Below are 57671 nucleotides of genomic sequence, written 5' to 3' on the forward strand. Positions count from 1 at the left end.
GTTCTCAGCGATCGTGTTCGGCTTGTTTACGTATAGCTTCGGCCCAACGGATAATTGTCCTTTTCGTGCATGCACGGCTTGGGCCAGTCGCAGAACATAGGCCGGCTGAATCCATGCGTTAAAAGGCGGGAAAGCACTAGTTAATAATAAATTCACATGGAAGCCGATTGGTCGAACCTGGGCGTTCCGATTGAATCAACAGGCTGGCTCACCGTGCGGTTTAACGACCCCACTACATCTTTTTACCGTCAACACGCAGGTTTTTCTGAGTAGCGAATTTACCAATTGGAAACTCGTTTACTGACAGCGTTTCGTTGAGAAAACCCAGCGACAAACGTTGACGAAGCAAAACAAGGTAGATGAGCCGGTATGCGTATTTGCTGAACCCTTGTAAGGACAAGGCAGGTGAGCGGTTTATTTTCCGTTCTTGTCCAGAAAACATCGGCGGCTTTTGGATGTTGACTTGAAGGAGAGCATTAAGCCGGATGGGTTAGCCAATAAAAGGCTACTTGAAGAATACTGAACTGTTTTACGAGAACGGGCGAAAACAACCGTTTCGTGAGAAATGCTTAACAAATAGCTTTACACTTAATTACGAAGCGTTTCATTTAAAGTTTTTGATGATATGAACATGATGGATATGTTCGGGAAAATGAAGGAAGTTCAGTCCCGTATGCAGGATGCCCAACAAAATCTCAGTGCCATTACCGAAACGGGCGAATCGGGAGCTGGTTTGGTAAAAGTTACGGTCAACGGATTGAAAAATGTGCTGAAAATCGAGATCGATCCCGATCTGATCAAACCCGATGATCGCGAAATGTTGCAGGATTTGATCGTTGCCGCGACCAACAAAGCGATCGGAAATATAGAAACAAAAGCGCGGGAACACCTTCGTCAGGCTACCGAAGGACTGCTGCCAAACATTCCGGGCCTGAATCTGGACGGGCTAATGTAGGAAAGTGTTTGTAAGTTTGTTGTTCGTAGTTGCTGCACGTACCAACTACGAACGATAAACCACAAACTCGTTCCGTGGATAGTCTCGCAATTGTTATTCTCAATTTCAACGGTCAAGCTTTTTTAGCCAAATTTCTGCCGACGGTGCTTGCCCATGCCGAAGGGCATCCGGTTTATGTCGCCGATAGTGCTTCTACCGACGATTCGGTCGCGTTTGTCCGGGCCAATTTTCCCGATATCCGGCTCATTGAACTACCTACCAACGGCGGCTATGCCGGTGGGTATAATAGGGCGCTTGAGTACATTCGGACGAACTACGGCGGTGCGCGGTACTACGTTCTCCCAAACTCCGATATTGAGGTAACGCCGGGCTGGATCGCGCCCGTGATGGCCTTGCTGGAGGCTAATCCGCAGATTGCAGCCTGCCAGCCTAAAATTCTGTCGTATAGTCAGCGTGATCTATTCGAACATGCGGGAGCAGCCGGTGGCTACGTCGACTGGCTTGGTTATGTTTTCTGTCGGGGGCGTGTTTTTGCTACGTTCGAAACGGATGAAGGACAGTATAACGACAATCAGCGCGTTTTCTGGGCAACAGGTGCCTGTCTGTTCCTGCGGGCCGACCTATTCCACCAGGTTGGCGGATTCGATGACTCGTTTTTTGCGCACATGGAAGAAATCGATCTGTGCTGGCGTCTACAACGACTCGGTTATGAGGTGTGGGCTTGCGGTCAATCGACGGTCTATCACGTTGGGGGAGGGACGCTCCATAAGTCAAACCCGCATAAAACGTACCTGAATTACCGGAATAGCCTGTTCATGCTCTACAAGAACTGGCCCAGTGATGGCTGGCTGTGGGGAAAATTCTTATTGCGATTGATACTGGATGGCGTCTCGTCGCTGCTTTTCCTGAAAGTAGGGCAATGGCGCGATGTGATGGCCATTATACGGGCTCATTTCGCTTTTTACGGCCATCTACCACAGCTCCACCGCCAGCGCAAGGCCCTACAAAAACAGCAGAAAACCGCCGTCGCTTTGTACCCGCACAGTATTGTCTGGGCTTATTTCGTGAAGGGTGCGAAAACGTTCAGGGAGCTACGTAACCGATGACACAGGCTGCAAACCTGTACCGGCCTATCCTACATTGGGCCTGCTTTTCTACAATTCCCAGATGGTGGGATGAGCGTGTCGGCGGAGGTGTTTATTCATTTCCATCCAGAACGCCAGTATGAGGTAAAGAACAACGGGCGAGCCCAGCGTCAGGAACGAGGTGTAGATAAAATAGAGCCGTATACTGCTGGCCGAGATGTTCATTTTCTCGCCCAACAATGAACAGACGCCAAACGCCTGTTTCTCGACAAAATACCTAAGCTTATCCATACTCTTTGAGTTGACGGATTTGTCGCAAAATTACCCGCAATACTTGCCAGAACAAAACTAACGAATGAAATCAATAGAATGTTTGCCGTTTACACAGAAAGGCACAACATATAAGGCATTGATACCCAAAAAAAGAGCGATTTTGCATTGAGTTAGGAACAAATTTATTTACTTTGTGTTGCATCGTAATCTATGTTTGGGTAAAACACTGGCTTGCTGTTATCAACAAAGTTCGTTGAGTTTCAGTCAAGTGTACCGCCTGCTCTATACTTCGGAGTCTATTCTGCGTCTTTTGTCACTCTCTTTTCCTTTGTATGTTTAATTAGTTTAATTTTTTTTAGTTTATGCAAACAGGTGTAGTAAAGTTTTTCAACGAAAGCAAAGGCTACGGGTTTATCGTTGAAGACGATTCCAATCGTGACATTTTTGTTCACATCACTGGTCTCAATGGTATTACCATCCGCGAAAAGGACCGGGTGCAGTTCGAAGTAGTTGATGGAAAAAAAGGCCTCAACGCTGTGAAAGTGAAAAAACTAGAGTCAGATTATTAAGTAGTAAACCTTATCCTCTTTTATCACTGACCACGAAATAACAAACCCCGCTCGAAATCCGAGTGGGGTTTTTCTTTACTTGCCGTAGGGCGGGCGGGAACCCGCTATGGTTGGTTGAACTGGCGGGTTCCCACCCTCTATCTCGGAGACTATCAACGCGGGCTCGTTCAATGGTTCAACCAACTGTAGTAGGTTCCCACCCGCCCTACAGCGTTATTGACCCGTCCAGTTACGTACATCGGCGAGACTGGGCATGGGCACATCCAGTTTTAGCTTTTTGCGGACACCACCCAGGTCATTGAACAGCTTGTTCGGATTGGCCGTGCGCAGTTGCTCAACCGTTAGAAAACCAAGTTTTTGTACGGCGGGTATCCAGGCTGCCGGAACGCCAGCGTCCACAAAATCACTATCCTCCGATTGTTCCAGTTTCTTTTCGGGGCGCATCTGGGGGAAAAACAATACGTCCTGAATAGAAGGCTGGTTGGTCATGATCATGGCCAGCCGGTCGATACCTAAACCGACGCCAGCGGTTGGTGGCATTCCGTATTCGAGTGCTCGCAGAAAGTCCTCGTCCAGCGCCATCGCTTCTTCATCACCCCGTTCGGCCAGCCGAAGCTGCTCTTCGAAGCGTTCGCGCTGATCCAGGGGATCGTTCAATTCCGAGTAGGCATTGGCAATTTCTTTTCCGTTGCAGATGGCCTCAAACCGCTCAACCAATCCCGGCTTGCTGCGGTGCTTTTTGGTCAGGGGCGACATTTCAACGGGGTAATCGGTAATGAACGTCGGCTGGATCAGGTTTGGTTCGCAGGCATCACCAAAGAGTTCGTCGATCAGTTTCGACTTGCCCATTGTGCTGTCTACCTTAATGTTACGACTTTCGGCTACTGTCCGGAGTTCAGCCTCGTCCATCGCGGATACGTCGACCCCGGTATATTCCTGAATGGCTTCGAACATGGTCAGGCGTTTCCAGGGGCGCTTGAAATCGATCACGTTAGAGCCAACGGTCACTTTGGTGGTTCCGGCAACGTCCAGCGCTACTTTTTCGACCATTTCCTCGATGGTATCCATCATCCAGAGATAGTCTTTATAAGCAACGTAGAATTCAACCTGCGTAAATTCCGGATTGTGCGTCCGGTCCATCCCCTCATTCCGAAAGTCCTTCGCAAATTCGAACACCCCGTCGTACCCACCGACGATAAGCCGTTTTAAGTACAACTCGTTGGCAATCCGCATGTAGAGCGTCATGTCGAGCGAGTTGTGATGCGTGCTGAACGGGCGCGCTGTAGCCCCACCGTGAATCGGCTGAAGAATAGGCGTTTCGACTTCCAGATACCCTTTCTGACTCAGAAACTGCCGAATCGAGTTAACGAGTTTGGTCCGTTTGACGAATACATCGCGCACCTGCGGATTAACGATCAGATCGACGTAGCGCTGCCGGTACCGTTGTTCAGGGTCGGTGAAGGCGTCATACGTTTCCTTTTCTCCGTTCTCGTTCACAACTTCCTTCACAACCGGCAGGGGGCGCAAGGCTTTGTTCAGTACCGTAAATTCCTTCACGTAGACCGACAATTCGCCGGTTTTGGTCGAGAAAACGTGACCACGAACGCCAATAATATCGCCGATGTCAAGCAGTTTTTTAAATACCGTGTTATACTGTGTTTTATCCTCGCCGGGGCAAATATCGTCGCGCCGGAAGTAGAATTGAAGCCGACCGGTCGAGTCCTGAATTTCGGCGAATGATGCGCTCCCCATAATGCGAAAGCCCATCAGTCGACCCGCCAGTTGCACCGACCCCCAGCGTTCGTCGCCGGATAGGTCCATTTCAGGAGTCACCTCAGCGCCTGGGTCGGGCTGGAACGTCGTCCGGATGTCAGCAATGGTTGTTGTTACGTCGAATAGCGGAGCTGGGTAAGGGTCAATACCCATCCGGATCAGTTCTTCTCGTTTTTGTCGGCGGTTTATTTCTTGTTCGCTCAGTTGCATGATAATCAATAAGTTGACCAGCCAAAGCAATGGGCTGGCCAAGAGTTGAGGGTGCAAAAATAGTGAAAAGGATTGGCGTTTGCAGGTATAGGATCGAACGTTATGGTCAATGTGAGCGCCAGCCGATTCCGTTGGCAGTGCCGATTTTGCGGATTCGATACAATACGCATCCGAAACGGTGCACGTTGTATGCCCCGGCTGCCCTAATTTAGCAACTCGATTCGTAAACTCTATTGCCATGCGTTCTCTGCGTACCTTATTAACTTTGGTCATTCTTTTCTTCGTTCATCAGGCTGTTTTCGCGGCTAAAATCGATACGGTAGAGACCTACAGTGCTAGCATGAAAAAATCGATCAAAGCGGTTGTCATGACGCCGGATGGGTATTCCACAGACAAGGAATTACCGGTTCTGTATTTGCTTCACGGATACGGTGGCAACTATAGCGATTGGGTAAAAAAAGTGCCCGCCATCCGCACAGCCGCCGATCAACACCAGATGATCATCGTTTGCCCCGACGGGAATATCGGGAGCTGGTATTTCGACAGTCCGGCCGATCCTACGTTCCGCTATGAAACGTACGTTGCCGATGAACTGGTAACGTGGATCGACAGTCATTACAAAACGGTCAAAAACAGGTCGGGTAGGGCCATCACCGGGTTGAGTATGGGCGGACACGGCGCGTTGTATCTGGCCTTCCGGCATCAATCCGTTTTCGGGGCTGCCGGTAGTATGAGTGGGGGTGTGGATATCCGACCGTTCCCCAATAACTGGGATATGGCCAAGCGGCTTGGCACTTACGCGCAATTTTCGGAACGCTGGGAACAAAATACGGTGATCAACCTGCTTCATCTGCTTACACCGGGTGCCTTATCGTTGATTATCGACTGCGGAACGGAAGACTTTTTCTTTCGTGTCAATAATAACCTCCACGAGAAGTTGCTGGAACGCAATGTGGCGCACGACTACATTACCCGCCCCGGCGGGCACAACTGGACCTACTGGACAAATGCCGTCACCTACCAGATGCTATTTATGCGTCAGTATTTCGATCGGCAAAAGGAAGTGACCCGCTAACTTGATCTGTAGGCTATGTTCTCGCTGGTTGGTCGTCCATCCGTATGCCGTATCTCTGAGATACGGCATACGGATGGACGGTTTCAGTGCTTGACGCTGGGCAGGAGAAAGCTTACTAGTTTGCCCTCAATAATCGAAAGAAATGTCGCCCAAAAGCCGTTTCTTTGTACTATTATGCATTTGTTTATCACCTCGTTAAATTCGGGCAGTAACGGGAACTGCTATTATGTGGGCAACGAGCGGGAAGCCGTGTTAATCGACGCGGGAATCTCCTGCCGGGAGACCGAAAGGCGAATGCTACGCCTGGGTTTGTCCATGCAAACGGTAAAGGCCGTTTTTATCTCGCACGAACATTCCGACCACATTCGGGGTGTCTCGTTATTGGCTAAAAAACATCAATTGCCCGTCTACATTACGCCTGGTACACTGACCAATGCGAAAATACCGCAACGGGATTTTCCGCTCAAAGCGTTACGTGGGTATGAACCTGTCCAGATTGGCGATTTGCGCATTACTGCGTTTCCGAAGCAGCACGACGCTTGCGATCCGCACAGTTTTGTGATTGATTACCAGGGGACCCGAGTTGGGGTTTTTACCGATATTGGCGCGCCCTGCGAACACGTGATCGCTCACTTTAGTCAGTGCCATGCCGCTTTTCTGGAAGCGAACTATGACGAAGAGTTGCTGGAAAATGGCCGCTATCCGCATCACCTAAAGCGACGGGTTCGCGGAGAAAAAGGGCATCTGTCCAATCGGCAGGCGCTGGACCTATTCAAAACGCACAAGCCCGATTTTATGAGCCATGTGCTGCTGTCACACCTGTCGAAGGAAAATAATTCTCCGGAACTGGCCCGCGATTTCTTCGCTCCTCATCTGGACGCTACCGAGCTGATTGTCGCATCCCGCCACGAAGAAACGCCCGTTTACCGAGTTGGTGTCAACCCGGCAGTGCTTCAGCTTTCGTAAGCCAACACAAGAACAGTAAGGTACAGCCGACCAAAAACCCGCAACGGAACACGTTGCGGGTTTTTTAGTAACGATTTATTCGCGGGTTGAACAGCTCACAAACATTGAAAGCGGTCGATAAACTGTTGCCGGAAATGTCGTCCCAGAGGCACTTTATGCTGCTCGATACTAATCTCATGTTCTGAGAATAGATCAACTCTGCGAATATTGACAGCGAACGAACGGTGTACACGAACCAGTGTATCCAGACGCAGTCGTTCCAGTAAAGAACTGAGCGTTTGCCGAAGAACAAACTTGCGGTTCACCGTGATTAGCGAGACGTAGGTGTTGCTGGCTTCCAGCAAAACAATGTCGGTCAGGAGTACTTTAATGAACTGATAATTGCTTTTGATAAAAATACTGTCGTCAATCCTGAATATCGCTTCCTGTTTGAATCTGCTTTTTTTGAAAATCGATCCTTCACTGGTTTCTAATGCTTCCTGAGTTGCAGTAGATAGTTTCAGGCGCTCGTCCAGATCACCAGCGACAACCTCGATAGTGTGAAACAAATCGTCAAAACGAACGGGCTTGTGCAGGTATGTGACCTGACTGGCGGTGGTCGGGAAGGTTTCTGGCTCAGTGCCTGACTCGGTCAGATAGATAATAGAAACTGGGTTGAGCATTAGAAGTTGACGTACGGTCTCTACGCTGCTCCAGCTTCCCCTCAACTTGACATCGCAGAAGGCTAAATCGAATGCTGTTTTCTTATGAATGCCGACAGCCGCCCGGCCCGTTGTAGCCGTTTTGACGGCGTAGCCCCCGGAACCCTCTAAAACCTGTGCCAGATACGTCGTTGAGGATGTATCCGGGCTTATTAGTAGCACGTTGCGTTTGCTGGTTTTCATGGTGTGGTGTGTAGGATTTTGATAATCAATAGTTTGTGCGCGCAAAGTGCGGGGGTAAAGTAGGGCCGTGTGCTCATCAATGTCAACTTCTTGTCACACCCTTTTTAGCGTACGGTAACTGGAATCGATTGTGCATTATACAGTTAATGTTGATTACATACAATAAAATGTTCTTTAAGGACAAATGATGGTTGTCTACAACCCTTTCCGAACATGGTATTCTTTTATACTTCACCTTTGTTTCGTCTTCACTGACACCCGCTTTGCTGGTCAGACCAGCGAACAGGGTTAATGAAAGACACTATCAGATGCACCATTTAGTCTCGTCTTCCATGAAAAAGTTGGTTCTCTCAAGCCTGGCTGTGCTATCCGCATTTGTCGCATTTTCTCAAAACCAGGCAATCATCAATCAGCAGGGCTCATCGGGTAATCACGCTACCGTTTCGCAATCCGGGACTGGTAATAGCCTTGTTCTCAATCAAAACAATACCGATTCCAGCAACAGCAGGCAAGAGGGAAACCGGATTAGCCTGCGGGTGGATACAAACACCCAAACGACGATCAACCAGCGCAGTGATGGACCCAACTCGGTCGAACTGTCGCAGGCGGGTCAATCTTCGGCGGTTATCAATCAATCGTCAGGAACGGACGACAACACGGTGACATTGCTTCCTGGCCAGAAGCCGGTCATCCAGCGGCACAGCTCTTCGAAACGGCGGCAGCGTCGGCACTAATGCGCGCTTCTATTCATGTCAGATTTAATCCAAAAGTTTATCCACAATGAAAAAAGTACTAGTCACCGGTACGGCTCTGCTGGCCTTTGCCGCAACAGGATTTGCCCAGTTCAATGAAGCAACGCTGAATCAGGCTGGTTTGTACAACGATGGTAAAGTGTACCAGAGCGGTATAAACCACGACGCCACCATCAATCAAAATGGAAATGGGTCCAGCTCGTCGTTCAACAAATCGACATTAGCGCAGGAGGGGGTCAATCAGGGGGCGGTTTCGACCCAGACGGGCCACGGCCATGAGGTAAATTCGTTACAGAGAGGGCAGGATAACAATGCTTATTTTACGCAGGATAACGCCAATTCGTATGCCTTCTCGCGGCAGTATGGACAGAACAACTATATCTCGTCCAGCCAGATAAGTGTAGATGGAACGGCCGCGAAAGCTGATTTCCTCCAGGAAGGAAACCGGAATCGTGCCTACCTCGTCTACCAGTCTGATCAGGTAATAGGTTTGGACATTACTACGTCGGTTATCAAGCAGCGCGGTAATGACCACGTCGCTTATCTGACCCAGCTGGGCGATGCGAACGCAGGCGAAATTTACCAGAGTGACAACTGGGGCTATGCCTGGGGCTATCAGTCTGGAAACGGGAACAAACTGCGTATCGATCAGAAGGGTTCGGCAACGTTTGCCGACCAGAATAAGGTAGACATCTATCAGTATGGCAATTTCAACCAGGCGAAAACCTATCAGGATGGTGTGCGGAACCGAATCGGGCTCGTGCAGTCTGGCAATGGAAACAACTACGCTGATATCAACCAGTTTGGTTCCGACAACGTAGTGAGAGGCACGGGAGGAGACACGTTTGCCCGTCAGATGGGTGTTGGCAACAACCGGCTCGAATCCCTGCAAACGGGTAATGGTCAGACGCTATATGTCAATCAGAACGGCAATACCAACATGGGATTTGTGCGGCAGACAAACTAGTGGACTAATTGGAGACTCAGGCTGCTGCGCTACGGAGTAGCCTGAGTCTTGACTACATCCTTATCCATTCCACACCCATGCTAACGACAATGATACGGTTCATACTGGCTTTGTGTTTAGGTAATGTTTCGCTGAGCGCATCGGCTCAGTCGGATGTGTTCTGGACGCAGACGGGTGCCGGACCAAACACGCAGGTTCAGCAGGCTATTCAGGCGGGTAACCGGTCGGTATCGGCCGGGTCAACCGTGCTGATCGATCAGGCTGGTAATGACAATAAATTGACGACCAGCAGTCAGGGGAACGCCAACGTGATGCTACTGCGGCAGACGGGCAATCAGAATCAGCTCGAACTGAACCTGACCGGGAACGATAATCGATACATGGTTGACCAGATCGGCAATCGGAATGTACTGGACATGCCCAATGTACGATCGAATAACGTTGATGTTCAACTCATTCAGCGGGGCGATGGTAACCAGTTGATCCGGGAGGGCGGCCTTTCCGTTGGTGTGCCCATGCGTATCGAACAGACGGGCGGCATGAAGGTGATTCTGACCACGGGTTATTTCTGAACGGTAGTGCAAACACACCTGATTTTTTTATTGATCGCCTTATGGCTAACGACTGTGTCGGTCTGTGCCCAGGGGCTGCCCGACGAGTTGACGGAACTAATGACCGAGGACTCGCTCGTGGAGGGAATGATGGACGAGAATGGCCCGTCGAGTATCGTGCTGGACATTACCCGCACGAAAATAGGACGGGATTTTTACGAATCGTTCTACCAGCAGTGGAGCAGTTCGCCACTGAGTCTACCCGTAAACGTATTCGGTGATTCAACGCAGGCCGGTTCCCGGTCGTCGACGGTTTTCAACCTGAATGAGTTTGTCGTTACGATTGAAGAATTGCCGTCTGCCGGTAATCTATTGGCGAACATAGTGTCGGTCAGTGTTGATAATGAGCTACTTTGGCAGCAATTCGTGCCTTCCCGTCGCGATGTGATCAATGAGCTGGCCGCCAATGCCGTCGATATTGTCCGGGTCTATTTTGCGGATATACAGACCGTAACCACGCAGCTCGGTAACGAAGACCAGCGTGGAACAGGAATAAAATGATCGGCAATGCCGGACTTTAGGTAACGCTGGTAGAGTCGAATAGGGGATTACGCGTACTACAATTCACACCACAGTCAACGGAAACTTCATCTCATGAAACGACTATTACTTGTCGGTTTGTTGGTGCTTATGGGCCTGGCCGGGAGGGCGCAATCGCTGGTCTATCATCCGAACAATCCAGCGTTTGGTGGTAACACCTTCAACTATGCCTGGATGCTTAGCTCGGCGCAGGCGCAGGACAAATTAAAAGACCCGACCGCCCCCAAAACAACGTCTTCGTCGGGTGCGCAGACGAATGCGCTGACCAATTTTTCGCAGACCCTTCAAAATCAACTCCTCAGTCAGCTGTCCCGCAATCTGTTCACCAGCCAGTTTGGTGAGCAGGGTCTGAAAGAGGGAACCTTTCAATTCGGCGATTTGCAGGTAGTTGTTGCCAACGGTACGGATGGAATAAATATCCAGATTACCGACGGTAAAGGTGGGCAAACGACCATTACGGTGCCCTATTTCTGATGACCTATCCGTCAGTCTAATTACCTAAATCGACCTTATCCATGCTAACTGAATTCTTGAAAAGGGCGGCCTTTGTGCTGGCCCCTGCCATCTGTTGCTGCTTATTACTGGGTTGCAGCGCTTACATGCATCAGCCCAAAGGTGTCCGCTCAGCCCGGTTGGGTGAAGAAACGGCGGCTACCGGCTCGTTGCGGACGCTGCCTGAACCGAAAGAGAAAATTTATGCGGCTGTGTATAAATTCCGGGATTTGACGGGCCAGTACAAGCTCACCGAAACCGGGTCTAACTTTTCAACCGCCGTTACGCAGGGAACCACCAACATTCTGATGAAAGCGCTGGAAGAAAGCGGCTGGTTTGTCCCCGTCGAACGCGAGAACGTAAGCAACCTGCTGAACGAACGGAAAATCATCCGGTCGAGCATGGCGCAATTTAAAAGTGAAGACAGCAACCTGCCCCCGCTCTTGTTTGCCGGACTGATTATGGAAGGAGGAGTCGTTTCGTACGATGCGAACATTATTACCGGTGGGGCTGGACTGCGCTATTTCGGTACGGGCGGTTCGACGCAATACCGGCAGGACCGGGTTACGGTCTACCTGCGGGCTGTGGCCACCAAAACCGGGAAGATTCTTAAAACGATTTACACGTCAAAAACCATTCTGTCGCAGTCGGTGGATGGCGGGGTGTTTCGATTCGTCAATTTCAAACGCCTGCTCGAAGCCGAAACGGGCTTTACCACCACCGAACCGGCTCACCTTGCGGTGACGGAAGCCATTGAAAAAGCCGTTCATTCGATGGTGCTCGAAGGAGTTCGCGACAGCTTATGGGCTGCGTCGCCAAAATCGGTTGCGCTGATCGATAATCAGTTGAGAGCCTACGAAGAGGAACGGTCTGAAATGAGGCAGACGGATGTGTTCGGGGCGCGTGAGCAGATGGCGGCTCCCCGAATTGTGGCGCAGGGCTACGGGTCGGTTTGGCGTTATCAGGGTGATTACGCGGTTCCGCAGAATAAATTCGGGTATGGTGCTTCACTGGAACTGTACGTGATTCCTCACTTGGCCATTCAGGCGAATGTGGCTACCGGTACGCTGGCCACGCGCCACTTTCTGAACATCGATCTGAATGAGTTCACGGGTAACCTAGTGTATCGGGCCCTGCCCAATCAGCGATTCACGCCGTTGATGTACGTGGGCGCTGGTTATACCATTCGAAAACGGGCTTTACAGCTGGAGCCGGCCAACCAGAAATATGTCACTGTTAGCGGAGGTGGTGGTCTCGAATACCGACTTTCGGGTATCCTGGGTTTGCGCGGGACGTTCGAATATCACCAGCCGTTGACGGATGTGCTCGATGGTCTGGCCGCTGGCACCCGTAACGATTATTACGTCCGGGCCAATGCCGGTCTGGTTCTGATTCTTGGTCATTTCAGCCGCCGTTGAACGCACCAGCCTACCCCTGTTAGTACCACACCAACCCCAACTTTGACCGACAATGAACAACCTGATTTTACGTATACTGGTTGGCGCACTCTTAGTGACAACCTGGAGCTGCAATGAAGATTTATACATAGAGCCGAATAGTTACAGCTCCATTCGCGGACAGGTATTGATCAGTGACACCCGAAAGCCGGCCACTCGTGTGCTGGTGCGGCTTAGCCCGACAAGCCGTAGTGTTGAAACCGATTCACTAGGAAACTTTCGGTTCGATAGTGTGCAGACGGGCAAGTACACGCTGCAAACGACGCTGGCGGGCTACCTCAGTGAGTTTGCCGCTATTGAGGTGAGTGAGCAGGGATTGACGGCTATAACCCTGTTATTACGGACCGATAAGAGTCAGAACAAACCGTCTACTGCGCCTGTACTCGTTGCACCCAAGGCTGGATCCGATACGCTCCAGACCTCCCTGACGTTACGCTGGAAAGCGACCGATCCTGACCGTGATTCACTAACGTATGATGTTATGGTGTATCAGGATGGTGTGGTCGCTCCTGTGCTGACATCACTGGACCAGAAATCCGATACCCTTCAGGTAAAAAATCTGGCTTACAACGCCGTTTACTACTGGCAGGTAACGGTCAAGGACGGGGCCAATGCCGTGAAGAGCGATATCTTCTCGTTCCGCACCCGGCCTTTTCCTGAGTTTACGTATGTGTACGCCAAACGCGTGAGTGGTCGGTTACAGCTATTCACGTCCAGCGGAGCAGGGTCCGAAATTCAACTGACAACGCAGGGGAGCAACTGGCGGCCAGTGGTTAGTCCGAATAGTCGGGAAATCGCGTTCATATCGAACATAAATACGAACCTGCACCTGTTCGTCATGAACCGGGATGGAAGTAATCTGCGGCAGGTTACGACAGTCCCGATGGCGGGTATCGTTCCCGCCGATCTGTCCTTTTGCTGGTCGCCGGATGGTACGCAACTCCTCTATCCAAGTAACAATAAACTGTATGCGGTACTAACGAACGGTACTGGTCTTCGTGTCGTCTCCAAGTTGGCATCGGGTCAGTTTTTTTCGGGCTGCGACTGGGCGGAGCAAGGTAACCAGATGGTGGCCCGATCGTCGAGCAGCGATCCATATGATAATAAGCTTGTACTGGTCAGTTCGCGGGTCGATTCGGTTAGTGTACTCTACGACAAGCCAGGCCGACTGAGTAATCCGATCTTCTCAATTGACGGAAAAGAGATTCTATTCAGCTATGATGTCAGCGAATTCAAGAATGAGCAGGGCCGTCAGCTCAATGCGCACATTTATCGACTCGTACTTGGAACGGGGACTGTCGTCGATGTATCGGGAAGCAGTAAACCGACCGGCACAAACGATCTTGAGCCGCGTTTTTCGCTTAACGGCGCTAAAATTATCTTTACCAATGCCGACAATGCGAATGAGAATCAGCACGGCGTCTATACGATGGATACCAGCGGCCAAAACCGGACGCTGATCGCGAATCAGGCCGAAATGCCCACTTATCGAAAATAACCCGAACTGCTTTCACCCAATGACCCAAATGGATGGTTTTCCAGCTAAACGGTACTAGATACGCCACATCTTCAAGATATGGCGTATCTAGTACCGTTTAGCTGGAAAGCATGCCCGGAGAACGAGATTTTGCCGGCTGGTCATAAGACAACCCACATCACATTGATGGGCATCTTACGACCAGCCCGCTTTTTGTTGGCCTTGTGGCAAAAATAGACCGTTCGTCTAAAAGTTCGTACGGAATCAGGCGATCTATACTATTATTGTGACATCAAAATGATATCAATATTTGGCTCTAGACTTTACGACAATGCAAGAGAAAAAGCTTACGTCTGCTTCTGGTTATTTGTTTTTGCTGGTTGGCCTGCTGTGTCTGGCCTTGGCCGCACTCACACTGTTCATGTTTGTTCGGGACTACGGACCGATACCCGCATTGGTACTGGCAGCAGTCGGTATCTTCATTTTGAAAGGCATCATGGTCATCTACCCGAACGAAGGATTGGCTGCTACTTTCTTTGGTGATTACGTCGGAACCATTAAACAGACGGGTCTGCAATGGGTAAACCCCTTGTACAGTAAACAGAAGATCAGCCTGCGCGCCCGTAACCTGAATGGGCAGATGCTGAAGGTGAATGATAAAATGGGTAATCCGATCGAAATTGCGGCCGTTGTTGTCTGGCAAGTATCCGATACCGCCAGAGCTTTGTTCGACGTCGATAACTACGTCAATTTTGTGCAGATTCAATCCGAAGCCGCCGTTCGGTTTCTGGCGAGTTCCCACGCTTACGACAACATCGAGGACGAACACGAAACGGTTACCTTGCGCGACAACACGGGCCTGATCAACAAATTTCTGGAACAGGAACTGGATGAAAGGTTGAGTCAGGCGGGCGTTCGGGTGATGGAAGCGCGTATCAGCCACCTGGCTTATTCGCCCGAAATTGCGGGAGCAATGTTACAACGTCAACAGGCTACGGCCGTTGTGTCGGCCAGAAAACAGATTGTTGAAGGGGCCGTCGGCATGGTCGAAATGGCGCTAAACCGGCTGGCCGAAAAAGGCGTTGTTCATCTGGATGAAGAGCGTAAAGCTGCGATGGTGAGCAATCTGCTGGTTGTCCTGTGTGGTGAAAAATCAGTTAGTCCGATCGTTAACACCGGAACCCTGTATCAATAAATAATTCATCCGTAAGTCGGTACTGTGAACAAATGATGTTTACAGTACCGGCTTACGGATGCATGGCTATCGTCCCCATTGATTTATGGCTGGAGAAAAAAAAGCGTTTGTGTTACGGATTCAGCCCGAGACGTTGAAGGAACTTGAAGGGTGGGCGCAGGAGGAGTTTCGGAGCGTGAACGGACAGATCGAGTACCTGCTGAATGATGCGCTTCGGAAACGGAAAAAACGGACCAAAGACGTAGCGGACAATGAGCCTGAACCGCCTGCCGACACATGAACGGGGGTTATTCCTGCGCGTTGCTGGCTGCTTTGACCGAAGCTGTTTCGGGATCTTGCTGTACCAGAAAATTGTAATGATCGACCACAACCAGCCGTCCGAGTAGGCTGCGCTCGTTAATGTTATGCGTATCGACGTACTGTTGTATTTTCTGCGCATAGGCAGTCATCAGGGGCTCGTAGATATCCAGGTAGAATCGGTCAAACGCCCGCAACCGACCGGCATCGTAGACGAAATAGCAGAACAGGTCCGTATTCTGAGCAAGTTGTGGCTGGTCATTGTAGTAGGCCGGATGACTAAAAGACCGTTTGAACAGTCCACGTGGCCGACGTATTTTGCGCACTACGGCCAGTGGCCCGTCCATATAAATTTCATAGAAACCTCGTTTGTCACGGGGGTCAACTTGGTCTGACAAGGCGATGAAGCTGCGTTGTTTGTCCAGCTTGGTATCGAACCACCCAAACTGCTCAACCTGGCTGGCCGAAAAAGCACAAACACGTCCGTTGGGCTGGCGGAGTAAAACGGTTTCAGTTGACCAGTTATAGGATAAATCCCCGTATACAATTTCCTTGTTGGAAAAGGTCAATTGGCCACTGTGCCAACTGGTTGTTGGTAACGCAGAAGCCGAAGCTATCGATAAGAAAAGAATAAGTAATGCCGTAGGTAAGATTAGGTATCTGTTTTTCATGACCGCTGCTGATTGATTGAATAAAATGCCTGCGAGCCATACAGTGTCTATTCGGGGAACTGTATCAACTCTTACAGCAAGTTAACGAAGCGGTAAGTATCTAGTTATCAGCGGAAAAATTGTCCTATTTGCTTCTGTTTAATTATGTGTAGATAGAATAGAACGGATTAATGAAAAGAGGGGAGGTGTAGCATTATTTTATTTTTTGCTTACAACGAATCGTGTATCAACAGTTATCCTGTGGTACCAGATTTTTTTGCCGTATTCTTAATTACTTGATATAATGCAAAAAAGGCACCCAATTAGAAGGTGCCTTTTTTGCATTATATGCTGAAATTCTAGTAAAGACTGACCGATTCGGTAGGGACTTTCAGTGAGGTAACATGCGTAGCACGTACTTTCAACTGGTTGTATTGGGTGATCAGTAATAGTCGGGCAAACGTACTGTTTAAATCCATGTGCAGTGTTCCGGAGTAGTGCGCCAGTTCATCGGAGAACTCCTGTTGCATTCGGGGCCAGAGTTCGGTATCGAAATCAGTCAGATTGGTCATGCGATCCCCTTCGAAAACGTAATACGTGAAGTTATCGACCCGTTTCAGCATCATATCATCTACCGCTGATGCGCTGGGGTTGCCAATTTTGATCGGGTCGCGCGCATGACGAAGCCGCCGGTAGATCATCATTGGTCCGATGCCGATCTGCTCGAGAAAAAGCGATCGATTGAAATTTTCCTTCACCGGATAATCGACCGTTTTGAATGTACGGAGTGTATTCAGCGTAGCGTCGAAATACTTGAACCCGCTAACCTGAAAGGCAGAGAACGCCTTTATTATATTGCCTTCCCGGTACTGCACAATCTCGGCTTTCCAGTTATAACTCAGGTCACCGGCCAGCACGGTACCGTTCGTCAACGATAATTCGCCATGACTCCATATCGGTTTAGCCAGCCCTTTGCCTCCCACAAAGCTTAGCAACAGTATTGATACTAGTAAAGACTTTCCCATAACGTCTATCCCTGTAAATCAGGCCAATTCGGCGATTAAGCCCTTGTTGAACAGGAAATTGGGCGTATCGGAAGGGATTAACTAGCAATACTTATTAAGTGGTATTAATTGAGTATTTAGTTGCATTATTTACGCAAAATTAGATTTGCTCATTCACAAGTAGACGCATTATTTTATGGGCGCATAGCTTTACCGAAGAAGGATATTTTGCAATAAGTCCTAAGCGCAGATGAACCTAAATTTTGAGATTTTCTTCTGGTAAATATTTCAGATACAGGCCAATAGAGGCATAAATGGCCCTACTGCACCAATCCCGATTGTGAATGGTATCCGTATCGAAAAATCGATTTATTGAATCGATTCGGTGACGGTTTCGCCGATCAGCCGCACGCCATCCAGTGTCAGCGAGGGAATGATGTCGGTGAAGGCATCCCGTAGGGAAGGAATTCGACCCGATAGGCCGCCGGTAGCCACCGCAATGCAATCGCCGTTGAGCTCGGCCCGAATTCGCTCCAGCAATGAACGAACAAGCCCCTCATAACCCAGCACGATGCCAGCCTGAATGGCGTGCGTAGTACTGGTGCCAAGCGCTGAAGCGGGTACTTCAATGGGTACTTCCGGCAACTGGGCCGTATTGGCAAACAAAGACCGGATGGCTGTTTTTAGCCCCGGCGCTATGGCTACGCCAATGATTTTCCCCTCACTCGAAACGGTGGTGAAGGTCAACGCCGTGCCAAAATCAACGACGACACAGTTCTTTCGGTAACGCGTATACGCGGCAAGTGCATTGGCTACCAGATCGGCCCCGATTTCGTGCGGTCTCAGAATCTCAAGGGGCAAAAGGGGATAAATACCTGGTCCAACGACAATCGGGTCTAAACCAAACAACTCCGTCAGCATCGCCCGCATGGTCGGTGTCAGATCGGGGACAACGCTGCTGAGAACGGTCGTTTTGATACTGCTCAGCGGAACGCTTTCTTCCAGTAACCACAACCGAAGTCGTGCCTCATACGAGGCCGCCGATTCATCGCGTCGGGCGGGGGTTCGCCAGATGTGTTGCCAGCTGGTTTGGTTATAAAGGCCGAAAACAGCGTCGGTGTTACCAATATCAACGATAATCTGCACGAGAGCGGAGAAGGAGACGGTTGCCGGGGCGAAATAAGGGGAAAAACGGCAGATTCCCGCACTATTGCGCTCATTCCTGGATTATCGACTGATTATCAGGTGGATGAATGAATCTAAAAAATGGCTTTTTTCGGCTTGATCGCCATGAAATCTTTCAGGTAGAAAGGCTCGAACGTAACCATATCCTCAAACTGCCCCGCTTCAAACGCTACTGTAGCCAGCTTGCCAATGGTTCGGGCCGAGGGAATGATAAGCTGATCCGGGAAGATAGCCGTTGGAGTAGAGCCAAGAATTGCCTGGCATTTGGCCGCCCCATCACCGAAAAACACGACCGGGCTCTGGGCCAGCCAGTCGCCAAAAGAGTGCTCGTCAATAATCTGGGCGCTGGTTGGTGCCAGCTCCCGACCCGACGCGTCGAACAAAGCGCAATACACCTCCATCCGCCGGGCGTCGATCATGGGACATAATCTGTAGTTTGCTGGGTAATGCGCGCGAATCTGCTCGGCCATACCGACTAACGTATTGACCGCCAGCAGGGGTTTGTCCAGGGCGAAGCAAAGTCCTTTAGCGGTAGATACGCCAATGCGCAGACCCGTATACGAACCTGGACCTTTGGCAACAGCGATGGCATCGACCTGATGCAGCGCAAAGCCGCTGTGCGTAACGACCTGTTCAAGCAATGTCGTGAGCATGGCCGCTGATGTGCGCTCAGTAAAAAGTTCGTAAGCGCCCAGCAGCGTGCCGTCTTTATGGAGTGCTACAGAACAGGCAGCCGTCGAGGTATCAAGCGAGAGAAGTAACATAGACAGGATGAGCGATGGCGGGTAGACGCTTTATTGTGTCTGCCCGCCATCGCTGGTATTATTTGCCTCCTTTCAAGATCGACGTATAGCGACCCATATCTTTGAAGAGGGCAAGTGCGGCTTTTAATTCGGGGTCGGTGGCGAAAGAGGCTTCTTTCAGCCCTTTCTGGAGGTAATAATGACCCGCTATTTCCTGCTCCAACAAAGTCCGGACTTCGGTTTTGAACGTCATCATGTCCGCGTCTTTGCTGTGCGAAACCTTTGTTTTCAGGGCTTTTAGCTGATCCTGAATCTGATCAAAGTATTTCTCTTTCTTTGCCGAGGCTTCCAGCGTGCCGAGGTCCTTTTCAACCTGTGTCGTGTAGTCATATTCCTTATCGGCGGACCACTTAACAAAATCCTGGTATTCAGCGTCAGTCAGGTGAAACTCACGAGCGGGTTTGATCGTCGGGTGCTCTTGACGGTACTTCACGGCATAATCGAAAATCAACCCTTTGTTGGTCAGGCTCAGTGCAATCGGCGTTGGCGTCTGTGCATCGGTGACAACGTCGGGTAATACGCCACCCCCGTCGTACACCACCCGACCTGCTTTGGTTTTGAAAGCCGTTTTGAGCGAATCCGGAATCTTACCGACGCTGCCATCGGCGTTGCGGTGGCTATAATCAATGGCCTGAATGCAGCGGCCACTCGGAATATAATACTTCGCCGTCGTGATTTTGAGCTTCGTATTGAACGACAACTCCCGCGTTGTCTGCACCAGCCCTTTACCGTACGTCCGCTGACCGATCAGTACGCCCCGGTCGTAATCCTGAATTACACCCGACACAATTTCAGCCGCCGACGCGCTATGACTGTTTGTGAGCACAACGATCGGAATTTCGAGGTCGAGCGGTGTGTTCAGGGCCGTGTAGGTCTTGTTCCATTCCGTTACCTTTCCTTTGGTCGTTACCACCTCCGAATCTTTCGGAATGAAAATATTGCAGATGTCGATGGCCATGTTCAGCAATCCACCCGGATTCTCACGAACGTCGAGCACCAGCTTTTTCATGCCTTTTCCTTTCAGTTCCTGAAAAGCGGTCCGCACTTCACGCGAAGCCGTTGCCGTAAAGTCCTTAAGATCGATGTAGCCCACGTCTTCGGAAATCATACCGTAATAGGGCACGTTGGTCATCTTCACCACGTCGCGGCTGACGGTTAGGTCGAGGGGCGCTTTTTGACCGTACCGCTGAACGGTGAGCTTAACTGCCGTATTGGTCTGTCCTTTCAACAGTTTGCCCGTATCGGCATCCTTGCGGGTTTTTATATCGACTCCATCGATCTTAAGAATCTCATCCCCGATCTGGAGCCCTGACTTTTCGGCGGGGGTGCCTTCATAGATCATGAGGACGATGCTCTTGTTTTGCCGTTGTCCGATCAGCGCACCGATGCCATTGTAACGACCGGTGGTCATGGTCATGTAATCCTCAATTTCGTCTTCGGCAAAGAAGTTCGTGTACGGATCGAGGGCTTTCAGCATACCGTCGATGCTGGTTTTCACCATCCGGTTTGGGTTGATCTCATCGACATAATACATGTTCAGCTCCTTGAACAGCGTAGCGTAGATATCGAGGTTACGTGCGATCTCGAAGAAGCGGTCGTCGGTTTTCATCGCCACCAACGACAGGCTTCCGGCTAGCGCACCGGCAAGGGCAAGGGATTTCCACTGTTTTTTCATAACCATATGGCGTTCGGGAGCCGGTTCAGGCCGTTAGTTTATCGATAAATTCATCTTTGTCGTCAACGAACAGCGCAATTCGACGTACAGATCGCTGACTACCCAAAGGACCTCTTGCTTCAGTAAGATTCCAAAGAGTTAGCAGCACATTTGGCGTTGACAGCAAGGTGCCGTTCATTGTCTCTGGACTAGGCGTAGGCTTATCACGTATTGAATCTACTCGTTTGATGTGTTCTTTGCTAATGTATACTTGGCCGCGTAAGCCGAATCGTAGCAGTACGTGGTCATTTCGAACAAGTACGGGTCTTTTGACAGAAGCTGTTAGATCGGCTACTAAAAATAAAAGACCGTATAACCCCACTAGGGTTGCTATCCAGGCTGCTGTCGGGTTCCAGCGATTTATCAGCAAGTGTATACCTGCTGTTTCGATCAGGCCAACCAGAATAATGCCTACAGTAAGTGCCACCTGACCTGATTTTCGGTATGTTGTAAAAACAGAATCAGCCTCTATTTTCTCAACCGGTGCCCACCATCCGAACAGGCTATAGCGAAGTACCGAGAGTTCACTTACTAAAATACGATTGAGTGCAGTACGTCCTAGAACAGTATCGAGACTTGCCTGCATATTTATAACGAAATCAGGGTTAATTGCCTGCAACTGTCGATAGTGCCGGAGAATATGCCGGATTTGTGTCAGCACATAGCCCGCAATTGTCAGCTCTACAACTAAAAGTCCGTTTCGTAACAGGCCAATCAGATGGAACTGATTCCGGGGCAGGATAAGCATCGTTACTACCATCGCTCCCCCTAGAACGAACAGTAAACTTCGAATGGATAAACCGAACCGACGGACAACGAACAGATAAAAGAGTAATGGAATGCCAACGATCAAGTCGAAAATAACGCCTGGTGCAAGTTGTCCAGCCCGTTGACTGAACGCAGCCGAACGCACTACGGCCATCTCTACAAAAACAGTCAGCAACGCTAGTCCGATAAACAAGGCAATCCAACGAAGTTTGACAAGGGGTAGGTGGATGGACATTTTTTAAAACGATAGAGAGATGCCACGTAAGGACCTACCGAAATTACATCTTTTTCAGGACTAATTTCATGCCCTTTTCTATTTCTTCAAACGAAATTATCTGCTTAGCGGTATACAAGAAGGCAATGTAGGCGGGTGATAACTGATTCGGCTTGAGCAACGACTTATTCAGCCGGTACGCTTCGCGGACGCGCCGACGGATCAGGTTGCGATCGACGGCCCGTTTAAATATACGTTTTGGTACGGTAATGACGATGGCGGGGAGGAAGGGCTCATCGGGTGCGGGTGGGTCGGAGTGGGGCATGTAGAGCACCCGAAACGGAAAAAGGTAGAACGTCCGCACAGTCTGATTCGACCCGGTCGTACTACCCTTTTTAAATAACTCACCCAGAACTTTTTTGCTGCAAAGCCGCTCCGATTTGGTAAAGGTTTGCTGCATACTACTCGTTAATTGACAGTCAGATGCCATCAGGTCAAGCGAATCGGCCGACTGTCGACTAACGACCGGGTACTACAGTTTAAAGCGTTCGCCTTTTTTCTCGTCCGAAACGGTCAGTTTGTGACGACCTTTAGCCCGGCGGGCGGCCAACACTTTACGGCCATTGGCGGTTGACATCCGTTCGCGGAAGCCATGCTTGTTTTTCCGCTTACGGTTCGATGGTTGGTACGTTCTTTTCATGATATATCTTCCCTAAAACCTTTGTTTTTCCAAATGAGTCCGCAAAGATAGAAGAATGCCTTGATTTTACCAAGACCGTTTTCGGAAAAACGTTTTATCTATAAGCGAGTTAGGGAATAGAATACGGGCAAATGAGGATAATGCTGATAAATGAGTACTTTGATACCAGGAAAATTTATTTGTTCTGAATCACAAAGCAGGATCAGGTTCGTTCGTGCTTCGATGCGCTCCGTAACCCCGTACCTTCGTTTCTATAATCGCCCAATTTGAATCACCTATGCATTATCGTCTGTCTGCCGATCCTATTTTACCCCACTATATCGCCGTTGAAGCCCAGCTGACTGGTATTCAGCAGCAATCGGAGATCGAGTTGCAGTTGCCTGCCTGGCGGCCTGGACGATATGAGTTGCAGCAATTTGCCAAAAATATTCAACGGTTCGAGGTGATCGATGCCACTGGCCAGCCATTATCCGTTCGCAAAATCACGAAAGATCGCTGGTTGGTCGAAACCGACGGGGCTACCGAACTAACGGCCCGCTACAACTATTATTCGCTGCTGCCAACACCGAATCTGCTCAATGCGGGCAGCAGTTTTATCAGCGAAACGTTGCTTTACGTTAACCCGGTCAATCTGTGTTTGTATGCGGAAGGGCGCATTGATGAGCCCTGTACGCTCGAACTAGCCATCCCCGATGGATGGACGATAGCTTGTGGCCTGGAACAGCTAAACGCTAAAACGCTACAGGCAGCTGACTTTTATGAACTGGTCGATTCGCCCCTGATCGCAGCCCCCGTCATTCAACACGTTCAATACGACATAAACGGCGTTGCGTTCCATGTCTGGATTCAGGGCGGGCGACGAACCGATGGGGAAACAACCTTTGATCATGACCGGATTGTCCGCGATTTCAGTCGGTTCTCGGCAACACAGTTGGCGCTCTTCGGGGAATTTCCCGAAAAGGACTACCACTTTCTGACCCTTGTTTTGCCGACGCCTTATTATCATGGTGTCGAACACCGCAACTCGACGGTACTGGTGCTCGGTCCGAACGATGAAGGCGAAGGGTTGTACCTTGACTTATTGGGCGTATCGTCGCACGAGTTATTTCATGCCTGGAACATCATCCGGATTCGACCTGTCGAAATGCTGCCGTACGACTTTACGAAGGAAAATTATTTTCAGACCTGTTTCGTCGCCGAGGGTGTAACCACGTATTACGGCGATCTGATGCTTCGGCAGTCGGGCGTGTTTGACGATGAAGCGTATCTGAAAGAACTTCAGGTGCTGTTCAAACGGCATTTCGAAAACAACGGCCGGGCTTTTCAGTCGCTGGTCGAATCATCGTGGGACCTGTGGCTGGATGGCTACGATAAGGGCGTGCCAGATCGTAAAGTATCGGTCTATCATAAAGGAGCCATTGCCGCTTTGATCCTGGATTTACACATTCGAAAAGTAACGGATCATGCCCGCTCGCTGGACGACGTGATGCGAATCATGTGGCAGCAGTTTGGCAAACCGTTCATTGGCTATACACTAGACGATTATCGCGCGGTGACCGAATCGGTAGCGGGCGAATCGCTGGATTGGTACTACGATCTGTGTATTCTGGGTAATCAGCCGCTCGAAGCCAAACTGAATGAGTACCTGGGCTGGGTAGGGCTGGCCGTGACGTACGAAGAACCCAGTTCTGAATCCATTGGCGGGGTACGCCTGCTGGAGCTAGATGACGCGATGGGTAATCAGCACCGGGCTCGCTGGTTTAAAGGGGAGCTTACGGAGCAACCGCACGAAGGACCTATTCCGGACGAACAAGCCGGTAAGCAAGTCGTGGCAAAATAACAGATCGAACAACCGACCAGGATCATCTACCCATTCCCCCAGCCTGCTATGCAACCGTCACCAACGCCTGTACTTACGTTCGATGAATACGTCAAGCACGATGCAACGGCTCTCGCTCAACTCGTTCGTTCCGGTGAGGTTACGCCTGCCGAACTACTCGAAACGGCTATCGCCCGTGCTGAAACGGTCAATCCGCAGTTGAACGCTATCGTCACACCTTTGTACGAAAAAGGGCGCGAGCGGGTCATGAATTTGCCTCCATCAGGAGCGTTTCGGGGTGTTCCTTTTTTGTTAAAAGACCTGGAGTTCGACTGGGGCGGCACACCCATGAAAATGGGAAGTAGGGGTTACCAGACGCACGTGTCAGCGGAGGATAGCGAAACCGTTCGGCGATTGAAGGCGGCTGGTCTGGTTTTTTTCGGTAAGACCAACACGCCCGAATTTGGTCTGACCCCCTATACCGAATCCAAACTATACGGGCCGGCCAGAAATCCGTGGAAGCTAACGCATTCGCCGGGTGGATCGAGTGGTGGGTCAGCCGCAGCCGTGGCAGCAGGCATCGTACCGGCGGCTACCGCGTCGGATGGTGGCGGGTCCATTCGGATTCCGGCGTCGTGCTGTGGCTTGTTTGGTTTGAAACCCTCACGGGGACGGGTGACACTTGGTCCGCGCTTTGGTGAGTTATGGAATGGAGCCGTGGTTGGTCATGCGGTGACGCGTAGTGTGCGCGACAGTGCCGGATTATTGGACGCCGTTGCTGGTCCATTGGCGGGTGATCCGTACGGAATTGCGCCACCGGAACGCCCGTTTGCGGACGAAGTAGAGCAGGAGCCGGGTAAACTGCGCATTGCCTTCTCAACGCAAACGCTCATTGCCTCACAGCCCGTCGATCCGGCGTGTATAAAAGCGGTGCAGGAAACGGCTAACTTGTTGGAGAGCCTGGGCCATACGGTTGAGGAAATACCACTGCCATACGAGAAAACCATTATAACGGAAGCCTTCTTTGTGAATGTGCTGAGCGAAACGGCGGCAACGCTGCGCGAACTGGGCGACTACCTGGGCCGACCCGCTCGGCGCGACGATGTTGAGCTAAACACCTGGGCGCAGGCAAGGCTCGCTGAAGGGTTCTCGGCAGCTGACGTAGCCTACCAGAAACGGCGCTGGAATTCGCTCAATCGCAGTATGGGCCGCTTGCACGAAACGTATGACCTGCTCCTGACGCCTACCTTACCACGACCACCCATTGCCATCGGAACCTTTCAGAATACGGCCTCGGAGCAGCGACTACTTAAACTGGTCGATTCGCTGGGGGCGCTCAAATACCTGAACGGTAGCAAAACGGTAGATGATCTGGCCGAACGTTCGTTGGGGTATATTTCCTTCACGGTCATTACTAACATGACTGGTCAGCCTTCGATGTCGGTCCCGTTGCACTGGTCGCCCGATGGGTTGCCCATTGGTGTTATGTTCGCGGCCAAACTCGGCGATGAAGCTACCTTGTTCCGACTGGCGGGTCAGCTGGAACAAGCCAAGCCGTGGTTTATGAAACGCCCCGCCATTTAGCGTACGTAGGTTGGACGACCACGTCCGATAACCACTAGTTTATGATGGGTAAATGGCGTCAATAAGCAGCCCCAGCTTCGAGAAGCTGGGGCTAACTGCTATACACGTACGGGTTGCGGTTTGGCAACTGGTTTGTCGTTAGGAGCAAAGCGATCTTTCAGTTTCAGGAACTGCTTCTCGAAGTATTCGTAGGAAAGCCAGGCCAGCAGGGTTGTCAGGGCATAACTCGTCACGTAGAGAATGATCGAGAAACCCAGACTGTACGGCAGAAACTGGCGGATAACGTACAAGCACAGAACAATCGCAATCGGGTGATACATGTAAAGCCCGTACGAAATCTTGCCCATGAAGTTGAACAGCGGCTTTTCCAGGTCGATGACCGAGTTCGGATTAGCCGCTAAGTTCATTAACAGAAAGACGAAAAAGAGCGCATAGCCTTCGTAGTTCAATCCCGGAATCCGAACGCCCGTTGCGAGCAGAACTGCCAGAATCGCGTAGACTACCCACTGAACCGATTTACGGTAGAGCACGTCCAGAACAGGGCTTTTCTTGAAAACCAGATACGCGCCGATGCCACCAATCGCCATCGTGCCGATCCGGAAATGGGCCAGAAAATCCGACACCAGCAGCATCGTTGTTCCCGCTTCGGGAGCTGTTGATCCGGGGCCGTAGCGGAGCCAGAAGAAGCCACCCGCCATAACGAGGGCAATACTTGCCAGCACCAGCAGCGTTCGGCGCGGACGCAAACTACCGATGAGCCATGGCCAGATCAGGTAGAACTGTTCCTCCACGCCAATCGACCAGGTATGCGAACACAACGGCATTTCGTGGTAAAACGTCAGCGCGATATTGGGCATCACCAGGCCGAACAAGGCCAGTTTGGGCCAGAAATGGTCATTGGCAAATTCCGACACGCCCGGAATGTATAGCGCTGGAATGTGCGGAAAGACAAAGAAGCTCAGGCCAATGATCCAGAAGTATAAGGGCCAGATCCGCAATATGCGCCGGACGTAGAAATTGCCAATATGAATCCGGCCTGACGACTGCTTTTCGGCCAATAGCAGGTAGGTGATCAGAAAGCCGCTCAGTACGAAAAACAAAGCAACGCCCAGACGCCCGGCCTGATAAACGACCGGGTGCTCATTGGTATGTGTGAAGGTGTCGGTATAACCGAAAGTCGTTTTGAACTGCTCGATGTGGTGAAACACCACCGACGAGGCTGCCAGAAAACGAACTCCGTTAAACCCACGAAAGTAGACGGCAGAGGGGTTGTTGGCCGACATAGTAACGAATACGATTCAGCCGTAAAATTAACAAAAAAAGTAACCTTGGTCACCAAACCCGCAACGAGAAAGCAAGGGTATTAACATCGTATTGAGTAATCGGCTTTTCTGATGCGTAAACTCTACGACGAGAAACCGCGACTACGACCACCAAAGAAACCACTGCGCCCGCCCGATGGCCGTGTCGTGCGGACAACGCGGGAGGTGCGGACATTCTCGCGAAGCTGCTGTGACCGATCGTAGGTAGCCGCATTGGCGTAGACACCGGAACCGTAACGACGTTCATCATTACGATATTGCGGAGCGGTGGAGCGACCCAGCATATAGCCTAACCCCCCCCAAAGCAATACGTTGGCCAGACCATTGTGATGCTGGGCTCCGTACGCACCCGGATTGTTCAGATATGTGTTCGTCGATTTGTCCGATTCGACCAGCTTTTTGGCCGCTTCCACGCTAAGCGTATCGCGGTGACCGTCGAAATAGTTGACAATAGCACCCGCCTTGTCGGGTTCGGCCTGCACTTCGTCGGTGATCTTAAAGTTGCCGGGTGCTGTTTCGGTGATGAACGTCCGGACGCCACGTTTAAAGCTCGTTTCGGTTTGTTCGGTCTGTTCCTCGTCAGATCGGTTATTGCCGCAACTTTGGAGTATGGACGCACCATTGAGCAGGGCCATACTTAATGTGGCACTAAGGGTAATATCTTTAACGCGCCGAAGAACGGCATGCTTGCGGAGCGGTGTCATAACAGGAGACGTTTAGAACTGCTAAACTACCGCACCCTCCATTGGGTTGCAAGAAGATAGGGATAAACCGTTGTGATACTAAACCAACGGTCACTGGAACGGACAGCTACGCGTACCGGGAAAACTAGCTGTCGCCGTGCGGTCCCTTTGTGACTTTCTCAAAACCACACGCGCGATTTGAAAAAGTCACTAAAGAACACGCCAGTCAGATGGTATCGGCCTGTTACCGTTTTCCCACTTCTTTCAGTAGCCTGATGTACACGCCGTTCGTCCAGCCAAATCCGTCCTGATTCGGGTATTCGCCCCCGCCGGTAGTCAGTGTATCATCGACAACGTTGTATTTTTCCATCATTTTGCCGGTGGCCTTGAACACCTTATCGTTCAGTGCCAGCCAGCGGTTTCGACCCTCATGGGCCGTTTCCACGTAGCCGTAATTCAATAATCCGCGATAAATGATCCATTGTAACGGTGCCCAACCATTTGGCCAGTCCCACTGCTGGCCCGTGTTGTGGAGCGAGGTTACCCAGCCGCCCGGTTGCAAAAAGTCGGCTTTAAGCCGATCATGAATACGTCTGGCCTGTTGGGCCGTAGCGAGTTTGAAGAAAAGAGGAAACGCCCCCGCTAGTGTCAGCGCATCCGTCTGCTTTTCGGCAATGGCATCGTAATCGTGAAAAAAACCAGTTTCTTCATTCCAGAACGTCTGCTGAATGGCTTGCTGACGGGCGACAACCAACGGGTCGAGATCGCCATACGCGGTTTTCCAGCCACCGTCCCGAAGGTTTGCGTCCCGTAACATCGTCTCAAGAAAATAGAGTAAGCAGTTCAGATCGACGGGAACAATATCGGCGGCATGGATCGTTGCCATCGACGTTGTATCGGCCAGCCACCGACTGCTGAAATCCCAGCCCGATTCGCAGGCGGCCCGGACATGGTTGTAGAGCGTTTCGGGAGCGGTACCCCGTTTTTCTGCTTTTTCGGCCAGCTTGATTTCCTCCCGATAGGATTCGGGGCGTGGGGTTGGCGTGTCGTCCCAGTACCGGTTCAGGTAGGTTTTATCACCAATGCGAACCACGCGCTTTTCGGTTGACAGACCGGTCGTGAGATGCGAACGCCCCGACATCCAGAAATCATATTCCCGCCGAAGCTGGGGTTCGTATTTGACCAGACTATCATTGTCCTCCAGTTCGGCTAACAGCTTCACCATCAGAGCAAAATATGGTGGTTGCGAGCGGCTCAGGAAATAGGTGCGATTGCCATTGGGTATAAAGCCGAAGGTGTCGATCAGGTAAGCGAAATTGTCGAGCATCCCGTGGATCAGATCCATGTGCCCGCAGTCCCGCAAGCCCAGCATGGTAAAATAACTGTCCCAGTAAAAAATTTCGCGAAAACGGCCACCCGGCACAACGTAGGGGTGGGGCAGCGCAACCCGTGAACCTCCCTCAATTGGCATGTCGGCGGGGCGGGTGAGGTGATCCCATAACCGATTGATGTGCTCCGCTGTTGAGATAGACCGGTCACTCACGTAATGACTACCTGCTTTTTCGGGCACCACGAAATTCGACCGGACAAACGTTTCCAGATCAAAGTCGGGCTTTGTCTTTTCCGAATTATAGAGGACAATAAGCGTATCCGGGGGCATTTTGGGGATGCAATCGACGAATGTTTTGGAGTCAGTAAAAACAGAACTTAACTGAACGTCGCGAAAAAAGTCGCCGTAGAGTTCATCGGGCGACAGGAGTTGTGGTTGAGTTGTCAAAGTAAGGAACCGATTTTTCAGTATGAGTGAGTGGTCAGGTGCTGGCGGTATTGGTACGAAAAATAAGGCGTAACCATGGCCAGAAAAAAAGATCAGTCCAGTTTGCCAGTCTGATCCTGCAACCATTGGTCTTCTTATGAACGATCGGCGCATCAAATTGTCCTTGCCGTTCCGCTATTTTGTTTTGATATGCCATTGCCGGCAATAAACGGGCTGAGCTGATTTCAGCGGACTCAACTCGCCTTCTTCATACGATCGACAGAAGGTGATAGCTGCCTTGCTCCAGATTTAGTCGGCCCTGGTTAGGAACAGGACTATGTTCGAAACAGGCTTGCAATCCAGCCCGGAACGTCGTAAATTAGCCAGATTACTTTCAGCGCTAATGAACTTTAGATTAACCTCAGAATTTCAACCCACCGGCGATCAGCCCAAGGCGATCGAACAACTGGTTAAGGGTACCAATGAAGGCGAACCGTCGCAGGTGTTACTGGGTGTGACCGGCAGTGGAAAGACATTCACGATTGCCAACCTCATCGCTCAGACGGGCCGACCTACACTGGTGCTGAGTCACAATAAAACACTGGCAGCCCAGCTTTACGGCGAATTCAAGCAGTTTTTTCCTGACAACGCTGTCGAGTATTTCATCAGCTACTACGATTACTACCAGCCGGAAGCGTTCATTGCCACCACGAATACCTATATCGAGAAAGATCTGGCCATCAATGAGGAAATCGACAAGCTACGGCTGGCGGCAACTTCGGCACTGATGAGCGGTCGGCGCGATGTAATCGTCGTTGCGTCGGTGTCGTGCATTTACGGTATGGGTAACCCCGAAGAATTCAAACGGAACGTGGTGCGGATTGGTGTTGGCGAGCAAATGAGCCGCAACCAGTTTCTGCATCAGCTGGTCAGCATTCTGTACAGCCGAACCGAAGGTGATTTTCAGCGGGGCAACTTCCGGGTCAAGGGTGATACCGTTGATCTGTACGTCGCCTATGCTGACTTCGCTTACCGCGTTATTTTCTTCGGCGACGAAATCGAAACCATCCAGCGAATCGATCCGTCGACTGGCAAGAAAATCTCGGACGAGAATCTGGTGACTATTTTCCCGGCGAACCTCTTCGTGACGGGCCGCGATACGCTCAACAGCGCTATGTACCAGATTCAGGACGATCTGGTTTCCCAGGTACGCTATTTTGAGTCGGAGTTTCGGGAGCAGGAAGCCACCCGGATCAAGGAACGGACCGAATTCGACCTGGAAATGATGCGCGAACTGGGGTATTGTTCTGGTATAGAAAACTATTCGCGTTATTTTGATCGGCGTCAGCCGGGGCAACGTCCGTTCTGTCTGCTCGACTATTTTCCCGACGATTACCTGATGGTGGTCGATGAGAGCCATGTGACCATTCCGCAGATTCGGGCCATGTGGGGCGGTGACCGTTCCCGCAAAACGGCGCTTGTCGATTATGGATTCCGGTTGCCATCGGCGATGGACAACCGCCCGCTCACCTTTCAGGAGTTTGAAGATTTGTCGGGGCAAACGATCTACGTATCCGCTACGCCATCCGATTACGAATTGCGTCGAAGTGAAGGCGTTGTCGTGGAACAGCTGATCCGGCCAACGGGACTGCTCGATCCGGAAATTGAGGTACGACCCAGCTTGAACCAGATCGACGATCTGCTCGAATCGATCGACGGTCGGATCAAAAACGGGGAACGGGTGCTGGTTACGACCTTGACCAAGCGCATGGCGGAGGAATTAACCAAATACCTTGACCGTGTCGGTATCAAAACGCGCTACATCCACTCCGAAGTGAAAACCCTCGATCGGGTCGAAATTCTGCGTGATCTGCGGCTAGGTAACTTCGATGTGCTGGTGGGCGTCAACCTGCTGCGCGAAGGACTCGATTTACCCGAAGTGTCGCTGGTGGCGATCATGGACGCCGACAAAGAGGGCTTTCTACGCGATATCCGGTCACTGATCCAGACGATTGGCCGGGCGGCCCGGAACTCGAACGGTAAGGTAATTATGTACGCAGACCGCATCACAGGGTCCATGCAAAAAGCCATTGAGGAAACGGACCGGCGTCGAGCCATTCAGCTGGAATATAACACTGACAATGGCATCACACCAACAACGGTGCTGAAATCGCGCGAGTCGATCATGGGGCAGACCAAAGTGGCCGATTCGAAGGCGAAACAGTTTTATGTGGAGCCCGAAGAGATTCGGATCGCTGCCGATCCCGTTGTTCGCTACATGGGTAAGGGCGATCTGGAAAAAGTGATCAACGAAACGCAGTCAAAAATGGAACGGGCGGCCAAAGACCTCGACTTTATGGAAGCGGCCCGTCTGCGCGACGAACTGTTTCAACTGCGCGATAAACTGAAGAAGGAAACGGCGTAATACACCGCAATGCTAAGGTGACAAGCGGTGACACAGTTCGGCTGTGTCACCGCTTGTCCGTTTACTATGAGTATGTTTTGGGTTTGGTCGGTGGCTGGTAACCGCCATTTGCCAACGGTGGAACGTAAACGCTATCGAGCGGCAAAACTTGCTATCTTGCAGCTTATCAGGCTTAAAGCCACCTACTACAACCCATAACCATGAAACGTGTCCTGTTCATTCTTGCCATTATCGCGGCTGTTCTGCTCGTCGGCTTATTTGCGTTGCGTAGCTGGACGAAATCCAGCAGTCCTGAAACACTGGTGCAGCTCAATCAAAATGGGCTGAACATCAGCGTTGATTATTGTCAGCCTCGAAAGAAAGGCCGTGTAATTTTTGGCGGCCTGGTCCCATACGGAAACGTCTGGCGAACCGGTGCCAACGAAGCGACCGTTATCAAGTTCGATCAGCCTGTACTCGTCGCCGGGCAACCGTTGAAAGCCGGGGAGTACACGCTCTGGACAATCCCATCGGCAACCAGTTGGGTCGTTATTATGAATGGCGAAACGGGCCAGTGGGGCACCAACTACGATCAAACGAAAGACGTTCTGCGCGTGCCGGTTACGTCCCGCAAGCACAGCCCGGTCGCGGAACAGTTCACGATCAATCTGGTGGAACAACCGGGTGGGGCCGATATGCTGCTGACCTGGGATGAAACCGAAGTGGTGGTGCCGATTCGGAAACAGTAGTGCGATTAGCACACCTGTCCTCTTTGCGGATTTACCGGTGAAAATTTGTGGAAATGAACTTCAGCGCATCGGGTAAGCCGGAGCGCCAGTAAGACCACGTATGAGCCCCATCCCGAACCCGGTATTCGTGCGGTATGTTGCGATCGAGTAACGCCAGGTGAAGCATGGCATTCCCAACGGTCAGGGCGTCGTCGTCGCCACAGTCGATGTACCAGCGAATTTTTGTCAGGTCACCTTCCGGTGCTGACTTAGCCAGCGTGATCGGACTGTTGCGTTTCCAGGTCATTGTCAGTCGATCTTCACCTTTGGCCGGTCCGCTGAATACGGGCGCAAAAACGGTGTTATAGCGTTCGTCGGGGAGGGCCATAAATCCTTCGTCGGTGCGTATCCCGGCACTGAGGGCCGCACAGGCACTAAACAGTTCGGGGTGGTGCATGGACAACGTCAGCGAACCAAAGCCACCCATCGACAGACCCGCTATCGCCCTGAATTCGCGTTGGGTACGCGTACGAAACGACGAATCGATGTGTGGAATCAGCTCCTGAACGAACATATCCTCATAGCGAACCTTATTTTGATAATCATTGATGAACCACGTGGCACCCCCATCGGGCATGACGATGATCATTGGCGGAAGTTCCGACGACTGAATGCCCGCGTCGGCGATCCGGTCGGCTTCACCAAACTGAATCCAGCCTGTTTCATTGTCGCCGTAGCCATGCAGCAGGTAAACGACCGGATAACGTCGGTTAGACTGATAATAGTCGGGGGGGAGGTAGATCGAGAACTTGACGCCCCGATTCAGGAGCGAACTGTTAAGCACCATTCCCTCCAGTAAGTGAGCCTGTGGTGCGGCTACAACCGGAACCGGACCGTTGGCCTGCGGAGTTGTCAGCTGGGTGCGTCGGCGCGATTGACCCGAAACAAGAAGCGGAAGAACGACCAGTGAACAGAAAAGTAAACGACGAAAATTCATGACTTGCGGGTAATATGACGCGTCTAAACTACTAAGAAATACAGCTGCTGGCTGGAACAGGCCATCTGTTCTGCCGCTCTGCGCTGTGAAAGCCCTCCCTCTCTAACGAACTAAATGCGCTGCGTATGCACAAAAGCTTACTATTCTCTCTCTTTTTGACCAGTTTCTCCGTCAGCCAAAGTTGGAGCCAGACCGTACCCGATTGGGAGGACCCGCACGTAATCAGCCGAAATACCGAAAAGCCCCACGCAACGCTCATTCCTTTTGCTACGGAACAGAAAGCCCTAGAAGCAACCGACTGGCGAACGTCGTCGTTCGTCAAAATGCTCAATGGCTCGTGGAAGTTTCGCTGGTTGAAGCACCCCAGCCAAGTACCCGCTGATTTTTTTCTACCCACCATCGACGACAAAAGTTGGGATAATTTACCGGTCCCGTCCAACTGGCAGGTAGTCGGTGCCCGCGAGGGACGGCCCTACGATCGTCCGATTTTTACGAATATCAAGCACCCGTTTCCCGTTACGCCCCCGCGCATCACGTCCGACACGAACGCAGTTGGCCTCTATCGAATGCGCTTTACGGTTCCTGCTAATTTTCAGGATCGGAACGTGTTCCTGCATTTTGGGGGGGTGCAATCAACGTGTCGTGTTTTCCTGAACGGGCAGCCGGTTGGTTACCACGAAGACGGGATGACACCCGCTGAATTTCTCATCACGGATAAGCTCAAAACCGGTGAGAATCTGCTGGCCGTTGAGGTGATCAACTGGTCGGATGGGAGCTACCTCGAAGATCAGGACTACTGGCGGATCGCTGGCATTTTCCGCGATGTATTCCTGTATGCCACCCCGTCAACCTACCTGCGCGATCTGTATGTCACGACCGATCTGGACGATCAGTACCGCGACGCCACGCTGAAACTGACGGCGAACGTCCGGAATCTGTCGTCAACGCTGGCGCAGGTGCCTTACCGACTCCGGGCTACATTATACGATCCGAAACGGAAGGCCATCTTTGCGGAGACGATGAATTCTGAAACGGCCGTCAATACCGGGCAGGAAACACTTTTTCGGCTGAGCAAAGTCGTAAATAATCCCGCGCTCTGGAGTGCGGAGTCTCCGTCGCTGTACACGCTGTCGCTTCAACTCATCGGGGCTGACGATCAGGTGTGGGAAGCCGTCAGTCAGCGTATCGGTTTCCGGGAAATGACGCTAACGGGTGGGCAATTACTGGTCAACGGCAAGCCGGTAACCTACAAAGGAGTGAACCGCCACGAGTTCGATCCAATAACCGGCCGCGTGATCAGCCGCGAGTCCATGCTTCAGGATATCAAGCTGATGAAGCAGCATAACATTAACGCCGTTCGTACGTCGCATTATCCAAACGTAACGGACTGGTACGACCTCTGCGATGAATACGGTCTTTATGTGATCGACGAAGCCAATATCGAGAGTCACGATCTATGGTCGAAAGGGCAGTCGCCGGCTGATAAACCCGAATGGCGGGATGCGTTCGTGGCGCGGGGGCGGGCTATGGTGGAGCGCGACAAAAATCACCCGTCCATTGTCATCTGGTCGCTCGGTAACGAATCGGATATGGGGCAAAATTTTCGGGATATGGCTGATATTGTCCGCCTGATCGACCCGACGCGACCCATTCATTACGAAGGACGCCGACCGTATACGGGTACATCACTGACGAGTTTCGACATTATTTCGACGATGTATCCGTCCGTAGATGACATGGTTAAGCTGATGGAAAAAGATCCAAACCGTCCGCTTATCGTTTGTGAGTATGCGCATGCGATGGGTAACAGCGTTGGGAACCTGAAGGATTACTGGGCGGCTATTGACAAGTATCCGCGCATGCAGGGTGGGTTCATCTGGGACTGGGTCGATCAGGGATTGCGATTAAAAAATAAAGCGGGAAAGGAGTACACCGACCACGTCAACCACATCGACGGGGCCAACGCGGGCGACGGCCTGGTCAACCCGGACCGGACACCCCAGCCCGAAATCAATGAGGTGAAACTGGTCTATCAATACGTGAAACTGGCTACGCAACTTCCCTTGTCAGCGACACAAATCAGGACCGACGGGTCCGTGAAGATCAACGTTCGGAACACCTACGATTTTCAGACGCTGGAACCGTTCCGGCTGGAGTGGGAGCTGATTCGTAACGGTGAGGTTGTGCAGCGGGGGGGAGAGAATAATCTGGTGGCGAAACCGGGTCAAACGCAGGTGCTCACCTTGCCGGTCCGCATCCCTGACGTTATTGATCTCCGTCAGGTTACGGGCAACGCCCGCGCCGTTCCGACCACTGCGGCATCGCTGGCCAGCGAATACTTTTTGAACGTGAGCATTCGACTGAAACAGGCCGCAAGCTGGGCACCTGCCGGTCACGAAGTGGCTTCGGGACAATTTTCCATAAAAGCCGATTCGCCGGTTCAAGCCGTTATGGGTATAAGTCAAATTCCGCCGGTCAAAGTAACCCAGTCAGGTACCGCCATAACGGTCCGTGGAAACGGTTTTACCGTGGTTTTCGACAAAAAAATCGGTGCGCTTGAGCAATGGCTGTTCAGGGGAAAAAATTTGCTGGCTCAGGGCCTGCAACCCAGCGTCTGGCGCGTACCGACGGATAATGACGAAGGCGGTGGTCCCCGTTCGTTTGCGGCTCGCTGGCGTCAGGCGGGTCTGGACACGGCCAGAGCCCGACCCATCACGGTCAAACTGGAAATTAACCCGCGCCTGGTTCGTGTCAGCTTTACCAATGCCCTGATTGGCGGTGGCGATACGCTCTCGCAGAAAACCGATCCGGCGAACGAGTTAATCACGACCAAAGCTGCGAGCAAGGGCAACACGCTGGTCCAGCACACGCAGTACATCGTTTACGGTACGGGTGATGTGCAGGTTACAACAACCTATACGTCCTCGGGCGATCTGCCGCCACTGGCTCGGGTAGGTATGCAGTTTCAGATGCCGGCGACAAGTAGCAACATGAAGTGGTACGGTCGGGGCCCCTTCGAAAGTTACGCTGATCGAAAAGATGCGGCTAAAGTAGGGCTGTATGATCGTACGGTTGCCGACCAGTTTTTTCCATACACGATGGCGCAGGAAAATGGCAATAAAACCGACGTTCGCTGGGCCGAGCTGACCGACAGGGCCGGTGTTGGTCTGCTGATTATGGCCGACGCAAACTCCCATACATTGCTGAATATCAACGCCCGCGATTATACCGATGCCGCCCTGGTAAAAGCCAAACAGCCCGACCATCAGGAGGTGGAACGTGGTGCGGTGACTGTTGTCAACGTAGATATGGCGCAGATGGGGTTGGGGGGCGACGATAGCTGGACACCCCGCGTACATCCGGAATATCAGTTGCCAGCCGGCAAAGCATACACCTATTCGTTCCGGATGCGGCCAGTCGATGCCCGAACGAATCTGGCTGAAGTGATTGCCCTACCGTTGCCACGTTAGGCGTAAACCCTCGTTGTTGCCTGTCAGACCCACTTCCGGTGGGGGGCAACAACGAGTATAAAGCAAGGCAGGTAGGCTACTAAGCTGCGTGTGGTAGGTCTATGTTAGGAAACCTTTATTCGTTACGTTTGCACTTGTAGTTGCAAAATTACTATTTTCGTCCCCGTGCTTTGGCACACCCAAACCTATACCCACGCGCATGGCCAAATTGATTATCGTAGATGACGAAAAGAGCATCCGGGCAGCTCTACGCGATATTTTAGAGTACGAAGGCTACGAGGTAGATGAAGCTAAAGATGGCGAAGAGGGGTTGGAAATGATTGGTCGCACAAGCTACGATGTAGCACTCTGCGATATTCGGATGCCGAAAATGGACGGGCTGGAATTGCTGATGAAGGCCACCGAAGCCAGCAAAGGCACGCAGTTCATTATGATTTCAGCCTACGGAAATGTGGAGAACGCCGTTGAAGCCACAAAGCGCGGAGCCTTTGATTTCATTACGAAACCACCCGATCTGAACCGCTTGCTCATTACGGTCCGTAATGCCATCGAGCGGTCTAAACTAGTGCAGGAGACCAAAACGCTGAAAAAGCGTATCTATAAGCTCAATGAGATTGTTGGTGACTCCGATCCGATCCGGAAAGTAAAAGAAACCATCAATCGGGTTGCGGCAACGGAAGCCAGAGTACTGATAACCGGTGCGAACGGTTCCGGGAAAGAAATGGTGGCCAAGCAGATTCACGATAAAGGCAGTCGGTCAAACCAGCCACTCATCGAAGTGAACTGCGCTGCTATACCCGGCGAACTGATCGAAAGTGAGTTGTTTGGTCACGAGAAAGGGGCGTTCACCGGAGCCAGCGCCCGTCGGGTTGGTAAATTCGAGCAGGCCGATGGCGGAACGCTGTTTCTGGATGAGATCGGTGATATGAGCCTGTCAGCGCAGGCGAAAGTACTTCGGGCGTTGCAGGAAAATAAAATTACCCGCGTCGGTGGCGATAAAGAAATCAAAGTGAACGTGCGGGTCATTGCCGCTACGAACAAGGATTTGCGGCAGGAAATCGTGAACGGTAATTTTCGCGAAGATTTATTCCACCGCCTGAGCGTTATCGTCATTCATGTGCCACCATTGGCGCAACGTCGTACCGATATTCCGCTATTGACCGATAAATTCCTACAGGACATTGCTGCCGATTACGGATCGCCCGTAAAAGAAATCATGCCTGATGCCATGACCTACCTCCAGTCGCTGGCGTGGACAGGTAACGTCCGCGAACTTCGTAACGTTGTCGAGCGGCTGGTGATCATGTGTGGCGAGGAAATTTCGCTGGACGATGTGAAAGCGTATGCCTAACGTAACGGGCGGATTTGGTATGGATCTATTCGATAAATCCATACCAAATCCGTTAAAGGACCAGTAAGTTACAGCCCCGAACATCGGAATTGTCGAACCGGCCAATGACCTGAAAATCGCCATTGTCTTCCGTGTATTGCCCCAAATCCTGCGTTTCGATAAAGGCACAGGAATCCAGATTGGCTAAATCGACGACGTTGATACCCCCCGCGCGTTTGTAATCATTCGGATAAAGCAGGAAAGGATCGTTGATGTCGCGCAGAAACACGCGTAAGGTAGGGCTTGGCCTGAAGACGCCATTCCCGACTGAGTAAGCCTGAGACAATAATTCTGTCATCCCATATTCGGAATGAATGGCCTGAACACCAAGCTGATCCGTTAAAATCGCGTGAACTTCCTGCCGCAGCAATTCCTGCCGACGCCCTTTCATGCCGCCCGTTTCCATAACAACCAGATTTGGATTCTGCGCTAGAAAAGACAGATCGGTGCCCGATTCTGCCCAATCCAACAGACCGAACGTAACACCGATAAGCAGAATTTTTTTCTGGTCGGGCTGCTGCGTAAGTTGCCGGAGTTGTTCGGTCAATTCGTCGTGGTTGTGCAGAAAAAAGCCGGATTTGCCGGAAGCTGTCTGGTCCATAAATCGCTGAACCATATACACGAGCGACGAGTTATTTCGTTCAAGGTAAGACGGCAGCAAGGCCAGTATGTGGAAGTTGCTGAGCGGACCGTATGTTTGCTCAAAAATATGGGTACTGATCGCGTCATAGAGCGCCGAATCGGGCACAAAATGACGACTGGTCTGTTCGCCTGTAGTTCCGCTACTGGCAAAGGTCAGCGTGTTTTTCTGAAACTCGGCATCGGCTGTTAAACCGGTCAGGACCGAATGTTTCTTGAAAAAACCGATGGGCATGAACGGAATTCGGCGTAGTTCCGTAACCGCATCGGACTGAACGCCTAAGTGCTGCAAATAGTCCCGGTAAATGGGGTTATAGGTGGCCTGGTACTGAAAAACGGCTACAGCGAGCTGTTCAAATGGAGCGGAATCGAGTGGGCGCTCACTGATGGTCAGGATTTGCTGGCGAAGCGATTCCCGCATTGCCGCTGCCTCGGGCGAAAGCATTGATGAAAGAAACAAAGTAACAAAACGTTTATTTGCACTACCAGTACAACAGTATGCAACGGCAACTAATTCAACCGTATTTTCTGGCGTTGGGAATGGCCCTCACGCTGGCTTCCTGTTTTAACGAGCCAAACTATTCCAACACCCCGGCGGTAGACTTCAAAGGTATTTTCAAGTATACCATTGCGGCTGGACAAGGCGTCGGTAGATCGAAGCGGGATTCGGTGGTCGTTACCATTGGTTTCAAAGATGGCGATGGCGATCTGGGTAACGATATTCCGATCGCAAAAGGTGATTCGGCCCGCTATGCGCAAAATGGTGGTTGGGGAAATTATGATATTCGTACCTTCCGGCTCATCAATCGACAATATGTAGAACTGCCGCCGACGATCAACAGAGTATTGTTCTTTCCTGATCTGACCAGAGGTAAACCCAAAGGGGCTATTGAGGGTTCGATCGACTTCAACCAGATTTTTACCTATGGTACGAGTTTCAGGATCTATCCGACCAAGTTCCAGATTAGAATTCGCGACCGAAGCCTGAACGTAAGCAACGTTGTCGAAACCGATACGATTGGTCTGCCATTTCCCCTTTAATAACAGGGAGTATTCGTTAAGCTTCTTTAGCAGAAGGCTGTGGTTCCACCACGGCCTTCTGCTCTTTATCGGCTCTCAGGATGATTCGAAACGTTGTGCCTTTGCCAACTTCTGAGCTTTTGACAAACAAACGACCGTTGTGATACTCTTCCACGATGCGTTTGGCCAGGGCCAAGCCCAGACCCCAGCCGCGTTTTTTCGTGCTGAACCCCGGTGTGAAAACCTTTTGCATGCTCGTTTTGGGAATTCCTTTCCCGGTATCGCTGATATCGATGGCTATCTCGTGGTTAGGCAACGCCAGAATGTTGAGTCGTAATTCGCCCACACCCTTCATGGCATCAACGGCGTTTTTGCAGATGTTTTCGATGACCCACTCAAACAGTAATTTATTGATCTTCACCGTCTGACCGGCTGGTAACTGACTGGTCAGACTCATCTTGACCTTTGTCGAAATCCGCCGTGCCAGATAGCTGGTGAACTGTTCGACTACGTCCTTGATGTTTTCGTCTTTCAGCGTAGGAATTGAACCGATGCTGGAAAACCGCGCCGTAATTGTTTCCAGCCTCCGAACATCTTTTTCAATCTCGTCGGTGATCGATTCATCGAATTGACCTGGATCGGAACGCATGTACTCGACCCACGCCATCAGCGACGACATGGGTGTCCCAAGTTGGTGTGCGGTTTCTTTGGCCAAACCGACCCACACCCGGTTCTGTTCCGCCCGACGCGACGAACTGAACGCAAGATAGGCGAGAACGCCCAGGGCCATCAGAATAGCTAGCAGCGCATACGGGAAATACGTTAACTGTCTTAATAACTTGGAGTTCGTGTAGTAAACAAGACCTCGCTGCCCATCGCCCATTTCAACCGTCAGCGGTGTGTGCTTCTTCCGCATCTCCACAATCTTGTCCCTTAAAAATTTCTCCATTTCCTCCGATGTTATATTTGGAGGGAGGTCGATATTTTTATTGAAGGCTATCGCTCCACTGGGATCGACGTAAATAGCCGGAATCGTGTGATTCGCTTTTAATATCTGATCAGTTACGAAGGTGATATCGCCTGAATTAGTGTGATTGGGGTCGACTAGGTAAGCAATGCCGCTGGCATACAGTTGAATATACTTTTCTTCCCGGCTTTCCAGCTTGTTGATCAGCCGATCGGTATACATCAGCGAACCCGTTCCGACCAGCAGCAGGTTGATGGCAACGATGATCTTGAGAATGTTATTCTGATTATAGATATCGAATGATTTCAGCATAGGTTTGGTCTGCGAATCCGGGCTATACGTTCAGAAAAGCCACATAAATCGTAAAGGGTACTCAGTGACAAACTAAACGATCAACAAGCAACCCATCCCGTTGTTCGTCCGTATTGGGGTAACATAGTTTTTTGCTCCCCAAGTTTAAACGTTAAAAGTGGTTTAATTGTACAAAATCGAACGTCTGTCAGGGGATGCGTGTTAAAAAATAGAATAGGATTCAGCGAAGAAATCGATCTGCTATTTGGATAAATTCTAAATAGAATAACCGTTTTACACTCTGTTTCCATGTCCGGTAATTGTGCCGTAATTTTGCACTAGCCAATGGCTAATTCGTGTGATCCGTAGCAATGTTAGATACTTTCAAATCAATTAGTTTATCCCATAAAACGGCTCCCCTCCGTGTGCGGGAATTAATTGCACTTAACGAAGAAGAAGCAAAGCGATTGATGCTTCGGTTGCGGGATTTTTTTGGCTTATCGGACCTGCTCGTTGTTTCGACGTGCAACCGTACTGAAGTCTATTACGCGTTCGAGCAGGATCTTAACGCTGATATTGCCCGGTTGCTGCTCATTGAAAAAGGCCTGACTGACATGGATCAGTATTTGCCTTATTTTCAGTTTTTCAATGCACATACCGATGCCGTCAAGCATCTGTTCGAAGTATGTGTCGGGTTGCATTCGCAGGTAGTTGGCGACATGCAGATTCCGAATCAGGTGAAGCAGTCGTATCAATGGTCGGCTGATCTGGATATGGCCGGGCCATTTTTACACCGGCTGATGCACACGATCTTCTTTACCAACAAGCGCGTTGCGCAGGAAACAGCGTTCCGCGATGGAGCCGCTTCGGTTTCCTACGCAGCTGTCGATTTGATTGATGAGTTAGTTGGTGATAACCAGAACCCCAATGTGCTGGTCGTTGGTTTGGGTGAAATTGGTGCTGACGTTTGCATGAACCTGGATGCCAGGAACATGAAAAACATCACGCTTTGCAACCGGACGCAGGCTAAAACGGAATCGCTGGCGCAGAAACATGGTTTCCGGATTGCGGATTTTGCGAACCTGACCGACGAAATTCGCCGGGCCGACGTAATCATTTCGTCGGTTATGCGCAATGAGCCGCTCATTACACCAGCCTTGCTGGAAAAACTGAACGTACTGACCTACAAATATTTTATCGATCTGTCGATGCCCCGCAGTGTCGATGCCGCCGTCGAGCAGATTCCGGGTGTGCTGGTCTATAACATCGATCACATTCGCAACCGGGCCGACGAAGCGTTGAACCAGCGATTAGCTTCGATTCCACAGGTTGAAGCCATCGTGGCGCAGGCTGTAGCCGAATTTGGCGACTGGTCGAAAGAAATGGTCGTTTCACCAACGATTAACAAACTGAAAAATGCGCTGGAGCAGATTCGCAAGGACGAAATTGCCCGGCACATGAAGCACCTGACCGCCGATGAGTCGGAAAAGGTCGAAAAGATAACGCGTGGGATCATGCAGAAAATCATCAAGCTACCTGTACTTCAGCTCAAAGCTGCCTGCAAGCGTGGCGAAGCGGAAACCCTGATCGATGTGCTGAATGATCTGTTCGATCTGGAAAAACAATCGGCTGACGAACATAGACAACTGCACTAGTTTGCCCGACTGATACTGGAAAAACTCCCAAATCGTTATTGATTTGGGAGTTTTTCTTTTTTAGGAACAATGCCTCATTCACCCTATGTCTCGATTGTTAACTGTACTACTTCGTCTGTTTGTATTCGCTATTCTGGTGGCGGGCCTGATCGCCATTTGGGAGCAGATTCGTGGCAGTGATGTGATGAGTCGGTTTCGGAAGGGCGACAAGACTACACAAAGCATCGTTCTGAAAGAAGTGACGGCGTTGGGTAAACTGGAACTAGTGAGCTACACGTTTAAGGACATTATCGAACACGAGCAGGTCAATACCTTTTTGCCCAACGCGAACGCCGTGTTAATCGTTGAAGGTCAGGCTACGGGTTGTATCGACTTGACCCGAATTAAACCGGATGACGTTCGGGCTGATGGTGATTCGATAACGGTGAAATTACCCAAACCTGAGCTTTGCAGCTGGAAAATTAACCACGACCGATCACGGGTCTACGACACGCACTTTTCGTTTCTGGACCAGTCGCAACTGGTAAGTGATGCTTATCAACAGGCAGAACGTCAGATCCGACAGTCGGCACTGAATGGTGGTATTCTGGAGCAGACGCGTCAGAACGCCGACCGGATGCTGCGTCCCTTGCTCGAACGTATTTCGGGCCGGAAAATACGGCTTACCTTTCAGGAATAGGGGTATGGGGGAATCTACTTCAAGTTTTTCTCCGTATAAAAGACACTTACAGCCAAAACGATAGTATTCGGCATCATTTTGGTAACATCATTTACAGTATATCGTTTTCAGCGTAACAATCTCTAACGTTCCGAGGGTTATGAATGCCAACACGCCACCCGTCACGAATGGCAGTCTGTTGATTGCCGAACCCTTTATGGGTGATACCAACTTTGATCGCAGCGTTGTGCTGGTCTGCGAACACAGCCCGGCGGGTACATTCGGTTTGGTATTGAACCAGACTACGGATCTGCAACTGCCTGACATCATCGATGATGTGTATGTTACGCAGGAATTATTCGTTGGTGGGCCTGTTCAGCAGAATACATTGCATTTTATTCACCGGCGGCCCGATCTGATTGATGGTTCCATCCGTGTAACGAACGGTCTGTACTGGAGCGGGGATTTCGATCAGGTGAAGCAGGCTATCAATATGGGTACGCTTACTAATCGCGATATTCGGTTTTTTGTCGGCTATTCGGGCTGGGATGCCGGGCAACTGGCTAGTGAACTCGATCAGAAAGCCTGGATTGTTGGCCGGGCCGACGCGACCTTTCTATTCGAGACGCCTGCCGATCAGTTCTGGCGGGGGGTGCTCAAACGGATGGGCGGAGAGTTCAAGTCGATTGCCCATTATCCGGTTGATCCACGGCTGAATTAACGGCAAGCCCGATTGGGTTGGTGGAATGAGCGGGTTAGCAGCAAGCCCGATTCTGGTACGAAGACAGCAGTCACGCGCCTGGTTTGGGACGGGCAGTCCAGCCGCCACATGTTAAAAGTGCTGGCTCAAACGGCTTCTTAACTTTTTTTAACCAATTTTGTCGGATAATCAGCCGTTATTGGAGGGTCAACTTCCTTCCATCCGTTTTGTATGCAGGTTTCCCGACTACTACTTTTTACCTTTTTATTCAGTTCGCCCCTATTGTTGCGGGCGCAGAGCAATAACCCAGTTGGTGGCCATTTTGGTGTGAAAGTGGGCGGAGGGCTCACTCGGCTTAGCCTGTCCGGCACCAGCGCTAATATTCCAAAGCAGAATCTGGACCCGAATCTGGGTATTATGTACCGCTATCGGCTCCATAAGGTCGTGTTGCAGCCTGAATTGTTGCTCAATATCAAAGGCGGTTCGTTTCAGGTGGAGCAAACGGGCGGAACCCGTCTGAACGTCAATAACTCGTACACCTATCTGAGCTTACCGCTATTGCTGGGTTATATTCCAACCGAAGGACTGACGATACAGGCCGGACCGGAATTCAGTTACGCGCTCAATTCCGGCTCGACCAACGGACCGGGCCGCAACAACGATCTGGGGGCTGTTTTGGGCGTACATTACGATTTTCTGGATATGCTCGATAAATTCAGTTTGCATGTCCGCTACATCTACGGCCTGACGAACGTATCGCCCGAGGCCACGGCCACCTACCAGAACCGTGTTTTTCAGGCGTCGATCGTTTACAATCTGTACCCGAAAAAGAAAAAATAGGGTACGGATTACCGGGCGCGGTAAATCACAAACCGAAAGGCTATGCTCTCCGACTTTGGCGTTCTGTTATTGTTCATTCTGGCTGCGTTCGCCTTCATCGGCATCGTTTTGTTTGGCGCTAGCTTATTGCGGCCACACCGCCCGAATGTCGAGAAAAACAGCACGTATGAGTCGGGGGAGGAGCCCGTCGGGAACGCCAATGTGCAGTTCAACATCCGGTTTTATGTCGTAGCGCTGGTGTTTGTTTTGTTCGACGTCGAGCTGGCTTTCCTGTTTCCGTGGGCTACCGTGTTTGGGCAGGCATCGCTGATTAAGGCAACGGATGGGCTGTGGGGCTGGTTTGCGCTGGCCGAAGCCTTCTTATTCGTAGCCATACTAGCCCTTGGGCTGGCTTATGTCTGGGCGAAAGGCTATCTGGATTGGGTAAAACCCCAACCGAAGGTGCCGACGATGGAAACGAAAGTGCCAGCCGATTTGTATCAGAAGGTGAACGAGCGCTATAAGCGTTGAGCTCACGACCAAAACCATGTCAGATACCCTACTTTCAGATAAGTCCGGCGAAGCCAGTGTCATCCTGATGCACTCAGAAGAACTGCTAAACTGGTCGCGGGAAAAATCACTCTGGCCAATGAGTTTTGGACTAGCCTGTTGCGCCATTGAGATGATGCAGGCGTTTGCGGCTAATTACGACCTCGACCGGTTCGGCATTTTTCCGCGTCCTTCCCCCCGTCAGTCGGACATTATGATCGTATCGGGAACGGTGACCTATAAAATGGCTGACCGTATCCGGCGGCTGTACGAGCAGATGCCCGAACCACGTTACGTGATTTCGATGGGGTCGTGCTCAAACTGCGGTGGTCCCTACTGGCAGCATGGTTACCACGTGGTGAAAGGAGTAGACCGAATTATTCCCGTCGATGTGTATGTGCCCGGTTGCCCACCCCGTCCTGAAGCGCTGATCGATGGCTTTCTGAAGTTACAGGAAAAAATAAGAACAGAACATCCATTGCTCGGAACGAACGAGTCGGCACCTGTCGTATTTTCGGCGAACAAACCCGCTGAATCCGACGATCTTTTGACCTGATTCTGATGACTACTCTTTTCGCTTCGCTACGTCAAACGCTCGGGTCGTTCAGGCTGCTGTGGCTTCTGTACGTCATTACGCTGGTGCTGGGTTTGCTAGTGGCGCTGCCGTTCTACAACACGCTAAAAATTGAGGATCAGAATTCGCTGGCTTTCCTGAATCTGCTGGATGGGTTTGACTATACCATTTATACCGATTTTATGCATCGCAGCGAACGGGTTATCAATCCCCTGTTCAGCGTTGGCCGTTGGTTGGGTCTTCTCTACATCTTGCTAAGCGTCTTTGTGGCGGGGGGAATCTTACTCCGATTTTCGCAGCCTAAACCGCGATTCGATGCCGGCATGTTCTGGCAAGGATGCAGCCAGTATGTCGGTCGCTTTTTAAAAGTAGTTGGCGTCACCCTGCTGTTCACCTTTATTGGTGGTGGACTCTGGCTGGTCGTCGGCACCTTAGCGAGCATCGCTGTCGAAGATACGCTGACCGAGCGTGGCCTGTTCTGGGTTGGTGCGGGTTTCTTTGTCCTGTTTGCCCTCACCGCTACGCTTGCGCTCTGCATCGGCGATTACGCCAAAGTACTGATGTTTCGGGAGGACGAACGACGGGCTTTTCGTGCCTATGGACTGGCCGGACGGCTTGTGATCCGTAATCTGGGAAAAACGTACGGAACCTACTGGCTCTTCATGTTGATCGGTGCCGCTTTGTTCGGGATTTATTTCTTGATCGATGACATCGTCATGATGAGAGGCTGGCTAACGATTCTGTTCATGCTTGTTGTGCAGCAGACGCTGGTTTTTGCGCGTGTCGGCCTGAAAGTATGGTCGCTCGGAACGGCGTATGCTATCTACGAAACGTTGCCCAAACCAGTCCCTGCACCTCGGCCAATACCCCTGTCCGAATCTACCGATGAACCAATATCGGTCGTCATTCCAGAAGAAAAACCATTGCCACCAGCCGAGTAATTTTAGACGATGTACCCGATCAGGTACGCTATTTCTTCAAGAAATGGCGTACCTCTTCATGCGCCCGCCCCCAACGTTCCCACCACAAATACATGCGCCTACCGATTTAGATACGCCATTTCTCGAAGAAATGGCGTATCTATCATCTGCCGGAAGAGCTTGGTCAACGCAGTATAGAGGCCGCTGAATGAATAAAGGCAGGTCAATTTCCCAATCTTCTTTGGTCATTTCGTATAATTGCAGAATTGTTCTGACTTTACTTCCTGACTCTGCCGTATGGCTGTTCCTACTCTTTCCTCTAAGTCACCCGGTGACCCTCTCCAATCTACGGAAGCTGGCTTACTAAGTTTGCCCGTAATTGTGGCTGCATTAGGCTACTTCGTTGATATTTACGATTTGCTACTTTTCGGTATTGTTCGCGTACCGAGTTTAAAGGATCTGGGCCTCACCGCCGACCAAATTTCTACCGTTGGAGCCAGTATTCTGAACTGGCAGATGGGTGGGTTGTTGCTGGGTGGTATTCTGTGGGGTGTTCTGGGCGATAAACGAGGGCGGTTATCGGTGTTGTTTGGCTCCATCATTACCTATTCCATCGCTAACATCGCCTGTGGATTTATCAAGAGCGTTACGTTTATGGACCCCGTCACCTACTACGCCCTGATGCGCTTTGTGGCCGGTGTTGGTCTGGCGGGTGAGCTAGGCGCGGGAATTACGCTTGTGAGCGAGATTCTACCAAAGGAAAAACGGGCAGTTGGTACATCATTGGTGGCGGGCATTGGGCTTTCCGGTGCTGTTGTGGCTTATTTTACGGTTAAATATTTCGATTGGCAGATGGCTTTTTTCGTCGGGGGCGGCTTAGGTGTTGGGCTGTTGCTGCTGCGGGTTGGCGTTGTCGAATCGGGTATGTTCAAAGATGTCAGCGAACAAAAGCACATAAGCCGGGGTAACTTTCTGTCGTTTTTCACGAACGCCGATCGGTTGGGTCGTTACCTCAGGTGCATCGGTATCGGATTGCCAACCTGGTTTGTGATCGGTATTCTGGCCACGTTTAGTAACGAATTTGGCAAGGCGCTCGGCATTGCCGAAGAGATTCAGCCGGGACTAGCGATTATGTGGTGTTACGTTGGTCTGGCCGTTGGCGATCTGGTCAGCGGAGTCATTAGTCAGTCGCTGGAGTCGCGTAAAAAAGCGGTTGCCCTGCTCATGAGCATAGCCCTGATCTTTGGTCTAGTCTATTTGTTTGTCGGGGTCAGCAGTGCAACCCTGCTTTACGGGCTTTGTCTGGCGATGGGTTTCGGCATTGGCTATTGGGCCATGTTTGTCACGATCGGCGCGGAGCAGTTCGGGACCAACGTTCGGGCTACGGCGGCAACAACCATTCCCAATATGGTGCGGGGACTGGTCATTCCGATGACACTGACGTATCAGGCGCTCAAACCATCGCTGGATGTCATCAATGCCGGTGCGGTGGTTGGTCTAATTAGCTTCATCCTCGGCTTTTACTCGATCCTGACCATTCCGGAAACTCACGGTAAAGACCTTGACTATCTGGAAGAATAAATTCTGACCGCGAGGCTGCCTGCGCGGTTTATACCTATGCAACCTGTTTCCGCAACGCCTTCTCGCGTATCGTACCGCCCGTTATTTGCCTTGCCGGTTATCGTATCGGCACTGGGTTTCTTCGTGGATGTGTACGACATGCTCATTTTTAACATTGTCCGTGTACCCAGCTTGCAATCAATGGGCTTGTCGGAGATCGATGTGTCTAAAGCCGGGACGTTTATTCTGAACTGTCAGCAGGCAGGGCTCGTGGTTGGCGGTATTTTGTGGGGTGTGCTGGGCGACAAACGCGGACGCATGTCCGTGCTGTTTGGCAGCATTCTGACCTATTCGCTCACCAACATTGCCTGCGGATTCGTGCAGGATGTAAATACGTATGCCTTACTGCGCTTCGTAGCTGGTGTTGGCCTCTCCGGTGAAATCGGCGCTGCGATGGTCCTGGTATCCGAAATTTTGCCGAAAGAAATCAGAAGTTACGGCTCGTCGATGGTAGCGGGTAATGGCTATCTGGGAGCGGGGGCGGCTTATCTGACGGTCGAATATTTTAACTGGCGAACTGCCTTCTGGGTGGGTGGCGGCATGGGCCTTGTTCTGCTGCTGCTGCGAGTAAGCGTGTTCGAATCGGGGTTATTCAGCCGGATGAAGGTAGAGCATAAAGGGGTTAGCCGGGGTAATTTTCTTTACTTTTTCAGTAGTTGGCCGCAGGCTATCAAATACCTTCGCTGCGTGGCGGTGGGCGTTCCCACCTGGTTCATTGTCGGTATTCTGGCTACGTTCGCCAATGAATTCGGGCAGGCGCTGGATATTGCCGGGGGTGTTAAGCCCGGTCGCTGCGTGATGTTGATTTATGTCGGGTTGGCCGGTGGCGATCTGTTGAGTGGGCCTATCAGTCAGTGGCTGCGGTCGCGTATCAAGGCCATCACGGGTTTATTGATTTTCAGTGCGCTCCTGAGTGGGGTTTATTTGTTCGGGGGTATTCACACCGCGAGTGGTATCTACACCGTTTGCTTGCTGGCCGGTTTTTGTACGGGCTATATTGCCATGTTTCTGACCATGGTCGCTGAACTCTACGGCACCAATCTACGCAATACGGCCACGACCTCCGTACCGAGCGTTGTCCGTGGAACGCTCATTCCGATGACGTTGCTCTTTCAGGCGCTTAAACCATCGGTCGGTGCCCTGATTGCTGCCGGAATGCTGGGCGTAGTGGTGTATGGACTGGCGTTCTGGTCGCTGAGCCGAATGGACGAAACGTTTGGTAAAGACCTCGATTTCGTGGAGTAAGCGAGATTGGTACCTCGTAAAGAGAGTGATTTCTGAGAACCTACTTTGATAAATTTTTGTGTTGACTAACTGTGGCTTTATTAGCGGGCGATCAGCGTGAAACTATATTCTTGTGTAGAACTAGTAGAGAGACAGCAAAGATCGAAGGGCTGAGATTGATAATCTTTTCTAGTTTGAGGTTTGGGTGATCCTAGGCCAAAATCGAGTAGCACCGTAAGTTGATTGTACTCTTTTGGCGGCACAAAACGGGTGGAGTAATTACCAGAGCTATCGGTGTAAGCGGTAGCTAAAGTACGATAGCTTGACAAAGTCCACTTCTTGTGGCCAGATACAGAAACAGGTAGTTGACTGACTGGTTGTCCTTGATCATCGATCACCTTCCCAAAAATGGTTGTTTCTCTGTTTTCCCCTTCGCAACTTCCAGGCAACAGAATCGATAAACAGATTACTGTATGCTTTACTGCCATACGTGTTGTATCAATCTATAGCGCATCTAATTTGTATCATTGCTACGGCTTCACGCTAATCTGAATAAGTTTAAGACCGTCTACTTTTTGAGTGGTCCCCTGTTTCGTCTGTACCTCTACATCCTCAAACTGAATCACGAACCGATCTCCTGATCTGGCTTCTTTGAACAAACGGGCAATCGATCCGTCCTGCGGCCAATTAATAAAACCCACTCGTCTTGTATCTCGTATCAAGTTGAAAACAGCCTTGTTGATCAATACGACTGGTTTTAGTTGAGGATATTGTTGCTGGCTTTCTGGGGTAAGTTGACCTGTTAACTCTACCGTTTTGGTACTTGCCGAAATGCCTTGGTTAAGATCCAGGGATTTGCCGTCAGCCGTTACTGTTACGTCATAGACAGGCTTTTGGGCAAGGCAAGGTAAGGAGGTTGCCCGAATAACCGTAGCAACAAATAAAAAGCAGACGAATAAAGGACGCATCGGACAGGTGTTTAAGTGGAAACCTATCTGTGAAACGAAGGCGATAGGTGATCTTTTATGCCGTACAGATTTATTAAACTATAAATTTAGTTAACGGTTGAAGCCCTGCTTTCTCTGTACTGTGTTTGCCAACAATTGGTCTTCTCCGCACAACTAGCCTTCGCACTTGTTTCAGACGGGTTGGTAATGCGCCAGAATTCCGTCGGTAGATCGTCTTAAACCGTTCATCATTTTTATAAACCGTTGCTCACGAAGGAAAGCGCCTAGCGGCTTTATCCGCATCATTGTGTTGACAGCTAAAGGTTCTAAAACTAAATCGTTCAACACAATGAAATCCTCCATCAAATTCATCGCTACTGCATTCGTACTCGTTTTAAGTGTATCCCTATCATCGTTTGGTCTGAATACTGGTGACCAACCCGAAAAGAAAGCATTCGCTATTGCGATGTTCCCTGCCAAGAAGGTTTCCAACGTTTGGCTTTGCCTGGAGAAATATAAAGCCGACGATAAAATCAACGTCGAATTGGTCAATGAAAAAGGGGAAGTGATGTTCAATGAAACGCTTCCCACCAAAGGCAACCAGCGGAACGCTTACCGTCAGCAGTTCGATCTGAGCGAAATCGGCGATGGCAACTACACCTTCCGAATTTCGAACGGTAGCCAGATTGAAGAACGCACGTTCAAACTGGCGACACCAGCCATCGAGCAACACCAGCCAACCCGACTTATCTCCATGAATTAACCGCCGTAAACGGCAAAAACACAAAAGGCATGGGGCACGGAGCCGTGCCTTTTTTTATAACTTGCCGATGGCTATCCCTGACCATCATGCAATCAACACGTGTTCCGTCCGCTGACCCCATCTCCCTTCGTCCATTGTTCACCCTGCCGGTTATTGTGGCGGCACTGGGCTATTTCGTGGATGTCTATGATCTGTTATTATTTAACATTGTCCGTGTTCCAAGTTTAAACGATCTCAATCTCTCCGAAACGGAAATCTCACTTATTGGCGGAAAAATCCTGAATTACCAGCAAGCGGGATTACTATTGGGTGGCATCTTGTGGGGTATTCTGGGCGATAAACGAGGGCGATTGTCGGTCTTGTTCGGCTCCATCATTACCTATTCCCTGGCGAATCTGGCCTGTGGTCTGGTCGAAGATCCTCACGTCTACGCCTGGTTACGGTTCGTAGCCGGGCTGGGCCTCGCGGGCGAATTGGGCGCGGGGATTACGCTCGTGAGCGAAATTCTGCCCAAAGAACTGCGTGGCTATGGCTCCTCGCTGGTGGCCAGCATAGGGCTTTTTGGGGCAGTAGTTGCCTACTTCACGGTCACGCTGTTCAACTGGCGGACAACCTATTTTGTCGGCGGTGGGTTGGGCATCGGCTTATTGGCCCTGCGGGTGAGCGTGCTGGAATCGGGTATGTTCAAAAAAGTACAGCGTACCAATGTGTCGCGGGGAAATTTCTGGGCGTTGTTCCAGGGGCGTAACCGCGTGCTCCGTTATTTTCGCTGTATGGGCATTGCGCTCCCGACCTACCTTGTCATCGGTATTCTGGCAACCTTCGGTAATGAGTTTGGCAAAGCAATGGGTATTGAGGAAGCCATTCAGCCGGGGCGGTGTGTCATGTTCACCTATATCGGCACGGTGATTGGTGATCTGTCGAGTGGTGTGCTAAGCCAGCGTCTTCATTCCCGCAAGAAAGCCATTGGCCTGATGATGGGCCTGACCGCCGTTTTTGTTCTGGTCTACTTGTCAGGCGCTGTCTCATCGGCCCGTTCATTCTACGCGCTATGCGTCTGTATGGGATTTAGTATCGGTTATATTGCCATGTTTCTAACCATCACCGCCGAAAGTTTTGGGACGAATCTGCGCGCTACGGCTACGACCTCCGTTGCCAACAATGTGCGGGCCACAACCCTGTTGAGTATTCCCGCGTTTCAGGCGATGAAGCCCGGTATTGGCGTATTGGGTGCGGCTGCCGTTGTTGCCATGGTTTGTTTTGGGCTGGGTTTCTGGTCGCTGGTCACGATGGACGAAACGTTTGGTAAAGACCTCGATTACGCCGAAGAATGATGTAGCGTGGGAGGCAACCCGAGAAACGAAAGGTTATACCAGGGAATCCTGACTACGTTGACCCGGTAATCTGCGGCTCGGCGGGTTACTACCCGCGTTATGGGCAAGATACCTGAACGGTAACTTAACATCCTCTTAACCAGTACGCATCGTAAATCTGCGTATCTTTGGTATATGAATCGGGACAACAATCGGAAGCGGCTACTAGAGGAATCATTTGATATTTGTATAATCGGGGCCGGGGCCAGTGGAGCCGGTGCTGCGCTGGATGCAGAGCTGCGTGGGTATCGCGTCGCGCTAATTGATCGGGGCGATATCGCCGGAGAAACGTCGTCGCGTTCGACCAAGCTCATACACGGTGGGGTGCGCTATCTGGAACAAGCCATTAAAAAGCTGGATCTAGCGCAATTAAAGCAGGTTCGTCATGGGTTGGCTGAACGGCGAACCGTCGTTCGAAACGCTCCGCATCTGGCCCACCCGCTTGCCTTGCTAACACCCGTATTCAGTTGGTTCGAGGGCATGTATATGTCGGTGGGCCTAACACTCTACGCGTTCTTTGCCGGTCAGGATCGCTTTCCCAAAGGACGCTGGCTGACCAAGCCGGAGGCCCTGGACAAGATGCCGACGCTAACCCCCCGAATGCACAGTGCGGTGCTCTATTACGATGGGCAGTTCAACGATGCCCGTTACGCACTGGCCCTGGCTCACTCGGCCGACGAAGCCGGTGCTGTGGTCGTGAACTACCTGGCAGTAACGGGTTTCGAGCGGGATGGTAGTCAGCTTAAAGCCGCGCTTGTCCAGGATCAACTGACGGGTGAGTCCTTCGCGATTCGGGCGAAGGTGTTTTTGAATTGTACGGGGCCTTACGCGGATGGAATCCGGCTGATGGCGAACCCCAATCTCGACCATCGCATCCGGCCCAGCAAAGGTGTTCATATTGTGCTGCCCCGCGAAACCTTGCAGAGCGATTGTGCCATGCTGATCCCGAAAACGGCTGATGGTCGGGTTGTGTTTGCGATTCCATTTGGTGATAACGTGTTTGTGGGTACGACCGACGACGATTATTCGGACCTTCGGCATGAGCCCCTGCTGGAACCGGCGGAGGTCGATTACCTGCTCGATACGTTACGGCCCTACCTGGCTAAAACACCGGATAAGTCGCAGGTACAGGCTGGTTTTGGGGGTATTCGACCCTTGATCGAGAGCAGCCGGGCGAACACAAAAACGCTTCTGCGCGACCACGAAGTTGAATATGACGCTGAATCGGGGCTGCTGAGTCTGCTCGGCGGGAAATGGACGACCTACCGGCTGATGGCGCAGGATGCGATTGATCGGGTGGGCGAACGGCTGGCTAATCCGGTTAAGGGGTCAACGGAAACGCACTACCTGGTCGGGGGCGAAACCTACCGCTTTGAGGACTGGCAAACCCTACAACAACGGTTCTCACTCCCTACCGATGTTTGTCAGCATCTGATGCAAACGTACGGCGATCGGGCCGAACGGGTAGCCAATCTGCTTACTGCACACCCCGATCTACGGGAAAGAATAACCGAAAATCAGCCATACATCAAAGCGGAAGTCATCTATCAGGTACGGCAGGAAATGGCCGTTACCGTCCGTGATGTACTGGCCCGTCGCTGGCGACTCGAACTATCGGACTGGGAGCTGACGGCGCAGGTTACACCGTTGGTTGCCGATCTGATGGCGGCTGAGCTAGGGTGGAGCGATCAGTATCGGACGAAGCAGGTTGCCACGTATCAGGCTTTGCTGAGTTCGTTCATGATGAAGGCTGGCTTAGTCTCGGAACCGACCGTAGCGACGGGACTGTAAGTCGTTCAACGTGTTCGTAGGCTGGTGTTCATACGCCGTATCTTAGAGACACGGCGTATGAACACCAGCCTACGAACATGCAAAGTCACTGGTCAAGGTAGAAACCGGGCCTTCAAATCGGGGGTTGGCAGCATACAGGCGTCCCGCTGGCCGAACCAGCGATAGCGATTCCGGGCGATGAACCGATAGACCGCATCCCGAATGACACTCGGCACAATAATAAATCCGTAGAGCAGCGGCCATCCCCCTGATAACTGGCGGGCTACCCGCAGAGCCGCCGTTGACTGTTCGTAGAACTGCCCGTTTTCCCACAACACAAACGAATCGAACTGCGCCGTTGAACGACCGAGCTGCCGGAGTGTAGCCTGCCCGGTTTGTGATTGCAGCGATGCAAATCGGAATCGTTTTTTAGCGTCGTGATGGATCACGAACGTGACAGCGGCATTGCAGAGGTTGCAAACACCATCGAAAAGTAAAAGTGGTTGAGCGTCGGAGGAAGCCATAGTACATCCGTAACAAGGAATGGCCACGGCTCGTTCTTCGTTACCGCCCGGCAGGCTGGTGCTGCATCAGTTCGTTTATGATGGTCTCCACGGTCGGCACCGGCATCTTTACGACGAGATATTGATGATTCTTACCCGCGTCACTCCACCCATTGGAGCCATCCGCGTTCATCGTCAACTGGCCCGTTTTGACCGTGTAGTAAGGTGCATAGCCTTTAATACCTACCAACACGGCGGTCTGGTCCCAACTCATTCGGCCACCAGCGTCCTCCTTCGTTTTAGGCAGGCAGATCGTAAAAACATCTTTCACAGGGCTGTTGGTTATCCGGGTATTTTGGGTCAGGGGCAGTCCGCTGTGAATCTGTTCGCCGATTTCAAACCCACTCAGCAGCATCGGTGTCGGCCAGTTCTCGAACACGGCCTTGGACGCTGGCGTATCCCTGAAGACGTTGTATTCCCGACCCGACGGAAATTTCCCCGCCATACTGACGACCTCCTTCACCTTCTTCGTGACTAACTCTTTGCCCGAAAGTTTGGAATACTGATCTGGTTTTGAGTTAAGTAGATTCGCCAGGTTAGTCAGAAAGCCTACCGTAATGATCGTCACGCTTCGGTCGGGTTGTTCGGATAGAATCTGGCGGTAGAGCGCGACCGCATCCGGAACTTCATTATTCGAGCGAATCTTGTGTGGATAACGGGCGACCAGCGTATCAGACCAGTGCTGGCCGTCTTTGTCAGTGACAGCCTCGCCTTTGGGTACACCAATCGGAATGGCCGGGCGACGGAAGTACGTATTTAATACGCTCAACACGGGGGCCACGTTCGGGTAGTTGGTGCTGGCGATGGTAGCCAGAATTCGGGCCTGACCGCTGTCGGCGAGGGCGTGAAGAATGGTGATGGCACCGACATCGTCGTAATCAGGCCCCATATCCGTGTCGAAAATAACCGGTACTGCTGTTGTTCGTGGTACTGATTGTGCTTGGGCGTTACCGATCGTCAGCGCAAACAACAGTCCAACAAAAATAAGATGCAGGCGGGCCATAAAGAGTCGTTTCTTTGTTAAGCCAAAGCATTCCTTTTCACGAACATACTTGACAACCTATGATTTCTCTCAAACCACTTCCAACCTCACCCGAGGCCCAACTTCGTAATTTAGGTTGGGACTGGATGATTGGTCAGGACACATTGCCCTATCTGGCTAATGAGGCCGTTCTGGTTACGCCTGCCGAAGCGGACGCCTATTACGAAGCGGCTAACGAGTTGTTCGAGATGGTTGTCGCTGCGGGGCAACAGGTGATCGATCAGAATCGGTTTGCCGAATTGGGTATACCCGAAAGTCTGGTCGAACTGATTAAACTATCGTGGGACGACGACCGGAATATTCATCTCTACGGGCGCTTTGACCTGGCGGGGGGCATCGATGGACGACCCATCAAACTGATCGAGTTCAACGCCGATACCGCTACCTGCCTGCCCGAAACCGCTGTGGTACAGTATGCCCACCTTCGCGCGAATGGCCTTGACGATAGTCATCAGTTCAATGCCGTTTTTGAAACGCTGACGGGTCAATTCGAAGAGTTGCTGGCAATGAATCCTGATCTGCAACCAACATTGTTGTTGTCGGCCATGCGCGATTTTCCCGAAGACGACGCGAATGTGGCTCTGATTGGCGAAGCGGCCCGCGAAGCCGGATTTGAGGTTGAGTTTGACTTTATCGATAACGTCGAATTTTCCGCTGAGGAGGGTATTTTTTGGCAAAACCCGAAAAATGGTGAGTTTGAAAAACTCGATTTCTGGTTCAAACTGGTGCCGTGGGAGGCCATTGCCGAAGATGAACCCGAACTCATCGGAATTCTTACCGATTTGGTTCGTAAGCGTTTAGGTTTGGT

At 51.2% G+C, this 57671-nt stretch carries 56 protein-coding genes (1 of these 56 cut by a window edge); 34 read left to right on the forward strand and 22 right to left on the reverse strand.

All coding sequences use genetic code 11. The features are described 5' to 3' along the window. Positions 1 to 232: 232 nt before the first annotated feature. Positions 233 to 442: a hypothetical protein gene (locus tag GK091_RS03140; protein ID WP_164035158.1), complete on the reverse strand. Its 210-nt coding sequence runs from the start codon at positions 440 to 442 to the stop codon at positions 233 to 235. A 183-nt stretch (positions 443 to 625) separates the two neighbouring features. Between GK091_RS03140 and GK091_RS03145 the strand changes: the two genes are divergently transcribed. Next, complete coding sequence (locus GK091_RS03145) at positions 626 to 955, forward strand: YbaB/EbfC family nucleoid-associated protein (protein WP_164035159.1); 330 nt, start codon at positions 626 to 628, stop codon at positions 953 to 955. A gap of 74 nt (positions 956 to 1029) precedes the next feature. Continuing rightward, positions 1030 to 2061, forward strand: coding sequence for a glycosyltransferase family 2 protein (locus tag GK091_RS03150; protein ID WP_164035160.1), 1032 nt, complete (start codon positions 1030 to 1032; stop codon positions 2059 to 2061). Positions 2062 to 2109: 48 nt separating this feature from the next. On the opposite strand, the gene GK091_RS03155 is transcribed toward GK091_RS03150, so the two are convergent. Beyond that, positions 2110 to 2331 (reverse strand): PspC domain-containing protein, encoded by a 222-nt coding sequence (locus tag GK091_RS03155; protein WP_164035161.1) that lies wholly within the window; start codon positions 2329 to 2331, stop codon positions 2110 to 2112. Between the two features lie 344 nt (positions 2332 to 2675). On the opposite strand from GK091_RS03155, the gene GK091_RS03160 reads away from it, so the two are divergent. Beyond that, positions 2676 to 2882 carry a cold-shock protein gene (locus GK091_RS03160; protein ID WP_164035162.1) on the forward strand — a complete coding sequence of 69 codons (207 nt, stop codon included), beginning with the start codon at positions 2676 to 2678 and terminating at the stop codon, positions 2880 to 2882. 213 nt (positions 2883 to 3095) lie between these two features. Here GK091_RS03160 and lysS read toward each other — a convergent pair whose 3' ends face one another. Next, positions 3096 to 4865 (reverse strand): lysine--tRNA ligase, encoded by a 1770-nt coding sequence (gene lysS, locus GK091_RS03165; protein WP_164040531.1) that lies wholly within the window; start codon positions 4863 to 4865, stop codon positions 3096 to 3098. A gap of 238 nt (positions 4866 to 5103) precedes the next feature. Here lysS and GK091_RS03170 point away from each other — a divergent pair, with 238 nt between their 5' ends. Together GK091_RS03170 and GK091_RS03175 are read left to right on the forward strand one after the other, a co-directional pair. Then, positions 5104 to 5940 carry an alpha/beta hydrolase gene (locus GK091_RS03170; RefSeq protein ID WP_164035163.1) on the forward strand — a complete coding sequence of 279 codons (837 nt, stop codon included), beginning with the start codon at positions 5104 to 5106 and terminating at the stop codon, positions 5938 to 5940. Positions 5941 to 6114: 174 nt separating this feature from the next. Then, positions 6115 to 6906, forward strand: coding sequence for an MBL fold metallo-hydrolase (locus GK091_RS03175; RefSeq protein ID WP_164035164.1), 792 nt, complete (start codon positions 6115 to 6117; stop codon positions 6904 to 6906). A gap of 95 nt (positions 6907 to 7001) precedes the next feature. Here GK091_RS03175 and GK091_RS03180 read toward each other — a convergent pair whose 3' ends face one another. Beyond that, positions 7002 to 7790, reverse strand: coding sequence for a LytR/AlgR family response regulator transcription factor (locus tag GK091_RS03180; RefSeq protein ID WP_164035165.1), 789 nt, complete (start codon positions 7788 to 7790; stop codon positions 7002 to 7004). Positions 7791 to 8122: 332 nt separating this feature from the next. Between GK091_RS03180 and GK091_RS03185 the strand changes: the two genes are divergently transcribed. The 9 genes from GK091_RS03185 to GK091_RS03225 all read left to right on the forward strand — a co-directional run bounded on the left by GK091_RS03185 (position 8123) and on the right by GK091_RS03225 (position 15561). Next, the gene (locus GK091_RS03185; RefSeq protein ID WP_164035166.1) at positions 8123 to 8524 is read left to right on the forward strand and encodes a hypothetical protein; all 402 of its coding nucleotides are present in this window, start codon (positions 8123 to 8125) and stop codon (positions 8522 to 8524) included. Positions 8525 to 8570: 46 nt separating this feature from the next. Further along, positions 8571 to 9509 (forward strand): hypothetical protein, encoded by a 939-nt coding sequence (locus GK091_RS03190; protein ID WP_164035167.1) that lies wholly within the window; start codon positions 8571 to 8573, stop codon positions 9507 to 9509. A gap of 89 nt (positions 9510 to 9598) precedes the next feature. Further along, positions 9599 to 10081: a hypothetical protein gene (locus GK091_RS03195; protein ID WP_164035168.1), complete on the forward strand. Its 483-nt coding sequence runs from the start codon at positions 9599 to 9601 to the stop codon at positions 10079 to 10081. Positions 10082 to 10087: 6 nt separating this feature from the next. Continuing rightward, positions 10088 to 10621 (forward strand): hypothetical protein, encoded by a 534-nt coding sequence (locus tag GK091_RS03200; protein WP_164035169.1) that lies wholly within the window; start codon positions 10088 to 10090, stop codon positions 10619 to 10621. A 93-nt stretch (positions 10622 to 10714) separates the two neighbouring features. Continuing rightward, on the forward strand, positions 10715 to 11134 hold the full coding sequence (locus tag GK091_RS03205; RefSeq protein WP_164035170.1) for a curli production assembly/transport component CsgF: 420 nt from the start codon (positions 10715 to 10717) through the stop codon (positions 11132 to 11134). 41 nt (positions 11135 to 11175) lie between these two features. Further along, positions 11176 to 12570, forward strand: a complete 1395-nt coding sequence (locus GK091_RS03210) for a CsgG/HfaB family protein (RefSeq protein ID WP_164035171.1) — start codon at positions 11176 to 11178, stop codon at positions 12568 to 12570. Between the two features lie 52 nt (positions 12571 to 12622). Beyond that, positions 12623 to 14107, forward strand: a complete 1485-nt coding sequence (locus GK091_RS03215; RefSeq protein ID WP_164035172.1) for a carboxypeptidase-like regulatory domain-containing protein — start codon at positions 12623 to 12625, stop codon at positions 14105 to 14107. A gap of 310 nt (positions 14108 to 14417) precedes the next feature. Next, positions 14418 to 15281 (forward strand): SPFH domain-containing protein, encoded by an 864-nt coding sequence (locus GK091_RS03220; protein WP_164035173.1) that lies wholly within the window; start codon positions 14418 to 14420, stop codon positions 15279 to 15281. Positions 15282 to 15366: 85 nt separating this feature from the next. Beyond that, positions 15367 to 15561: a ribbon-helix-helix domain-containing protein gene (locus GK091_RS03225; RefSeq protein ID WP_164035174.1), complete on the forward strand. Its 195-nt coding sequence runs from the start codon at positions 15367 to 15369 to the stop codon at positions 15559 to 15561. A 7-nt stretch (positions 15562 to 15568) separates the two neighbouring features. On the opposite strand, the gene GK091_RS03230 is transcribed toward GK091_RS03225, so the two are convergent. From GK091_RS03230 to rpmH, 8 genes are all read right to left on the reverse strand, one after another. Next, on the reverse strand, positions 15569 to 16249 hold the full coding sequence (locus GK091_RS03230) for a hypothetical protein (RefSeq protein WP_164035175.1): 681 nt from the start codon (positions 16247 to 16249) through the stop codon (positions 15569 to 15571). A gap of 338 nt (positions 16250 to 16587) precedes the next feature. Then, complete coding sequence (locus GK091_RS03235; protein ID WP_164035176.1) at positions 16588 to 17253, reverse strand: hypothetical protein; 666 nt, start codon at positions 17251 to 17253, stop codon at positions 16588 to 16590. Between the two features lie 348 nt (positions 17254 to 17601). Further along, on the reverse strand, positions 17602 to 18378 hold the full coding sequence (locus GK091_RS03240) for a type III pantothenate kinase (protein ID WP_164035177.1): 777 nt from the start codon (positions 18376 to 18378) through the stop codon (positions 17602 to 17604). 113 nt (positions 18379 to 18491) lie between these two features. Then, positions 18492 to 19181 carry a tRNA (adenosine(37)-N6)-threonylcarbamoyltransferase complex dimerization subunit type 1 TsaB gene (gene tsaB / locus GK091_RS03245; protein WP_164035178.1) on the reverse strand — a complete coding sequence of 230 codons (690 nt, stop codon included), beginning with the start codon at positions 19179 to 19181 and terminating at the stop codon, positions 18492 to 18494. Positions 19182 to 19239: 58 nt separating this feature from the next. Beyond that, entirely contained in the window at positions 19240 to 20895 is a 1656-nt protein-coding gene (locus GK091_RS03250; protein ID WP_164035179.1) for a S41 family peptidase, read from the reverse strand. A gap of 25 nt (positions 20896 to 20920) precedes the next feature. Then, positions 20921 to 21937 carry a hypothetical protein gene (locus GK091_RS03255; RefSeq protein ID WP_164035180.1) on the reverse strand — a complete coding sequence of 339 codons (1017 nt, stop codon included), beginning with the start codon at positions 21935 to 21937 and terminating at the stop codon, positions 20921 to 20923. A gap of 43 nt (positions 21938 to 21980) precedes the next feature. Continuing rightward, on the reverse strand, positions 21981 to 22376 hold the full coding sequence (rnpA, locus tag GK091_RS03260; RefSeq protein WP_164035181.1) for a ribonuclease P protein component: 396 nt from the start codon (positions 22374 to 22376) through the stop codon (positions 21981 to 21983). A 72-nt stretch (positions 22377 to 22448) separates the two neighbouring features. Then, positions 22449 to 22616, reverse strand: coding sequence for a 50S ribosomal protein L34 (gene rpmH / locus GK091_RS03265; protein WP_164035182.1), 168 nt, complete (start codon positions 22614 to 22616; stop codon positions 22449 to 22451). 277 nt (positions 22617 to 22893) lie between these two features. On the opposite strand from rpmH, the gene GK091_RS03270 reads away from it, so the two are divergent. Both GK091_RS03270 and GK091_RS03275 read left to right on the forward strand, forming a co-directional pair. After that, positions 22894 to 24456 (forward strand): M61 family metallopeptidase, encoded by a 1563-nt coding sequence (locus GK091_RS03270; RefSeq protein WP_164035183.1) that lies wholly within the window; start codon positions 22894 to 22896, stop codon positions 24454 to 24456. 48 nt (positions 24457 to 24504) lie between these two features. After that, on the forward strand, positions 24505 to 26019 hold the full coding sequence (locus tag GK091_RS03275) for an amidase (protein ID WP_164035184.1): 1515 nt from the start codon (positions 24505 to 24507) through the stop codon (positions 26017 to 26019). Positions 26020 to 26117: 98 nt separating this feature from the next. On the opposite strand, the gene GK091_RS03280 is transcribed toward GK091_RS03275, so the two are convergent. The 3 genes from GK091_RS03280 to treF all read right to left on the reverse strand — a co-directional run bounded on the left by GK091_RS03280 (position 26118) and on the right by treF (position 29801). Beyond that, a complete protein-coding gene (locus tag GK091_RS03280) occupies positions 26118 to 27302 on the reverse strand; it encodes an acyltransferase family protein (protein ID WP_164035185.1) in 1185 nt (394 codons plus the stop codon). 122 nt (positions 27303 to 27424) lie between these two features. After that, complete coding sequence (locus tag GK091_RS03285; protein ID WP_164035186.1) at positions 27425 to 28045, reverse strand: hypothetical protein; 621 nt, start codon at positions 28043 to 28045, stop codon at positions 27425 to 27427. Positions 28046 to 28268: 223 nt separating this feature from the next. Further along, entirely contained in the window at positions 28269 to 29801 is a 1533-nt protein-coding gene (gene treF / locus GK091_RS03290) for an alpha,alpha-trehalase TreF (protein WP_246202132.1), read from the reverse strand. A gap of 382 nt (positions 29802 to 30183) precedes the next feature. Here treF and uvrB point away from each other — a divergent pair, with 382 nt between their 5' ends. Together uvrB and GK091_RS03300 are read left to right on the forward strand one after the other, a co-directional pair. Then, a complete protein-coding gene (uvrB, locus tag GK091_RS03295) occupies positions 30184 to 32205 on the forward strand; it encodes an excinuclease ABC subunit UvrB (protein WP_164035188.1) in 2022 nt (673 codons plus the stop codon). Positions 32206 to 32405: 200 nt separating this feature from the next. Further along, positions 32406 to 32933, forward strand: coding sequence for a DUF2911 domain-containing protein (locus tag GK091_RS03300; RefSeq protein ID WP_164035189.1), 528 nt, complete (start codon positions 32406 to 32408; stop codon positions 32931 to 32933). A gap of 31 nt (positions 32934 to 32964) precedes the next feature. Here GK091_RS03300 and GK091_RS03305 read toward each other — a convergent pair whose 3' ends face one another. Next, entirely contained in the window at positions 32965 to 33909 is a 945-nt protein-coding gene (locus tag GK091_RS03305; RefSeq protein ID WP_164035190.1) for an alpha/beta hydrolase, read from the reverse strand. Positions 33910 to 34034: 125 nt separating this feature from the next. On the opposite strand from GK091_RS03305, the gene GK091_RS03310 reads away from it, so the two are divergent. Then, positions 34035 to 37379, forward strand: coding sequence for a glycoside hydrolase family 2 TIM barrel-domain containing protein (locus GK091_RS03310; RefSeq protein WP_164035191.1), 3345 nt, complete (start codon positions 34035 to 34037; stop codon positions 37377 to 37379). A 199-nt stretch (positions 37380 to 37578) separates the two neighbouring features. Next, positions 37579 to 38730, forward strand: coding sequence for a sigma-54-dependent transcriptional regulator (locus GK091_RS03315; RefSeq protein WP_164035192.1), 1152 nt, complete (start codon positions 37579 to 37581; stop codon positions 38728 to 38730). 52 nt (positions 38731 to 38782) lie between these two features. Here the strand turns inward: GK091_RS03315 and GK091_RS03320 are convergent, their stop codons facing one another. Then, on the reverse strand, positions 38783 to 39853 hold the full coding sequence (locus GK091_RS03320) for a LuxE/PaaK family acyltransferase (protein WP_164035193.1): 1071 nt from the start codon (positions 39851 to 39853) through the stop codon (positions 38783 to 38785). A 53-nt stretch (positions 39854 to 39906) separates the two neighbouring features. On the opposite strand from GK091_RS03320, the gene GK091_RS03325 reads away from it, so the two are divergent. Then, positions 39907 to 40449, forward strand: a complete 543-nt coding sequence (locus GK091_RS03325) for a hypothetical protein (protein WP_164035194.1) — start codon at positions 39907 to 39909, stop codon at positions 40447 to 40449. 16 nt (positions 40450 to 40465) lie between these two features. On the opposite strand, the gene GK091_RS03330 is transcribed toward GK091_RS03325, so the two are convergent. Then, entirely contained in the window at positions 40466 to 41707 is a 1242-nt protein-coding gene (locus GK091_RS03330) for a sensor histidine kinase (RefSeq protein WP_164035195.1), read from the reverse strand. 350 nt (positions 41708 to 42057) lie between these two features. Between GK091_RS03330 and hemA the strand changes: the two genes are divergently transcribed. The 9 genes from hemA to GK091_RS03375 all read left to right on the forward strand — a co-directional run bounded on the left by hemA (position 42058) and on the right by GK091_RS03375 (position 50426). Continuing rightward, the gene (gene hemA / locus GK091_RS03335) at positions 42058 to 43341 is read left to right on the forward strand and encodes a glutamyl-tRNA reductase (protein ID WP_164035196.1); all 1284 of its coding nucleotides are present in this window, start codon (positions 42058 to 42060) and stop codon (positions 43339 to 43341) included. Positions 43342 to 43426: 85 nt separating this feature from the next. After that, positions 43427 to 44020: a DUF4230 domain-containing protein gene (locus GK091_RS03340; protein ID WP_164035197.1), complete on the forward strand. Its 594-nt coding sequence runs from the start codon at positions 43427 to 43429 to the stop codon at positions 44018 to 44020. Positions 44021 to 44159: 139 nt separating this feature from the next. Then, positions 44160 to 44720 carry a YqgE/AlgH family protein gene (locus tag GK091_RS03345; protein WP_164035198.1) on the forward strand — a complete coding sequence of 187 codons (561 nt, stop codon included), beginning with the start codon at positions 44160 to 44162 and terminating at the stop codon, positions 44718 to 44720. Between the two features lie 210 nt (positions 44721 to 44930). Beyond that, positions 44931 to 45539, forward strand: coding sequence for a porin family protein (locus GK091_RS03350; protein WP_164035199.1), 609 nt, complete (start codon positions 44931 to 44933; stop codon positions 45537 to 45539). A gap of 42 nt (positions 45540 to 45581) precedes the next feature. Then, positions 45582 to 46049 (forward strand): NADH-quinone oxidoreductase subunit A, encoded by a 468-nt coding sequence (locus GK091_RS03355; protein ID WP_164035200.1) that lies wholly within the window; start codon positions 45582 to 45584, stop codon positions 46047 to 46049. 16 nt (positions 46050 to 46065) lie between these two features. Next, positions 46066 to 46623, forward strand: a complete 558-nt coding sequence (locus GK091_RS03360; protein ID WP_246202133.1) for an NADH-quinone oxidoreductase subunit B — start codon at positions 46066 to 46068, stop codon at positions 46621 to 46623. 5 nt (positions 46624 to 46628) lie between these two features. Beyond that, positions 46629 to 47582 (forward strand): hypothetical protein, encoded by a 954-nt coding sequence (locus GK091_RS03365; protein WP_164035201.1) that lies wholly within the window; start codon positions 46629 to 46631, stop codon positions 47580 to 47582. 276 nt (positions 47583 to 47858) lie between these two features. Further along, positions 47859 to 49142 carry an MFS transporter gene (locus GK091_RS03370; RefSeq protein WP_164035202.1) on the forward strand — a complete coding sequence of 428 codons (1284 nt, stop codon included), beginning with the start codon at positions 47859 to 47861 and terminating at the stop codon, positions 49140 to 49142. A 36-nt stretch (positions 49143 to 49178) separates the two neighbouring features. After that, positions 49179 to 50426 carry an MFS transporter gene (locus tag GK091_RS03375; RefSeq protein ID WP_164035203.1) on the forward strand — a complete coding sequence of 416 codons (1248 nt, stop codon included), beginning with the start codon at positions 49179 to 49181 and terminating at the stop codon, positions 50424 to 50426. A gap of 80 nt (positions 50427 to 50506) precedes the next feature. On the opposite strand, the gene GK091_RS03380 is transcribed toward GK091_RS03375, so the two are convergent. Together GK091_RS03380 and GK091_RS03385 are read right to left on the reverse strand one after the other, a co-directional pair. After that, entirely contained in the window at positions 50507 to 50893 is a 387-nt protein-coding gene (locus GK091_RS03380) for a carboxypeptidase-like regulatory domain-containing protein (RefSeq protein ID WP_164035204.1), read from the reverse strand. Positions 50894 to 50935: 42 nt separating this feature from the next. Then, entirely contained in the window at positions 50936 to 51373 is a 438-nt protein-coding gene (locus tag GK091_RS03385) for a hypothetical protein (RefSeq protein WP_164035205.1), read from the reverse strand. Positions 51374 to 51701: 328 nt separating this feature from the next. Between GK091_RS03385 and GK091_RS03390 the strand changes: the two genes are divergently transcribed. The 3 genes from GK091_RS03390 (at position 51702) to GK091_RS03400 (ending at position 55279) form a co-directional block, all read left to right on the forward strand. Next, positions 51702 to 52115: a hypothetical protein gene (locus GK091_RS03390; RefSeq protein ID WP_164035206.1), complete on the forward strand. Its 414-nt coding sequence runs from the start codon at positions 51702 to 51704 to the stop codon at positions 52113 to 52115. Positions 52116 to 52201: 86 nt separating this feature from the next. Next, positions 52202 to 53449 (forward strand): MFS transporter, encoded by a 1248-nt coding sequence (locus tag GK091_RS03395; RefSeq protein WP_164035207.1) that lies wholly within the window; start codon positions 52202 to 52204, stop codon positions 53447 to 53449. Between the two features lie 174 nt (positions 53450 to 53623). Further along, positions 53624 to 55279, forward strand: coding sequence for a glycerol-3-phosphate dehydrogenase/oxidase (locus GK091_RS03400; protein WP_164035208.1), 1656 nt, complete (start codon positions 53624 to 53626; stop codon positions 55277 to 55279). Between the two features lie 92 nt (positions 55280 to 55371). Here the strand turns inward: GK091_RS03400 and GK091_RS03405 are convergent, their stop codons facing one another. Continuing rightward, positions 55372 to 55782 (reverse strand): thiol-disulfide oxidoreductase DCC family protein, encoded by a 411-nt coding sequence (locus tag GK091_RS03405; protein ID WP_164035209.1) that lies wholly within the window; start codon positions 55780 to 55782, stop codon positions 55372 to 55374. A gap of 40 nt (positions 55783 to 55822) precedes the next feature. Beyond that, positions 55823 to 56824, reverse strand: a complete 1002-nt coding sequence (locus GK091_RS03410) for a nucleoside hydrolase (RefSeq protein WP_164035210.1) — start codon at positions 56822 to 56824, stop codon at positions 55823 to 55825. Positions 56825 to 56883: 59 nt separating this feature from the next. Between GK091_RS03410 and GK091_RS03415 the strand changes: the two genes are divergently transcribed. Then, positions 56884 to 57671 carry the 5' portion of a glutathionylspermidine synthase family protein gene (locus GK091_RS03415; RefSeq protein ID WP_164035211.1) on the forward strand. Its footprint extends 385 nt past the window's final position, so only the first 788 of its 1173 coding nucleotides appear in the window; it begins with the start codon at positions 56884 to 56886; its stop codon lies beyond the right edge, outside the window.

Origin of the sequence: Spirosoma agri, from assembly GCF_010747415.1 — a bacterium.
GTDB lineage: Bacteria > Bacteroidota > Bacteroidia > Cytophagales > Spirosomataceae > Spirosoma > Spirosoma agri.

What these genes read in the sequence shown, in the direction of transcription:
- GK091_RS03140 (WP_164035158.1), bottom strand. Translation starts at nt 442, where the DNA reads ATGTTTTCTGGACAAGAACGGAAAATAAACCGCTCACCTGCCTTGTCC.
- GK091_RS03145 (WP_164035159.1), top strand. Translation starts at nt 626, where the DNA reads ATGAACATGATGGATATGTTCGGGAAAATGAAGGAAGTTCAGTCCCGT.
- GK091_RS03155 (WP_164035161.1), bottom strand. Translation starts at nt 2,331, where the DNA reads ATGGATAAGCTTAGGTATTTTGTCGAGAAACAGGCGTTTGGCGTCTGT.
- GK091_RS03160 (WP_164035162.1), top strand. Translation starts at nt 2,676, where the DNA reads ATGCAAACAGGTGTAGTAAAGTTTTTCAACGAAAGCAAAGGCTACGGG.
- lysS (WP_164040531.1), bottom strand. Translation starts at nt 4,865, where the DNA reads ATGCAACTGAGCGAACAAGAAATAAACCGCCGACAAAAACGAGAAGAA.
- GK091_RS03170 (WP_164035163.1), top strand. Translation starts at nt 5,104, where the DNA reads ATGCGTTCTCTGCGTACCTTATTAACTTTGGTCATTCTTTTCTTCGTT.
- GK091_RS03175 (WP_164035164.1), top strand. Translation starts at nt 6,115, where the DNA reads ATGCATTTGTTTATCACCTCGTTAAATTCGGGCAGTAACGGGAACTGC.
- GK091_RS03180 (WP_164035165.1), bottom strand. Translation starts at nt 7,790, where the DNA reads ATGAAAACCAGCAAACGCAACGTGCTACTAATAAGCCCGGATACATCC.
- GK091_RS03185 (WP_164035166.1), top strand. Translation starts at nt 8,123, where the DNA reads ATGAAAAAGTTGGTTCTCTCAAGCCTGGCTGTGCTATCCGCATTTGTC.
- GK091_RS03190 (WP_164035167.1), top strand. Translation starts at nt 8,571, where the DNA reads ATGAAAAAAGTACTAGTCACCGGTACGGCTCTGCTGGCCTTTGCCGCA.
- GK091_RS03195 (WP_164035168.1), top strand. Translation starts at nt 9,599, where the DNA reads ATGATACGGTTCATACTGGCTTTGTGTTTAGGTAATGTTTCGCTGAGC.
- GK091_RS03205 (WP_164035170.1), top strand. Translation starts at nt 10,715, where the DNA reads ATGAAACGACTATTACTTGTCGGTTTGTTGGTGCTTATGGGCCTGGCC.
- GK091_RS03210 (WP_164035171.1), top strand. Translation starts at nt 11,176, where the DNA reads ATGCTAACTGAATTCTTGAAAAGGGCGGCCTTTGTGCTGGCCCCTGCC.
- GK091_RS03215 (WP_164035172.1), top strand. Translation starts at nt 12,623, where the DNA reads ATGAACAACCTGATTTTACGTATACTGGTTGGCGCACTCTTAGTGACA.
- GK091_RS03220 (WP_164035173.1), top strand. Translation starts at nt 14,418, where the DNA reads ATGCAAGAGAAAAAGCTTACGTCTGCTTCTGGTTATTTGTTTTTGCTG.
- GK091_RS03225 (WP_164035174.1), top strand. Translation starts at nt 15,367, where the DNA reads ATGGCTGGAGAAAAAAAAGCGTTTGTGTTACGGATTCAGCCCGAGACG.
- GK091_RS03230 (WP_164035175.1), bottom strand. Translation starts at nt 16,249, where the DNA reads ATGAAAAACAGATACCTAATCTTACCTACGGCATTACTTATTCTTTTC.
- GK091_RS03235 (WP_164035176.1), bottom strand. Translation starts at nt 17,253, where the DNA reads ATGGGAAAGTCTTTACTAGTATCAATACTGTTGCTAAGCTTTGTGGGA.
- tsaB (WP_164035178.1), bottom strand. Translation starts at nt 19,181, where the DNA reads ATGTTACTTCTCTCGCTTGATACCTCGACGGCTGCCTGTTCTGTAGCA.
- GK091_RS03250 (WP_164035179.1), bottom strand. Translation starts at nt 20,895, where the DNA reads ATGAAAAAACAGTGGAAATCCCTTGCCCTTGCCGGTGCGCTAGCCGGA.
- GK091_RS03255 (WP_164035180.1), bottom strand. Translation starts at nt 21,937, where the DNA reads ATGTCCATCCACCTACCCCTTGTCAAACTTCGTTGGATTGCCTTGTTT.
- rnpA (WP_164035181.1), bottom strand. Translation starts at nt 22,376, where the DNA reads ATGCAGCAAACCTTTACCAAATCGGAGCGGCTTTGCAGCAAAAAAGTT.
- rpmH (WP_164035182.1), bottom strand. Translation starts at nt 22,616, where the DNA reads ATGAAAAGAACGTACCAACCATCGAACCGTAAGCGGAAAAACAAGCAT.
- GK091_RS03270 (WP_164035183.1), top strand. Translation starts at nt 22,894, where the DNA reads ATGCATTATCGTCTGTCTGCCGATCCTATTTTACCCCACTATATCGCC.
- GK091_RS03275 (WP_164035184.1), top strand. Translation starts at nt 24,505, where the DNA reads ATGCAACCGTCACCAACGCCTGTACTTACGTTCGATGAATACGTCAAG.
- GK091_RS03280 (WP_164035185.1), bottom strand. Translation starts at nt 27,302, where the DNA reads ATGTCGGCCAACAACCCCTCTGCCGTCTACTTTCGTGGGTTTAACGGA.
- GK091_RS03285 (WP_164035186.1), bottom strand. Translation starts at nt 28,045, where the DNA reads ATGACACCGCTCCGCAAGCATGCCGTTCTTCGGCGCGTTAAAGATATT.
- uvrB (WP_164035188.1), top strand. Translation starts at nt 30,184, where the DNA reads ATGAACTTTAGATTAACCTCAGAATTTCAACCCACCGGCGATCAGCCC.
- GK091_RS03300 (WP_164035189.1), top strand. Translation starts at nt 32,406, where the DNA reads ATGAAACGTGTCCTGTTCATTCTTGCCATTATCGCGGCTGTTCTGCTC.
- GK091_RS03305 (WP_164035190.1), bottom strand. Translation starts at nt 33,909, where the DNA reads ATGAATTTTCGTCGTTTACTTTTCTGTTCACTGGTCGTTCTTCCGCTT.
- GK091_RS03310 (WP_164035191.1), top strand. Translation starts at nt 34,035, where the DNA reads ATGCACAAAAGCTTACTATTCTCTCTCTTTTTGACCAGTTTCTCCGTC.
- GK091_RS03315 (WP_164035192.1), top strand. Translation starts at nt 37,579, where the DNA reads ATGGCCAAATTGATTATCGTAGATGACGAAAAGAGCATCCGGGCAGCT.
- GK091_RS03320 (WP_164035193.1), bottom strand. Translation starts at nt 39,853, where the DNA reads ATGCTTTCGCCCGAGGCAGCGGCAATGCGGGAATCGCTTCGCCAGCAA.
- GK091_RS03325 (WP_164035194.1), top strand. Translation starts at nt 39,907, where the DNA reads ATGCAACGGCAACTAATTCAACCGTATTTTCTGGCGTTGGGAATGGCC.
- GK091_RS03330 (WP_164035195.1), bottom strand. Translation starts at nt 41,707, where the DNA reads ATGCTGAAATCATTCGATATCTATAATCAGAATAACATTCTCAAGATC.
- hemA (WP_164035196.1), top strand. Translation starts at nt 42,058, where the DNA reads ATGTTAGATACTTTCAAATCAATTAGTTTATCCCATAAAACGGCTCCC.
- GK091_RS03340 (WP_164035197.1), top strand. Translation starts at nt 43,427, where the DNA reads ATGTCTCGATTGTTAACTGTACTACTTCGTCTGTTTGTATTCGCTATT.
- GK091_RS03345 (WP_164035198.1), top strand. Translation starts at nt 44,160, where the DNA reads ATGAATGCCAACACGCCACCCGTCACGAATGGCAGTCTGTTGATTGCC.
- GK091_RS03350 (WP_164035199.1), top strand. Translation starts at nt 44,931, where the DNA reads ATGCAGGTTTCCCGACTACTACTTTTTACCTTTTTATTCAGTTCGCCC.
- GK091_RS03355 (WP_164035200.1), top strand. Translation starts at nt 45,582, where the DNA reads ATGCTCTCCGACTTTGGCGTTCTGTTATTGTTCATTCTGGCTGCGTTC.
- GK091_RS03360 (WP_246202133.1), top strand. Translation starts at nt 46,066, where the DNA reads ATGTCAGATACCCTACTTTCAGATAAGTCCGGCGAAGCCAGTGTCATC.
- GK091_RS03365 (WP_164035201.1), top strand. Translation starts at nt 46,629, where the DNA reads ATGACTACTCTTTTCGCTTCGCTACGTCAAACGCTCGGGTCGTTCAGG.
- GK091_RS03370 (WP_164035202.1), top strand. Translation starts at nt 47,859, where the DNA reads ATGGCTGTTCCTACTCTTTCCTCTAAGTCACCCGGTGACCCTCTCCAA.
- GK091_RS03375 (WP_164035203.1), top strand. Translation starts at nt 49,179, where the DNA reads ATGCAACCTGTTTCCGCAACGCCTTCTCGCGTATCGTACCGCCCGTTA.
- GK091_RS03380 (WP_164035204.1), bottom strand. Translation starts at nt 50,893, where the DNA reads ATGGCAGTAAAGCATACAGTAATCTGTTTATCGATTCTGTTGCCTGGA.
- GK091_RS03385 (WP_164035205.1), bottom strand. Translation starts at nt 51,373, where the DNA reads ATGCGTCCTTTATTCGTCTGCTTTTTATTTGTTGCTACGGTTATTCGG.
- GK091_RS03390 (WP_164035206.1), top strand. Translation starts at nt 51,702, where the DNA reads ATGAAATCCTCCATCAAATTCATCGCTACTGCATTCGTACTCGTTTTA.
- GK091_RS03395 (WP_164035207.1), top strand. Translation starts at nt 52,202, where the DNA reads ATGCAATCAACACGTGTTCCGTCCGCTGACCCCATCTCCCTTCGTCCA.
- GK091_RS03400 (WP_164035208.1), top strand. Translation starts at nt 53,624, where the DNA reads ATGAATCGGGACAACAATCGGAAGCGGCTACTAGAGGAATCATTTGAT.
- GK091_RS03405 (WP_164035209.1), bottom strand. Translation starts at nt 55,782, where the DNA reads ATGGCTTCCTCCGACGCTCAACCACTTTTACTTTTCGATGGTGTTTGC.
- GK091_RS03410 (WP_164035210.1), bottom strand. Translation starts at nt 56,824, where the DNA reads ATGGCCCGCCTGCATCTTATTTTTGTTGGACTGTTGTTTGCGCTGACG.